We start from the raw sequence: 57,671 nt of genomic DNA on the forward strand, positions 1-57,671 counted from the left end.
CTTCTCCACTGTTTATATTGAATGCTACAGCTGCTACACTGACAATTATCACTCCACTAAGCTTCAGCCATGAGAATTTAAGGACATTTGTCAATGCACCTAATATATAAGTAATCCCTGGAATAGTAGCAAGCACCATGGTTAAATCACTAGCTTTGAGTGATTTTAATGCACCAAAACTGCATACAAAATACAGCGAGAATCCTAACACTGAGAGAATAAAAAAAGCAGGTATCATGGAAAGCAATGGTAGGGATCTGAAAACGGTTTTCTCACGAAATAGTGCAATTAACCATAAGGCGGCAGCGGTGGCAAACAACCTAAGTCCAACCGCATGCATGACGGGTATATTGCTAACCAAATTCTTAGATAATAACCAACTTATGGAAAACAATGCTAGAATAGCAAAGGTAAATAGGAATAACCGTCCTTTTAAGAAACTCAATGATTTAATCCCCCAATAATGTACTGTGCATAAGATGATGTTGAAAAGTTAAATCGTGACTTTGAGGTCTGTGGTTTTCCAAGATTATCTTGGATATAATCCTTAGCTCCTGCCAAATAAGCATCATCATCTAATGCTTCAAGTGCTTTATAGCTGCAATCATCAATGCTATTACTTGTTTGAGATGCTCCAAATTAAAGATACCTCCTTGATCCGTTTCAATCAATGCTTTGTTTCACATCAATATTTCAAAAAGCAAGATTCCTGTACCAGCATCGAATGTCATATGCTGATCAGAATCTTTTGGATAACGAAATATGCGTTCTAAGAGGATAAATTCAGTTATTTCTTTCCAAAACTTTGAACAGTCTTCTAGCATAATACGCACTGTAACTAAGTTAACTTTAATTTCTTCTAGAAGATCTGTAAACCAATTTAATTTTATATACAGATTCTTATTTAATGGTTGCGGTCCAGTATGATGTGCATAGTCATGATAATACCCCCATAAACAGTGAACATCGTAAATGTCTTCTTTAGATAAGTTACGACTATGCAATTGACTGAACAGGAATTTACTATCTCGACCGAGTAAATTTTTAGCTTTCACAATTGTTTGCTTGTTGTAAATATCAAAGAGTTTGCTGAACAAACAAAGCAAATGCTTGTTTGTCAATTTTTTTAGCAGTTGCACAGATTTTGGGAATAAAACAATGTAATTGCCTTCTAAAAAACCTTTTGATGCTCTTCCCATTTTTATACATTGAAAAGGTGATACATAATCCTTTGTATATTTTGAGGCGTCGGCAAGATAGTCCGTTTCATGACGATATCCTGTCTAATTCCAGTCGGAATCCTTCTGGATCGGGACCATTTGTTGCACGCATTGGAGCCAAGAAAAATAGGGGAGCATCTGTTAATGGCGCTTTGAAAGCAGTCAAGGTGTTATCAAGTTTAGGAGGGGTAGTTAAACCGCTGAGCATTCACTGATGAAGATCATCAGAAGTGGTCACCAAAAGTTCCGGAGATAATCCGTCAATTATATCTGCATGATGATTGAGTAGAGTGATCAATTCATTAATCATATTACTATCTGCTGAAGTTGGTTCCTTAATGCTCCCATCTCGTTCTTGACGCATACGGAATTTGTCAACCAAGTTAACAATAGAAAGAGGAGCTTCAGATTGTTTTATAATGAGCTGACTTTAGCGAATGGAGCAAGAAAGCCATTGGCACTTGTCCAAAATTTTTCATAATATTCAGCTTATAACGGTTTGCTGCAACCGATGTTGTGATACTAGCATGGCTTTTTCAGCCTTACAAAGAACGGCTGCATCAGCATTGCTGTTGGCAAATATTTTGTCATATTGAGGAGCCACTAGAGATTGCGGAGTAGGATGAGTCGCTACGATTTTAATTTCATCAGCCTTATTGTGTTTAGCTAAAACCATAGAATGGGTAGGCATGAAAAGCTATTAAATAATTGCATGTCACCTAAACGGGTGAATATAAATGTATGCAAGTCGGGGTAAGCCGCACAGCTTAGGAGATAACCATCCTTTTTCTGAGCGAGTTCATCAAAGGCTTCTTCAAGAGTTGCGTATAAGATAATACGCGATTCTGAATCAGAGGAAAAAATATTTTGATTATGATTGTCAAGCCACTATTAAGCCACAGCTGCACAGTTAGTTTCTGCAGGGCCAAGTGTATTAAAGTATTATTTTCAGGTTTCACGACCTCTACACTCTATAATTATACAATTAAATTTAAACTAGTGCAGTATGTGAAGTATATTAAGAAAAATAAGTTAAATAATTTAGTGCTTTAGAAAACATATGTATAGGTAAAAGAAAATTTACGATTATAATTTTGTCTTGTCATTGCCCTATTGCCATAAAATATCGTTATTTAGGGGAGTTATTAGGGAGAAAAGATTCTATGCAGGGGGTGTTTATTGGATATGTTAGAGAATTATTGGAATGGTGAAGCAAAGGTTGATGATGTGTAAAGCACACTGTTCTATCATTTTTTAGATGATCAGCGTTTTTGAATCTATTCATATTGATAATACTATTGTAGGTGAATAATAAGCAAATTGGTAAGGCGTGAACATCTTTGCCATAAAACTCAATATATTTAACTTCTTAATTAAGATAATACTTTTAGAAATTGTTTTACTATTATGATTGTATTAAATATATAAAAGGCAATCATCATTGTCTTGTTTGTAAAAGAAACATGAAATATAACTCTTAAATCAGATTGAGGTTGGCAAGAATCTTTTTCCTTCTTTGAGGTGTGTGAAGGGTGGATTAAATCTTATTAAAATATATAAAACTTAGAAAAAATAGTCTCTTTCTTAAAAAGATCAGAGGTAAATAATATGCGTGAGATTTTGGATCATTTTGATATGCCATTGAATAAAAAGATTTCTGTTCAACAGACTCAAAATCTTTCATGCCAATCACACCCAAAACGATTTTATAAACAAGTGAAAATTGCTTGTGAGGAAAGAGGTTTTACTATCTTATTAGATGAACGTTCTGTTAAAACGCCCGCAAGGCGTCATTTTCATGTGCCAACACAAGTATTTGCTGAATTCGTTGCTCAAGAATTTGAGAGTCAACAGCACGTTGTTGATCCGGTAAAAATGCCGATGACACGTTTGGTTAATACTGTTATTGATGGTATCGCTGATGATATGCAGGCTGTGTTTGAAGATTTATTGCGTTTCGTTGCATGTGATATGATCTTTTATCGTGCGCAGACACCTAAAGAGTTGGTGCAAAAACAATCTGAACAATGGGATCCTTTATTAGATTGGGCAGAAGAAAAATTGGGTGCGCGATTTTATTTGACAGAAGGGCTAATGCATGTGGAACAATCACCAGAAACGCTTCAAGCAGTCAGTAATTATTTACGTAGAGTGGAATCTCCTTATATGCTTGCTGCACTTCATCTGATGACGACCTTAACAGGATCTGCTCTCATTGCTCTTGCTGTTGCTGCGGGAAAGATTGATGCTGATCATGCATGGTCTATTGCCCATTTAGATGAAGATTGGATGATGGAACAATGGGGAACGGATAAAGAAACAATAGCACGCCGTGCTCATAAAAAAGTTGAATTTAATGCTGCGGTTACAATTGCTACAGTATGTTTATAAGATTTCTTTATTTCCTTGAGCTTTTTAAAGAAACATCTCTCAAAGAGTACCCAAGCCCATTTCACGGTGACAACCATGAATGGTATAACGATAAAGCCATTGAACACCACCATCTTTACGCTTGTGAAGAAGCAAGCCAGTACCATCATACACTTTACCAGCTCGTAGGTGTTGCGAACAGTCCTTGGTATTTGAGAGGGTTCATAAGAGGCATTTTTAGTTCTTTCTTGTACAGTTTTTACTCATATGCTAGCCCCGTTTTTGACACACAAGGAAATGGTCTTTATTGATTCAATATACACATATTTGAAATGAGAGAATCTTACGATATTTAGCTTTCTAATTCATTTATAAATCAATGTGTTGTTTTTGCTGTTACATTATTTTTGTGATTTTGAGAGGATTGATTTTTACTTTTTCAAGTCCAGGAAATATTTCATTGGTTATGTTTAAGATTGCTTCGTCATTACCACGGATAAAATACCATTCATTATCGTGAAGGAGGGCAATAATTTCAGTTTGAATAGAGCATTTTTTTCCAGCATTTGTTGCGGTTACAAGCTCCACGGGTATAACAAAATAAGGAATGCCATTATCAAGTGTCCCTTCACGTTTTTGTTTTTGATCAATGTTGATTGTTTCAATCTTGTAACTTTCTGCCAACCGTTCTATTTGGCTTTTCATAATTTGTAGAAATTGTGATTGATTAAGATTTTTTTTGGCGGTTAAGCGGTTGATGATTTGGGGAGGAATAGCATTTAAGATGGCATTTGCATCGGCATTTTTAAGTGCTTTACTATAAGCAGATGTTGCTTTCTCAAGAGTTGTAAGCATTTGGTTGGTTATTGTATGTGCTTTAGTTGTTGATGTGATAAAGACAATGCATAAAAGAACGGGAACGAGAAAACAAATTCGCGGCATTAGAAACCTTTGTTAATTCATTTGAAGAGATTCAACGCATTATAAAGGAAAAGCGGATGAGCAAAAAGCCTCTTGCGCTTTTGCATGAGACGAATATCCACAAAAATGGAGGCTTTTGCCTCCATTTTTAAAATCAAAAGAATGCGTATTAATTGTTTAAACAGAATAGTACATATCAAATTCAACAGGATGGGGTGTTGTTTCGTAACGCAAGACTTCTTGCATCTTTACTTGAATGAAGGAATTAATCTGATCATCATCAAAAACGTCGCCAGCTTTAAGAAAGCCACGATCTTTGTCAAGTGCTTCAAGCGCTTCACGCAGGCTTCCTGAAACAGTAGGGATTTCTTTAAGTTCCTTTAAGGGAAGATCATAAAGATCTTTATCCATAGCGTGTCCGGGATGAATTTTGTTTTTGATACCGTCAAGACCAGCCATTAAAAGGGCTGCAAATGCCAAATAGGGATTTGCTGTTGGGTCTGGAAAACGAACTTCTACGCGTTTTGAATTTGGTGAGGAGCTCATTGGAATACGGCAAGATGCAGAACGATTACGTGCTGAATAGGCAAGAAGAACAGGAGCTTCATAACCAGGAACCAAACGTTTATAGGAGTTTGTGGATGGGTTGGTAAAAGCATTTATTGCTTTTGCGTGCTTAATAACACCACCGATAAAAAACAGACAGGTTTCTGATAGTCCAGCATATTCATTTCCTGCAAAAATGGGTTTGCCATCTTTCCAAATGGAAATGTGGACATGCATTCCAGAGCCGTTATCACCAAAAACTGGTTTTGGCATGAAGGTTGCTGTTTTCCCATAACTGTTTGCTATTTGATGTACAACATATTTAAAAATTTGCATCTTGTCAGCCTCGCGAACAAGTGTATCAAAACGAATACCCAATTCATGTTGGCCCGCTGCTACTTCGTGATGGTGTTTTTCGACCTGTACACCCATATCTTTGAGTGCTGTGAGCATTTCAGAACGCATATCTTGGCAAGAATCAATCGGCGGAACAGGAAGGTAGCCTCCCTTTATTCGTGGGCGATGCCCTAGATTTCCTGTTTCATATTCCGTATCATCATTAGAGGGAAGTTCACTTGAATCGAGTTTAAACCCTGTGTTGTAAGGGTCCGTTTTATAGCGCACATCATCAAAGATAAAAAACTCTGCTTCTGGACCCACATTGATTGTATCTCCAATGTTTAAAGATTTCATATAAACCTCAGCCCTTTTGGCGATAGAACGAGGATCTCTACGATAAAATTCACCAGAGACAGGGTCAAGTACGTCACAAAATATGACCAAAGTAGATTGAGCAAAAAAAGGATCAATATGTGCTGTTGCTGGATCTGGCATTAAAACCATGTCAGATTCATTAATTGTTTTCCAACCAGCAATTGAAGAGCCATCAAACATAACACCATCACTAAAAGTATCCTCGCTGATTTCTGCGATATCCATTGTGATGTGATGCAATTTTCCTCGTGGATCAGTAAAACGTAAATCAACAAAACGGATTTCGTTGTCTGCAATCTGTTTGATAATATCTGATGCGGTTGTCATATTCAATTTCCTTAATGTGGCGTTGAGGTGGATAAAAAGACTAATTTTTTCGTTATCTATTAAAGGGCATCGATCCCAGTTTCGTCAGTCCCTATACGAATGGCATCATCAATGGAAAAGACAAATATTTTTCCATCTCCTATATGTTTAGTTTGGGCTGCTTTACGTATTGCATCAACAGTTTGTTCCAGTTTGTCATCGGATACGACAATTTCAATTTTTACTTTAGGGAGAAAGTCAACAACATATTTCGTCCCACGATAAAGTTCTGTATGTTCCCTTTGACGACCAAAACCTTTCGCTTCTGTTACTGTAATACCATGTAACCCAATTTTTTGAAGCGCTTCTTTCACTTCATCAAGTTTGAAAGGTTTTATAATGGCTTCAATTTTTTTCATGCTGAAATTATCTCCAACGTTATTTTGTCTTTTTAGACTGCATCACATTATATTGACAACTGTAAGATGTCCAACAGATACTTTGTGCACAAAAAGTCGGAAATGATGATACTATATATTCTTGGAGAGGCGCTTCTTTTGTAAAATTAAAGTGAAAAATTATTGTTTTGGAAAAAACTTATAATCCTTATAAGCGAATCAAAATAATATCATTAAGAGAGTTTGCTTCCTTTTTGGGGGATAATGCATTGACTTATAAGGATAATTAGACGTTTTCTATATGGCATGAGGAATTCTAATAGCGTAAGATTTTCTCATTTTAGATCGTCTCATCAAAGCTATATCCTTGTATATCAAGAGATATGAGTGTGTGGATAAAAACATTTGAAAAAGGAATATAAATGCTTTTTATGAAAGCTCTCGATAACCAAAGGTTATTACAATATTAGAGATTAGGGGAGAGCGCAAATATTGGAAATGAAGGTGTTAGTTTGCACTTGCTTAAAAGCGCAAAGATAGTGGTGTATAATAATTAATTTACCATTCTCAGGTGATGTCGTGAACTGGATTTGGGAGTGTTGAAAAATATTTTTTAAAACAAACGTGTGAATTGGCAACGCAAATATATTCTATTTGGGGCGTTTTGTTTTTCGTGAGGAGCGAGATCTCATTAAAGAATGCGATAAACAAAAGCGTGAAGCAATGCGCAATCTTCATTCTTTTTAAAATATTGCTGTGGATGTTTTTGAAAATCGTAAAGATGAATTAAAAGGGGAGGGTAAAGATGGAAACTGGTTTATACCCTTAAAACTTCATATCCTTTCAAAATTAGGTTGTCTTCTCGTTTCAGAGATTACACCCAATAGAGCTATGCAATATGTTTGCCGCTATTTGACAATACAAAAACTAAAATAAAACAGCTTATAAAGCGCTAAATTGTTTTTAGTCTTTGCTTCCAACATGTTGCACCACTGGAATTAGGTGTTGGTTTACAGGTAACAATAAAAGTACAGGCTTTGTTCGTATGCTGTATTTTATAAGGGGAAGCATTTTTAAGAATTGGAATTATAGAGGGATGGGCGCAGTAAAACATCTTTTAGAAATTTTCCTGTATAGGAAGCGGGAATTTTAATAATGTCTTCAGGGCGTCCAATTGCAACGATTTCTCCACCGCGATCTCCACCTTCTGGTCCTAAATCAATAATCCAGTCGGCTGTTTTTATAACATCAAGGTTATGTTCAATGACGATGACTGTGTTGCCTTGTTCGACCAGTTCGTGAAGCACTTCAAGAAGTTTGGAAATATCATGAAAATGTAAACCTGTTGTAGGTTCATCTAAAATATAGAGTGTACGTCCCGTTGTTTTACGTGAAAGCTCTTTCGCAAGTTTTACACGTTGTGCTTCTCCACCAGAAAGTGTGGTTGCTTGCTGTCCTACTTTTATGTAACCCAATCCTACTTTAATGAGAGTTTCCATTTTATTATGAATGGCTGGAACAGCTTGGAAAAATTCCTCTGCTTTTTCAATTGTCATATCCAAAATATCTGCGATAGATTGTCCTTTGAATTTTATTTCTAGTGTTTCTCGGTTATAGCGTTTTCCTTTACAGACATCGCAAGTAACATAGACATCAGGTAAAAAGTGCATTTCAATTTTGATGACTCCATCACCTTGACATGCTTCGCACCGTCCTCCTTTAACATTAAATGAAAAACGCCCAGCTTTGTAACCGCGGGCTTTTGATTCTGGAAGATCGGCAAACCACTCACGAATCGGTGTAAAAGCACCTGTATAGGTTGCGGGATTAGAGCGTGGGGTGCGTCCAATAGGGGACTGGTTGATATCAATGACTTTATCAAGAAATTCTAGTCCTTCAATTTTGTCATAGCTGGCAGGGCTGTGATGAGAGCCCATGATATGATGTGATGCTGCTTTGAAAAGCGTTTCAATAAGAAATGTTGATTTTCCTCCTCCAGAAACACCAGTTATGCATGTGAAGGTTCCAAGAGGAATATTCGCATTGATATTTTTGAGGTTATTGCCTTTGGCGCCGATGATTTTAATTGTTTTCGTTTTTGATATTTTGCGTCGCTCTGTCGGCATTTTAACAGCCATTTTTCCTGAAAGGTATTGGCCTGTGAGAGAGGCTGAATTTTCTATAATTTCCTGCGGTGTTCCTTGCGCTACGATTTTTCCACCATGAACGCCCGCGGACGGCCCCATATCGACAACATAGTCTGCCGTGAGAATAGCATCTTCATCATGTTCAACGACAATAACTGTATTGCCAAGATTGCGCAAATGCTGCAGCATTTCCAAAAGGCGTTCATTATCGCGTTGGTGTAAACCGATAGATGGTTCATCTAAAATATAAAGAACGCCTGTAAGACCAGAACCAATTTGAGATGCTAATCGAATACGTTGGCTTTCTCCCCCTGAAAGCGTTCCTGAATTTCGAGACAAGGTAAGATATTCCAATCCTACATGATTTAAAAAAGCCAAACGTTCACGAATTTCTTTTAAAATACGTACGGCGATATTACGTTGTTTTTCTGTGAGATATTGATGAACATTGGCAAACCAATCATCTGCTTGTGAGATGGAAAGATCTGATATTTGCCCAATATGCATTCCGTTGATTTTTACAGCAAGTGCCTCTGGTTTTAAACGATAACCGTGACAAGCCGGACAGGGCGAAGAAGACATATAACGTTCGATTTCTTCTCGAGACCAAGCAGAATCGGTTTCTTTCCAGCGTCTCTCCATATTAGGGATGATTCCTTCAAAAGGTTGGGTCGTTTTATGCGAACCAGAATTATTTTTATAGATAAAAGAAATTTCATCTCTTTTTGTACCGTAAAGAATAGCCTGTTGTGCTTCATTAGAGAGTTCATACCATTGATCTGTGAGTTTGAAACCGTAAGCTTTTCCTAATGCTTCTAAGGTTTGTTTATAGTAAAGTGAATCTGATTTAGCCCAAGGGGCAATGGCGCCATTCTTGAGGGTAAGATTTTTATTGGGCACAATTTTCAGTGGATCCATTGCTTTTTTTATGCCCAGTCCATCGCAGAGAGGACAGGCACCAAAAGGATTATTGAACGAAAAAAGGCGTGGTTCAATTTCAGGGATAGAGAAACCAGATATAGGGCAAGAAAACTTTTCTGAAAAAATGAGCCGTTTGTGTGTATCATTTTTTGATTTATGAGCAGATTCCTTTGTCGTTTCTTTTGGTGTCAAGGGGTGATCTGCCATTTCAGCTATGGCAAGTCCATTGGCTAGCTGTAAACAGGTTTCTATACTATCAGCTAAACGAGAGGTGATATCCTTTTGTACAACAATGCGGTCTACCACAACGTCGATGTCATGTTTATACTTTTTATCAAGAGGTGGAATGTCAGGGATTTCATAAAACTTGCCATCAACTTTAGCGCGTTGAAATCCTCTTTTTAAGAGTTCTGTTAGCTCTTTTTTATATTCTCCCTTTCGTCCTCGTACCAAGGGTGCCATAATAAAAATTCGCGTTCCTTCTGGTAAGGACATAATTTGATCCACCATTTGGCTTACTGTCTGGCTTTCAATAGGAAGTCCTGTCACAGGAGAATGAGGAATGCCAATACGGGCAAAGAGAAGACGCATGTAATCGTGGATTTCAGTAACGGTACCTACCGTTGAACGAGGATTGCGACTGGTTGTTTTTTGTTCAATGGAGATAGCGGGAGAGAGACCGTCTATGCGGTCGACATCGGGTTTTTGCATGACTTCCAAAAATTGGCGTGCATAGGCTGAAAGGCTTTCGACATAGCGACGTTGTCCTTCAGCGTAAATTGTATCAAACGCTAAGGATGATTTCCCTGATCCAGAAAGTCCTGTTATAACAATGAGTTTATCACGAGGCAGATCGAGATCAATATTTTTAAGGTTATGCTCACGTGCACCGCGAATGGAGATATATTTTTGATGAGTCATACTTTATCCTTGGCATATGTGGCAAAAATTGAGCACCTAAAATGGAATAAAACTGTTTTTTTAGAATTACAATGTGTTTAACTGCTTTAATGCAAAAGGAAGGTATAAGTTTTGTGAAAAAAATACAAATAAGCAGCTTTTTATTCTCTCGTGGTGGAATAAACTATGCGTTTTTATCATCTTTTGTTATAATTACACTGAATACAATATTGGTAAAGGATAGCAATACCTATATTGATGGTCAATTGCGATATGTAAATTGAAGGTCAAGATGGTTATAACTGTTATAGAACAGAGTATTTTACAAATTAAAATTTTGGAGTTTATGCGATGGCTGGTAGCCTTAATAAAGTTATTTTAATTGGTAATCTTGGTGCGGACCCTGAAATCCGCCGTTTGAATTCTGGTGATCAAGTGGCAAATCTGCGTATTGCTACTTCAGAAAGTTGGCGCGATCGGAATACAAATGAGCGAAAAGAACGCACTGAGTGGCATAGTATTGTTATTTTTAATGAAAACCTTGTCAAAGTTGCAGAGCAATATTTAAAAAAGGGGAGCAAAATTTATATTGAGGGGCAGTTGCAGACACGGAAATGGCAAGATCAAAATGGAAATGACCGTTATACAACAGAGGTTGTTTTGCAAAAATACCGTGGTGAATTACAAATGCTTGATGGGCGCGGAGCAGCGGGTGGAGAGCAGGTCGCAAGTCAAGGGGGGAGTTACAGTGGTGACTTTGCTAATAGTAGTTCAAATCAAAGAAATACTTTTGGTCAAAATAATAACCAATTAGGAGAAAGTTTTTCACACAAATTAGATGATGATGTTCCTTTTTAAGAGGCTTTAAAGTTGCAGTATTATGATTGCTTTATGGTTTGTTTGTTTTAGATTTTTGAAGTTTAGCAAAGTGAAAACTATTCATTGTTATTGGTAATTTTTAATAGAAATTAATAACATCTTGAAAAATATTGTTAAATTTCTTTTTTGTTATGGGAGAGAAATTAGCATTTTTGTGTATTTTTCGATATAAACCGATATAAATAAAGTGAAATGATTCTTTTTTGAAAGTTTTGAAATTGTGACCGATCTTACTCCACACCCAGAACGTGATGTGCTGACCGGTATTGAACCAATCAGTATTATTGATGAAATGCAACGCTCCTATCTCGATTATGCGATGAGCGTGATTGTTTCGCGTGCACTTCCCGATGTTCGTGATGGTCTTAAGCCTGTTCATCGACGTATCCTTCATGCTATGAACGAGATGGGGCTTTCTTTCAATAAGCCGTATCGTAAATCTGCTGGTGTCGTTGGTGAGGTTATGGGAAAATTCCATCCTCATGGTGATGCTTCAATTTATGATGCTTTGGTGCGTATGGCGCAGGACTTCTCTTTGAGAAATCCATTGATTGATGGTCAGGGGAATTTTGGTTCCGTTGATGGTGATCCACCTGCAGCTATGCGCTATACTGAGTGTCGTTTAGAAAAAGTTTCAGAAGAACTTTTAGCTGATATTGATAAAGATACTGTTGATTTTCAGGATAATTACGATGGGCGTGAACGTGAACCGGTTGTCTTGCCAGCACGTTTCCCTAATCTTTTGGTCAATGGGTCAGGGGGAATTGCTGTGGGAATGGCAACCAATATTCCTCCCCATAATCTTGGTGAAGTCGTTGATGGTTGTATTGCTTTGATTGATAATCCTGATATCACACTCGATAAAATAATTGAAATTATTCCTGGTCCGGATTTTCCTACAGGGGGTATTATCCTTGGCCACTCTGGTGTCCGTTCAGCTTATGAAACAGGGCGGGGTTCAATTATTATGCGTGCTAAAGTTGATATTGAAGAAATTCGTAGTGGTCGGCAGGCAATTATTGTGAGTGAGATCCCTTATCAAGTTAATAAGGCCACAATGATTGAGAAAATGGCCGAATTGGTGCGCGATAAACGCATTGAGGGAATCTCTGATTTACGTGACGAATCGGATCGTGATGGATATCGCGTTGTTATTGAGTTGAAAAAAGATGTTGTTGCGGAAGTTGTTTTAAACCAATTATATCGTTATACGCCGCTGCAAACTTCCTTTGGTTGTAATATGGTTGCGTTGAATGGGGGAAAACCCGAACAAATGACGTTGCTTGATATGCTTCGTGCATTTGTTTCTTTTCGGGAAGAAGTTGTCAGTCGGCGAACAAAATATCTTTTGCGTAAAGCGCGTGAGCGGGCCCATGTTTTGGTTGGTCTTGCCCTTGCAGTTGCCAATATTGATGAGATTATAGCGCTTATTCGCAAAGCTTCTGATCCACAGACAGCACGTACACAATTAATGGAACGACGTTGGCCAGCGATGGATGTCGCGCCTTTGATTAAACTTATTGATGATCCTCGTCATATTATCCACGAGGATGATACTTATAATCTCTCTGAAGAACAGGCACGTGCTATTTTAGAATTGCGTTTGCAACGATTGACAGCCCTTGGACGTGATGAAATCGCTGATGAATTGAATAAAATTGGTGTGGATATTGCTGATTATCTTGATATCTTAGCATCGCGCGTACGCATTATGGGTATTGTTAAGGACGAGTTGAGTGCTCTGCGTGAGGAATTTGCAACACCGCGACGTACCGTATTTGGTTTTGGTAGCGCTGAGATGGAGAGTGAAGATCTGATCGCGCCAGAGGATATGGTCGTAACGGTGAGCCATAGTGGCTATATTAAGCGCGTACCTCTTAATACCTATCGTGCGCAACGTCGTGGTGGTAAAGGGCGTTCTGGTATGTCCACGAAGGATGAGGATTTTGTAACACGGTTGTTTGTCGCCAATACGCATACACCGGTTCTTTTCTTTTCATCACGTGGGATTGTTTATAAGGAGAAAGTTTGGCGTTTACCGCTAGGTACACCGCAATCACGTGGGCGGGCTTTGATCAATATGCTTCCCTTACAACAAGGTGAACGCATTACAACAATTATGCCTTTGCCTGAAGATGAAGCAAGCTGGAGCGCATTGGATATCATGTTTGCGACAACACGTGGAACTGTACGTCGTAATAAGTTGTCAGATTTTGTTCAGGTTAACCGTAATGGTAAAATTGCAATGAAACTTGATGAGGAAGATGAAATTCTTTCTGTTGAAACTTGTACAGAACATCACGATGTCGTTCTAACAACAGCGAATGGACAATGTATCCGTTTTCCAGTTGTTGATGTGCGTGTCTTTGCGGGGCGTAATTCTGTGGGGGTTCGTGGTATCAATTTGGCTAAAGGCGATAAAGTCATTTCGATGACAATTTTAGAGCATGTCGAGGCAACGTCCATTGAACGTTCTGCTTATATTAAACGTGTCATGAATGAGCGGCGTGCTGCTGGTGCAGATGCTGATGTTGAAGATATTGTCATTCTGGATGATGAAGATGGGGGTGTTGAAACAGAGTTAACAGATGAACGTTATGCAGAACTTCATGCACGTGAACAAATGCTTTTAACAGTGAGTGAATTTGGTTATGGTAAACGTTCTTCTTCCTATGAGTTCCGGATTTCGGGACGTGGTGGAAAAGGGATTCGTGCAACAGATCCATCTAAAACAGCTGAAATTGGTAAATTAGTAGCGGCTTTTCCGGTGAAGGCGCAAGACCAAATTATGTTGGTGTCAGATGGGGGGCAGCTTATTCGTGTCCCTGTTGAGGGAATTCGTACTGCTGGGCGCTCAACTAAGGGAGTCACAATTTTTAATACAGCCAAAGGTGAAAGAGTCGTATCGGTTGAACGTATTTCTGAGCCTGAAGATGATACGAGTTCATTGGATGATGAAGGTGAGAAGCATTCTGATACGATTGATATGAGCGAAGAAAAGTAATTTTTAAGAGGAAGGAGTAAAATCATGAAAATTGCTCTTTACGCAGGTTCGTTTGATCCTCTTACAAACGGTCATCTTGATGTTTTAAAAGGGTGTTTTGTGTTAGCTAATAAGGTGGTCGTCGCTATAGGTATACAGGGTGACAAAAAAGCACTCTTTAGCTTTGAAGAGCGTGTTGGTTTTATTACCCAAGTAGGGAAAGACTTTTTCGGTGCAGATTCTAATCGATTGCAGGTTCTTTCATTTAATAACCTTCTCATTGACAAGGCACGTGAAGTTGGTGCTTCATTTCTCGTTCGCGGATTACGTGATGGTACTGATCTTGATTATGAAATGCAAATGGCAGGGATGAATGGCATTCTGGCTCCTGAATTGCAAACTGTTTTTTTGCCCGCAAGTGTTTCTGGGCGTGCGATAACGTCTACATTGGTCCGTCAAATTGCCTCTATGGGAGGTGATGTGACACCATTTGTGCCGCCCAATGTTGCACAAGCTTTGCGCTCGAAATTCCAGTCTTTAGAGGAGAATAAGTGTGTTTCGTAGAATTTTTGCTGTTTTGATATGTGTATTTTGTTTTTTTTCATTGTCCGCTGTCGCTGGTAATTCTAGTCCAGCGAGTGATTCAAGCCTTCTTGTTTTATCTCTCAACAACGGTGATGTTGTTATTCGCCTGCGTCCTGATTTGGCACCAAAACATGTTGCGCAAATCAAAAAACTAACAGAGGAGGGGGCCTATAATAATGTTGTGTTTCATCGTGTAATTCCTGGCTTTATGGCGCAAACTGGTGATGTAGAATTTGGAAAAAAAGGCAGTAGAGATTTTGATCTGAAACGCGTTGGTATGGGGGGATCAAATTATCCCAATATACCGGCTGAGTTTTCAAAGCAGCCATTTAAGCGTGGTACTGTTGGGATGGCACGTTCACAAGATCCAGATTCCGCGAATTCTCAGTTCTTCATTTGTTTTGATGATGCTGCTTTTTTAAATGGTCAGTATACGGTTGTTGGGGAAGTAATAAAGGGGATGGATGTTGTTGATAAAATTAAAAAAGGTACCACAAGTAATAATGGATCTGTAGAAAATCCAGATGTTATTAATGCTGCTACTTTACAAGTTGATAGATGAAGCAAAGGAGCTTTTCATATGATTGAGGATAAAAATCCGGAAAATACTTTAATTCTTGAAACAACAAAGGGCAGAGTTGTTATTGAGCTTTTTGCTGATTTAGCGCCTTGTCATGTTGCACGTATCAAAGAACTTGTCCGTGAAGGTGCTTATGATAATGTTATTTTTCATCGCGTTATTGATGGCTTTATGGCGCAGACTGGAGATGTGCAATTTGGAAAGAAGGATGGTGAAAAATTCAATTTATCACGTGCTGGTATGGGGGGGGCAGAAAAACCAAATTTAACAGCAGAGTTTTCAAATCTTTCTCATAAGCGTGGGACAGTTTCTATGGCGCGTAGTCAGAATCCAAATTCTGCTAACTCTCAGTTTTTTATTTGTTTTGCAGATGCTCCGTGGCTTGATCGTCAATATTCCATATGGGGGCAGGTTGTTGAAGGTATGGAAAATGTTGATAAAATTAAACGTGGTGAACCTGTTGCAGACCCAGATTCAATTACCAAAGCCATTATTGCTGCGGATGTAGAATAGTATAAATTATACTGGTTTCAATTGTAAGTTTCTAAGAGAAAATTCTCCTATCTGATATAGGGTGGCGATCAGGGATTACAGCTTGAATTCCTAACAGAGTTCGGCTGCTATGCCTTTATTCTTTCTACCAAGTTTCTTTTAATTTATGGATTTAGAGAATTTTGTTTGCTGTATTGGGGAAAGGTTGTGATTTGTTTGGGTGTTTTCTCGAACGAAGAGACAGCTCAATTGGGTGGAAGACGTAAAGATGAAAATAAAAGGCTCATCTTGCTCTCTCCTTTTTAATTTAGCTTTACTTTTTCAAAAGTATCTAAAGCAATGTCTTTTAAATAATGAAGATGACGCATTGCCTTATGCTTTGGTTCCTCTTGTTTTTTAATAAGAGGAACACTCATTACGTGGAATAGAGCGCCCCAAATAGAGTTGCGCATTTACGCGCTTTTTTAAAGAAACATCTCTCAGTCTATTCCAACATTCATTTAAACTCCCTCATCTTTATGCTTGTGAAGGAGCAAGCCAGTATCATCATATGCTTTTTTCAGCCTCCAATGTTATAATAGAGCCTTTGGTATGTGTAGTTTGACAGTAAGTTTCGCAGTAAGTGGGAAGAGGTGGGATTAGTTATGAATGCGTGATAATTTACTATTTTATGTATAAAATTTAGCATTAAATGCGTATTTTGTCAAAATGGATTTTGACACTTGAAATTGCCAAAAAGAGCTAAAAATAACGAAATTTGGAATTTTGGAGCAAAAATGATAAAAGGCTTTGAAAGATCTTTTAAAATCCTTTGAAGATTTTTAAAAAGTCTGTGAAATCCCAGAAAACCGCCTTTGAAGACCCTTTGAGAGCCCCTTAAAAATCATTTGAAAAAAATAAATTGATGCAAAACCCGATGATAAGCTACAGTATGTGAGAATCTTAAAAAAGTGCTTTTTTTAGTGTTTTTATTTACACGTTAATCTCTCTTGTGATGTGCAAGAAAATGATTTTAGTTATTTTAACGTACACAGATTTACAATAAGAGAAGCTATCCCTTCATTCAACATATAGAAATGAATTATTATTATAAATCAATGTATTGATGCTGTTTCTAAATATTGTCGTTAATAGGATATTCTATCAAAGTTTGGCTTTTACATCTTAATACGGTTTGTTCGATGTAATTTGAGTATGAATAGCCTATTTTATTGTACTTACTATTTATAGGGTTCGTCGTTTTTTAAAATTGTTTTTGCGTTTCATAATAGGTGGTTCATTTTATTTTTATCCCATGTGGGTAATGATCTTACAGTTTAATTAAGGATTTTTCCTGTTAGATTGAATGAATTATTTTTTCATGCTTGTGCTTTTTAAAAAATTTTGATGAATCTATCAATGTGGATGATACAAGGTAAGGTTTTAAAATAGAGTATTACATTTGTGATGTTGGTTGTCTTGTACAATCTGGAGAGCCTTTTAACGCCATATTATACGAATATATTGCGCAAGATAATGAAAATAAAATCATGATTTTTTTTATTTGCAATTGCAATGGAGCAAAGATGTAATCTCTAGGCTTGTGTTTTATGAAGTTATATCTAAATAACTTTAGAGATAGGTTTCTTTCTAGATTAGTACATTGATTTATAACGGATAAATTATTATTTTGTCCATTGAAAGAGCGCTCTGAATATTGTAAGATTTTCTTATTTCAATTTCTCTTATATTGACTTCTTCTCCATCCTAAAGGGTGAGTTTTCTACGAGTGTTGGTTTGTAAGCCTTTCTTTTTTCACGGTAGGGGTCTCTTACAGATTATTCATGCGGTTGAATTAATCAAAATCATCCCTTTTGCTCGTCACAAATGAGATTGGCGTGGGGAAAAACTGTTGGAAAAAGCTCCCTTTTATGAATTATCTCAAGGGCTATCTCAATGTTGTGAACGGATAAATGATAATATGCATTTGCACTTTTATTAAGCGTAAGGCTCTCGGTGTCCGATAGATGAAAACTTTTTATCTGTAAAAGTTAAAGAATATTGTAAGTTGTACAATGCGTTCATAACTTTCTTCTATTCGTACGAAATTATTACTTATGAAAGTACGTAAAGATGAGATTGTTGAGATAATAATTTTGCAGTTCTGTTAAGGCTTTAGTGCGTTAAGCATAGGTATTTTGAGGCGTGATATTATAAGGATTTTACTTGTTTTCTGGAGCTAGATTATCACTTTTATTATGTTGATTTCTTAACAAGAAATGTTCTTTTATCTCGTTTAATTTTTGATGCTGATTACAATATTGAGCGAATCAAAAATTAATTCATAAAGCTTATGACAATGCTCGTAAGGGGATATCTTTTTTCTTTCTATAGAGATATGCATTGATGGAATCAAAAAGACGAGAGTTATGATAAAGACATTTCATTATAGAAAAATTGCTCAAGATGGGTATGCACGTCGAGGCGAAATTATAACGGGGCGAGGATGCGTTCGTACACCCGCATTTATGCCAGTTGGGACGGCAGGAACCGTTAAGGCTATGTATATGGATCAAATTCGTGATCTTGGTGCAGATATCATTTTGGGAAATACTTATCATTTAATGTTACGTCCAGGAGCTGAACGTGTTGCACGTTTGGGAGGATTACACGAATTTTCACGCTGGAGCGGACCTATTTTAACTGATTCTGGAGGCTTTCAGGTGATGTCGCTGGAGGGAATCCGTAAAATTACTGAACAAGGTGTGATTTTTCGCTCTTACATTAATGGCGCTTACTATGAAATGAGTCCAGAGCGTTCTATCGAAATTCAAGGGCTTCTTGATGCGGATATCCAGATGCAGTTGGATCAATGTATTGCATTACCTGCCACTGAAAAAGAAATGGAAGAAGCTATGGAACTTTCATTGCGGTGGGCGCTGCGTTGTAAAACAGCTTTTGGAGATCAGCCAGATAAAGCATTGTTTGGGATTGTTCAAGGTGGTGATAATATGAAACTGCGTGAGCGTTCTGCTCAAGCATTAAAAGAAATGGATTTAAAAGGTTATGCTATTGGAGGGCTTGCTGTTGGTGAGCCGCAGAGTGTTATGACAGCAGTATTGGATACTACTTGTCCGATTTTACCAGAGGATAAACCACGCTATCTTATGGGAGTAGGGACACCTGATGATATTTTACAAAGTGTTGCTCGTGGTATTGATATGTTTGATTGTGTTATGCCGACGCGTGCAGGACGTCATGGTTTAGCTTTTACCCGCTTTGGTAGAATTAATTTGCGTAATGCGCGTTATGCAGAAGATCCACATCCTCTTGATCCACAGTCACTTTGTCCAGCAGCACATGATTATAGTTGTGCTTATTTGCATCATTTGATCAAATCTGGTGAATCTCTTGGGGGGATGTTATTGACTTGGAATAATCTTTTTTATTATCAACAACTTATGCAGGGAGTTCGTGATGCCATTGAGGAAGGTTGTTATGCTGATTTTTGCGCTGAAACGCGTGCTCTATGGGCACAAGGACGCTAAAATATTAATCGAAATATAGCACCTCATTTTTTTATTGAATTTATTCTCGCACTTACAAATTTAGCTAAAAATATGAAATTAGAAACATCTTCCAAAATTATAAAATCCACTATCTTAAGATATAACAGTGCGGTTTTATAGGGCATATATTCTCTTTCTAAGTACTATATAAAACAGAAACTGTTACTCCGGTACGCGCTACCTGATCCGGAGAAAAACAGTTTTTCTGTTTCTGATGATTGTTTACAGCAACAATGTTAATGAGGCGTTAGCGAACTCTTAAAGAAGTATGAAAATTGTACTTTTATGAGCTACTTGGTATTTTTTATTACTAAAGTTAAAGAATGGATTATATACAATCGAACAGATAAATTTTTAGAAAATTAAAATAAAGTTAAAATAAAATTACAAAATTTTAAATGTTGTAATTTTATTTTTTAATTTTTCATATATAAATATTCTTTAAAATATATTTATGTAATATTATTAATATTATAAAACTATAGATATAATGTTATAATAAATTAAATATTAATCACGATAATTGTCATATTTATAAAATATAAATAAATATACTTATACAAAATTTGTTATATTTGTTTTTTGCTTTGTTTATAGAATTTATCTGAAAATAATCATAATATATTTATGTGAATATTTTAATTTACAGATAGTGAGTTAGATATCTGATGCGATTCCTCTGTTAGATGAGGGAGGGCTAAAGATGTCTAAAAGAGGGTATTTAATAAATCTAGAAACCAAGCACTATTATCATGAGAATTTTTAAAAGAATTTATAATAATTTATAAAAATGGCATAAAGTTGAAATTATAACTTATCGATTTGGAGGGTCTGTATTCAGGTAGCAAAAATAAAGCAACAATAATTTTAGGGGAGACGTTTTATCTTTGTATCAAAATAATGATGAGATATTATTCACTTGTTGAAATGCATTCTTCAGCAAATTTTAGAATTATTTATAGGATATAGTATGTCGTTGCAAAATAAAGCTTTCATTGTAAAATTACAATGACTGAAAAGAGGAGGTAAAGTTTATTATCTGGCAGATCTGATAAAAATAGGTAAATACGTCTGTGACCTTGAGGTTTTCAAAGGTTTTTCATTAAAGAATCTTACTTAAAGCTTCATAAAATGCTTTATATATCAAAATATTTCTAAAATTTTATTAGGGACTATTGGGCATGCGTATAACAATGTTTTGAATTTTTGTTTGTGTGTATTACAGATATCTACAGTTAAAACTCCTATCCAGAAGTGATGATATGAAGGATTTTTATCAACAAAAGGTTCTTGCATTGGGAATTGATTCGAGAATACGGCGTTTAATAATTTTAGCTCTTGCTGTGGGGAGTTTTGCTATTGGTACTGCAGAGTTTGTCGCAATGGGGCTACTACCAGAGATGGCACGAAGTTCCTATGTTGATATTCCTACCGCTGGTCAATATATTTCTGCTTATGCATTAGGAGTTGTGATTGGAGCACCTCTTTTAGCTGTGGCAACAGCTCAGGTATCACGCAAAACTGTTTTGATAGGATTGATGCTTTTTTATGCTTTAGCAAATATTGCTAGTGCCTTTTTTTCTGATTTTAGCATATTAGTCGTATTACGCTTTCTCAGTGGACTTCCCCATGGAATCTATTTTGGACTTGCGGCTATGGTTGCCTCTTCAATGGTCGAAATGAAAGAACGTTCTAAAGCTGTTGGATATGTTATGCTCGGCTTAACAATTGCAACCGTTTTGGGAGCACCCAGTGCTACTTGGATTGGTCAACTTATTGGTTGGCAGATTGCTTTTATCCTTGTGGGTATGATTGCTTTATTATGTAGCTTGCTTATTTGGAATTTTTTTCCTTGTGATTCAATTTTTCCAAAAACGAATCCTTTGCAAGAAATGGGTGCATTAAAGCAAAAGCAGGTGTGGTTTCTTTTGTTGATGGTTTCGGTGGGAGCGTCAGGATTATTTTCTGTTTTCACTTATATCAAGCCAACGTTAATGCATATTTCTGGTGTTTCACTTGAGTTGGTACCATTTATCATGCCTTTAGTTGGATTGGGTATGGTGGTAGGAAATCTCTTGGGGCCTAAATTAGCCGTTAAAATTGGTATTTCGCCGATGATATTTTTTTCTATGCTTTGGAGCGTATTTGTTTTTTTTCTTTTTTTCTTTTTATCCTATGCTCCGTTAACAGCGGCAATAGGATGCTTTTTTGTTGGAACTTCTTTTGCTGCTATGCCTTCTATACAAACAAAAATTATGGATGTTGCACTACAGGGACAGATTTTGGCAGGAGCATTAATGCAGTCTGCTTTTAATATTGCCAACGCTCTTGGTGCAGAATCTGGAGCATTAGTTTTAAAATTGGGCTATAGTTATGAATATACAGCTGTTTTAGGAAGTGTTCTAACTTTGTGTGGATTAATGGTTTTTTGCATCTCATGGTATATGGAGAAGCATGCTTAATATTTTTCATTTTTTAAATGAAGAAGGAATTTTTATATTTATTTTTAGTTATTGGAATGTCCTGTTGGTTTTTTTAATATGCAGTAAGAAATGCGCAGTGCTAATGGAATAGCAAGACAAAATAAAAGACCCATAAGCACTATAAGAAGAGTTTTTGCTGCTAAGATCATTCCTATTGTTCCTCCAGGATTAAAGAGGCCAGCAAGATTGGTGATAACTCCTGCTAGAGTTGCACTTAAGGCCGCTGAAAATAGTTGTACAGAGGTAAGGGATTCACTGGCACGGAGAGCATCTTCATCATTTGCACATTGTAAGATCCTTGTGAGCAAATGTGGCCATGCTATGCCCGCACTGATTCCAATAAAAAACAGTGCTAAGCAGATCATAAAAATATATTCAAGTGTGGAAACTTCTGTTGGAATGAGCCATAAAAGAATAGCTATGCCTAATAGTTTTAATAGGGGGGAGTATATAATGATGTTGCGAATTTTTTTTGCCGATACACCAGCGCTTGAGAGGGCTCCACATGTCCATCCTAGGCTCATAAGTGCTGCTATGTAACCAGCAAGAAGTGGAGTTTGTCCATGAAGCTCTTGAAGAAAAAGTGGGAAATAAAGCTCCATACTATATACGACTGTCGTCATAACGAGTATTAATGCGTAAACAGGAAAAATTTCAGAAGAAAAAGAAAAGGATTTGCGTGGCAACATAGGATGAAGGGTAGATGATTCGATTTTTGCTAGGACAAAGAGGAGACTAAGTCCGATAACTAATCCGCAAATTTTGGCCATTGTTGTGTCCATAGCTCCTCCAACAGAAATGATAAAAATCAATAAGGTGAGTGTGAGAAGCTGGAGCAGAGGGAGAGGGGTTGTTGGAATATAATTTTCATTCTTTTGGGGTAAAAATTTAAAGGCTATGAGTGAGAATAATATAGCTAATGCACCAATGATCCAAAAAGATGCTCTCCACATGCCATAATATACAGAAATTCCTCCGATTGCTGGTCCTAACAAGGTTGATATTCCCCACATTCCAGAGATGACACTTAATGCGTGTGACCATAAAGATGGACTGAAAACAATACGTACCATGGAATAGGATAAGGATAACAAAGAACCACTTCCAAATCCTTGAATAAAACGTCCTATTAAAAATAATGGCATAGATGAAGAAATGCTGCACATGAAAGTGCCTAGGGTAAAGATAAGTCCAGAGAGAACATAAGTGTTGCGAGGACCTAATTTCCCTAATATTTTTGTTGCAAGTGAAGTCCCAAGAAGTGAAGCTGTAATAAAGACAGTTGCCACCCAAGAATAATATATTTCATTGCCAATATGATTCATAAGAGAGGGCAAAATAGTAATAACAATATAAACGTTGGTAGCGTGTAACACAACACCGCCTATAAACGTCAAAAAGCAAAGACCATTTTTACCTAATAAAAGCGCAGACCAGCTTTGTTTTTTCACTGTTTTTGCTATTTAATAAAATTTATCCTCTTTTTATTTATAAGGCAGTTCTTTAAATTTGCCAAGAGAAATTCAAAGCTCTGTTTAGAGCTTTGAATTTTAATTTAAGTAATAACTTAATTGCCCATTGCTTTTTTGAGATTCTCATCAATTTTATTGAGGAAACCTGTTGTAGAAAGCCACTTTTGTTTAGGCCCAATCAAAAGTGCGAGATCTTTAGTCATAAAACCTTCTTCGACGGTTTTAATACAAACTTCTTCCAATGTCGTGGAAAAGTTTTTTAATTTCCCATTGTTATCTAGTTTAGCACGGTGCGCTAGTCCACGCGTCCATGCAAAAATAGAGGCAATGGAATTTGTTGATGTTTCTTCACCTTTTTGATGCTGACGGTAATGGCGTGTTACGGTGCCGTGTGCTGCCTCTGCTTCAACAATTTTGCCGTCAGGTGTCATGAGAACAGAAGTCATGAGACCCAGAGAACCAAAGCCTTGGGCAACAATATCAGATTGGACATCACCATCATAGTTTTTACATGCCCATACGTATCCACCTGACCACTTTAATGCAGAAGCAACCATATCATCAATAAGACGGTGTTCGTAATATAATTTACGGTTTTCAAATTCAGTTTTAAATTCCGTATCGAATATTTCTTGAAAAATATCTTTAAAACGACCATCGTAAGTTTTTAGAATGGTATTTTTTGTTGAAAGATAAACTGGAACATTTCGTTGTAGTCCATAATTAAAGGATGCGCGGGCAAAATCACGAATTGACTCATCAAGGTTATACATAGCCATGGCAACCCCTGCGCTTGGAGCATCAAAAACATCATGTTCAATAACTTGATTATCATCACCGACAAATTTAATACTTAATTTCCCTTTTCCTGGAAATTTAAAATCTGTTGCTTTGTATTGATCACCAAAAGCGTGACGTCCGATAATAATTGGCTTTGTCCAGTTAGGAACAAGGCGAGGGACATTTTTACAGATAATGGGTTCGCGAAAAATGACTCCTCCTAAAATATTGCGGATTGTGCCATTAGGTGATTTCCACATTTTTTTTAGGTTAAATTCTTTAACGCGTGCCTCATCAGGTGTGATGGTTGCGCATTTTATACCAACCCCATATTTTTTGATAGCATTGGCAGAATCGATAGTTACCTGATCATTGGTTGCATCACGACTTTCGACGGAAAGATCATAATATTTTAGATCAATGTCGAGGTAGGGATAGATTAATTTATCTTTGATATATTTCCAGATGATGCGGGTCATCTCATCCCCATCAAGTTCAACAACGGGGTTTTCTACTTTGATCTTTACCATTAGAAATCCTTTTTCTTTTAAGCGATACTATTTGTATAACACTTTCAAGTTTATAATGAAAAGTAAAAACAGGGGAAAAAAGCATTCAAATATGAGCTTTTAGAATATATTATCAATAGAGTGTAAAATTTTGTTGGAGGGTTTAATTTTTGAAAAGAAGTGATGTGTTTGCAAATCTATAATTATTCTATGATTGATGAGGAATCTGTTTAATAGATAAGGTAGTTAGATCATCGGGGGATCAAGATTATACATTTTTATTATCAGAGATTCCATTTAATAAGTTGATCGTATTCTGAATTATAGTTTCTTGATTTGTTGTGTTAGGTGAATAAGAAACTATTTTTATATTGCTATTTCAATTTTAAGCTTACGGTCTGTTTGTTTATAAAAAGTTTAATGTGATAACAATGGCACTGTAATTAGAAATGCTTCATATAAAATGCGTTTGGGATAAACTTCAATTTTGAAGGTTGGAAAATACGCAAGGATATGACTTATAAAATTACCGTATCGCGAGCTAGAATCTTCTAATTTTTATGTTTTATCGATTCTTATTGTTATTAACTGTGCGCAGTAAAGCACTATCCTCGAAATGCAACAAAGAAATTAATCACCTAATGATTCTTGTATCCTTTTTACGAAGAGATTCCTTTTAAAATCTTATTCCCTCGTTTTTATTTATGCATCCCTCATTTTTAAAAACACAAATAAAATGAATATATTACACATAAAAAAAAGAAACATGGTACGCCCAAGGGGAATCGAACCCCTGTTTCCGCCGTGAAAGGGCGATGTCCTAACCGCTAGACGATGGGCGCAAACCAATGATGAGGCTTATAGAGAGGATCTTTTTACTTCGCAAGCCCTCTGTGTCATTTTTTTTGAAAAAAGTGTGTTTTATTGAATAATTTTTGAGCGATTTCTGTTTGGATTGTTTTTTTCAGTTTGAGGAGTAGGCAAAAATGATCAAAAACAGCATTTTTAATGTATTTATTTTTTGCATATTTTATCGTTTGTTATCTTTGCTCACCATATGAGAATATTATTTAACTTGCTTGAAAGAGCCTTTATACAGAAGACTTCTCATTTGAGCTTATCATAAAGCAAAAACTGTATAATTTATGAAGTAGAAAGACAATATTTATTACCAAATTAACAAATAATACCAATCATACAAAAGTTTTTTGAGGAACAAGCCACAGATTCCTTTCAGTTTAACAAAATATAAAAAGATTCTTTATAATAAAAATATTAAAGCAATTTTTACAGAATATATTAAAAAATAATTTTCTTATATTTACTTTTACATGACTGTAAAATTTTTAAAATTAAAAACCATTCATTTGTTCTTTTACATATTGAGAAGTTCTTGATTTGAAAATGAATTAGCGTGGATAAAGGGTAAATTGAGTTTTTTGTCACTTCAATTCGCTAGTTTTGCAAAGAGGTGGTAATAAGTTGAGATAAAATATTCGAATTTTGCAAATTTATTCTCCATATTTATAATATTTCAGAATTATGGTGTACACATATCAAGTCTTGTTTTTTACTTTAATGTAAGGTTCTATTTTGATATATGAGTGCGTTAAGATTTTTGCATTAAAGATTTATAGTTAAAGCTATGGAATGGTAGGAAGGAATGTGTTATCATTTACTGATTTACTTTATTTTATTCATTCCCTTAATTTATCATATGAAAGAATGTTTTTTGTTCCATACTTGTTGATTTAGAAGAGATGTTTTTATTCTTTCTTACCAATTCTTCAATATTCTTTAACTGGTTATTGATTATTTTTTAGAACTTTTCTTTATGGAAACTTGCATTTATAAGTTTTACAGATTTTCATTCTGAATTAGATATTTTATAAAATTCTGAAATCTTTGAAGACAATAAATATTATATTTTTAGGAATGTTGATTGAACAAGCGGGGATAATTCTATTAGAAAAAATGAAATGAATAGAGCAGGGTATTTCTTTTGTTTTTATGAACATAAGTACTTTTTGTGTTGATTGGCACATCATTTAAACGATTTTTCAATGAAGATAGGGATCAGTGGTTAATAATGGCAGAAGCTTTAAAAGTTGGTGTTGCGGGACTTGGTACAGTTGGTACTTCAGTTGTTCGAACTCTATGTGAAAAAGCGAATAGTTTAGCTTGTCAATGTGGACGATTCATCAAAGTTGTTGCTGTTAGTGCGCGTGATAAAGGCCGCAATCGTGGAATTGATCTTAGTGGTATAAAATGGTTTGATTCACCTGTGGAGTTGGCTGCTTCTGATGAGATTGATGTTTTTGTAGAGTTAATTGGTGGTGAATTGGATGTGGTGTATACCGCTGTTAAGAGAGCGCTTGAGGCGGGACATCATGTTGTAACAGCCAATAAAGCTCTTCTTGCTCAACATGGAGTAGAGCTCGCTATAATTGCAGAAAAAAAAGGTGTTTTTCTTCATTTTGAAGCAGCTGTTGCTGGGGGAATTCCTGTTATCAAAGCGATGAGAGAATCACTTGTTAGTAATCGCATATCGCGAATTTATGGTATTCTCAATGGAACCTGTAATTATATATTAACACGTATGTTTACGGAAGGTCTTTCATTTAAAGATTGTTTAGCAGATGCACAGAGACTTGGGTATGCTGAAGCAGATCCAAGTTTTGATATTGAGGGAAATGATACTGCTCATAAATTAGCTTTGTTGACAAGCTTGGCATTTGGAACTGCTGTTTCGTTAGATGATGTTTATGTTGAAGGAATTCATAATATTTCGCAAATTGATATTCGAGCAGCTGATGAATTGGGGTATCGGATTAAGCTTTTAGGGGTTGCATTAAAAACGGATTCTGGAATAGAGCAACGCGTTCATCCAACAATGGTACCAACATCCTCGATGATTGCACAGATAAATGGTGTAACCAATGCTCTTTCTATTCAAAGTGATTTATTAGGTGAATTACTGTTTTCTGGTCCCGGTGCCGGAGGAAAGGCAACAGCATCAGCCGTTATTGGTGATTTGGCTGATATAGCAAAAGCACGTTCTGGTTTTCAGTATGCACCTGTTTTAAGACGCCCAGCATTAGAACTTGCTCCTCATAAAAAAGCACGTATTTCGCATCATGCAGGTGGTTATTTTATTCGTTTAAATGTTCATGATCGTACTGGTGTTTTTGCCGCGGTCGCAAGGCATATGGCTGATAATCACATCTCATTGGAGTCGATTGTTCAAAGATCTTTTGTAGAAGATCAAATTGAAAAAACAATTATTTTAATTACGCATGAAACAACAGAGGTGAATGTACGACAGGCACTTGCAGAAATTGAAAAAGATGGACATCTTGTTGCAAAATCTCAATTTATTCGTATTGAACCTATGGCAGAGAATTGATAACTTTCTTGATAATGACAAAAAGGTAAGCTTGAGTTCTTTTGTCTCTTGTGGAAAATTTTCATCTTTGCCAAAAACTTTATTCTTAGTATTTAATAAGGACTCATATTTTTTCTGGTATTCATTCGGTAGGATTTTTTCATATGCCCACAACTCAGAAGATTTTAAATGGACTTGATCGTATTTTGACACTTGAATTGGTACGTGTTACTGAACGTGCTGCTGTTGCTGCTGCACGCTGGCGCGGACGTGGCGATGAAAAGGCTGCGGATCAAGCTGCTGTAGATGCAATGCGGCAGGAACTTAATCGATTGCCTATTGATGGTACAGTGGTGATTGGTGAAGGTGAGCGGGATGAAGCGCCTATGCTTTATATTGGAGAAAAAGTAGGTCTTCAAAGTGGATTGGCGATCGATATTGCACTTGATCCACTAGAGGGAACAACACTTTGTGCTAAAAATATTGCCAATTCTTTGACTGTGGTTGCAATTGCTGAAAAGGGTAACCTCCTTTATGCTCCTGATGTTTATATGAAAAAAATTGCTATTGGTCCTGGTTATCCAAAGGGAATAGTAGATATAGATGCTTGTCCTGCCGATAATATCCATGCTCTTGCAAAGGCTAAAGGAGTAGCCGTTAATCAGATTACTGTTTGTATTATGGATAGACCTCGTCACGAAAAATTGATTGATGAAGTACGAGCAACAGGAGCAGCGATTCGCTTGATTGGGGATGGAGATGTGGCTGCTGTTATTGATACAACTGATCCAGAAGAAACAGGTATTGATATCTATATGGGGATTGGTGGAGCACCAGAGGGGGTCTTAGCTTCTGCTGCTTTGCGCTGCATTGGGGGACAGATGCAAGGTCGTTTGCTGCTTGATACAGAAGAGAAAATTGCTCGTGCAGCTAAAATGGGGATTAGTGATCCCAATAAGGTTTATACAATGGAAGAAATGGCAAAGGGTGATGTTTTGTTTTCAGCAACAGGGGTGACAGATGGTAATATGCTTTCTGGCGTTAAATTCACGCCTCGCTATATTCAAACAGAAACTCTCGTAATGCGTTCCCATACGGGAACAGTTCGCAATATTAAAGCACAGCATAAAGATTATTCAAAATTTGATTAATATTTTTTGTAGTCGCTAAAAAATAGAGAAACTTTTTAGTGAGCACGTACGCTTCCATGAAGGTAGATATGTATTCATGGAAGCGTTATAAATATAAAAATATCTCATTATTATGAGAGCTGGATAGAATGTACCCAGCCGTTTTTGTCTTCTATGTCCCCTTTTTGAAGGCCAACCAATTGTGTACGAAGCTGCTTTGTAATTTCTCCAACTGTTTCATTTCCAATAATAAACTCTCCCCCTTTATATTTAAAACGACCAATTGATGTGACAACGGCAGCTGTACCACAAGCAAAGACTTCTTTAAGATGTCCACTCTTTGCATCTTCTTGGAGAGATTTAAAGGAATAAGGACGCTCTTCTATCTCTAATCCTATTTGTTTTGCCAATTCTAAGAGCGAATGACGTGTTATTCCTGGAAGGATTGTTCCATTAAGTGGAGGAGTTACGAGTGTATTATTGTCCATAATAAAGCAGACATTCATACCACCAAGTTCTTCAATCCATTCATGTTCAACCATATCGAGAAAGAGCACTTGGCTACAATTGTTTTCAGTTGCATTTTTTTGTGCAAGTAAGCTCGCTGCATAGTTTCCACCACATTTGGCAGCCCCTGTCCCCCCTGGACCGGCTCGACTATAATCTGTTTCAATCCAAACGCTGACAGATTTTTCTTCTCCTTTGAAATAGGATTCAACTGGAGAGGCTATGATACAAAAAAGATATTCTTGAGAAGAGCGAACACCCAAAAAGCTTTCATTGCCAAACATAAATGGACGTATATAGAGGCTAGCATTGGGATGGTCGGAAACCCATTTTTGATCAATTTTTACTAATTGATGAACGGCATCTAGAAAAATATTTTTTGGTAATTCTGGCATCGCTAACCGTTGTGCTGATTCTATAAAGCGTTGTGCATTGGCATCAGGACGGAAGAGCAAGATGCGTCCATCTTTTGCACGATATGCTTTTAAGCCCTCAAAAATTTCTTGTCCGTAATGCAAAACGGTACTTGCAGGATTAATTTCTAAAGCTTTGTATTGAGAAATGATGGCATTATGCCAGCCTTTGTCTTCAGTCCATTGAATAGTACACATGTGATCTGTAAAAAACTGACCAAAACCGGGACTTTGTAGAATTTTTTCACGTTTTTCTTCTGACAGAGGAGATGGGTGTTTTTCTATTTTAAAGGGAAGCGATGATATGGGAGATTTCATAAAAAACCTTCTGAGTATGTTTCATTTTTATTAATAAAAATAATGAAATATTTTAATTATAACTCTATTATTAACAAAACCTTTGTGTCAATGTTTTATTATAGAATACAAAGGGGCTTATTATAGAATTCAAAGGCTAGGGTAGGGTGGATATTTTAATTCTATCCCTGCCTCTTCTCCTCAACTTTATGAAGTAAGCTGGAACTTTTGTCTATAATTATCGTTTTCTCACAATAAGTATCTGAATAATTTCATATATGCATATTTTCTAGAAATTTAAAGGTAAGGGAATTGAGAAAAGGAATCCACTATGATTGATAAAAATTATCACACATATGAAGAACGTATGGCCGCAGAAAGAAGAGGTCGTGAACAACCTGTTTCAATCGCTAAGGGTATTTTTGCTATTCTTCTTGCGATGGTTATTATCTGGTTTATTTTTGGTTTTTTAGGATCTTTTTTTGCAAAATCTCCTGAACATAGTTCGCGTTATAATACCCCAGAAACAAGCCAAAGCGTAACAACGCCCAAAAAAGATTTAAATTCGCCTCCCCTTGTACCTTATACTTATAAGGGTACGGAGTGATTTTTTCATAAATATAATCTTTTAGATAGAGCAAAAATCGACGTAGATTAAGGAATAAAGTCAGCACAAAGACATAAGCGAAAAAGATTGAGGGAATTGTAATTTCTAACGTTTTCGATAAGTAATGAGCTGGTATGGAAATAAATAATGCAACGGTTGTTAAAACCGCTGCATTATTGGTTTAGCGTGTGATGAAGCAGCTTCCACCAGAACTTTTAATGGATTCACAAAGGATTATGGCTTCATTACGGTCTTGCGCTTGAATCCGAACACGGTAATAAGTGCCTTTTCCTGGTATAAAAGCGGATTGAATATTTAAAGGACGGGCACCGATAAGGAACCCAAATTTAGATTTCATATTTTTTAAAGAATCTCTAGCTAGCTCATGCGTTGGTTGAGATGCAAGTTGTACATAATAACTTTCTGAATTTTGTGGTGCAACTCTGTTTGATGAGGTGGGGCGAGGTGCAGTCTCTGTTTCGACTTGTGCATTTCTCTCTGCATGAGAAGGAATTGGGATAAATTTTTCTTCAATATTTGAGCTAGAATTATTTTCTGCGATTATTTTATCAATATTATTTTTGAGATCATGATCTCTTTCTTGGTCGTTTATATCAGAATCATGGGACGAATCTTGAAGTTCATTAGAAGCTTGATCAATGCTTTCTTCAGATTGAGCAGCAGTTTTGCTGTTTGTTTGATGCGCGGGGGCTAGTGTAACTGTACCATCTTGATTGACAATAACAGTTTGTACTTCTCGCATTGGAATAGTATGATTTATGGCTTCTGTGACTGCATCTTCAACATCAGATTCATTTAAAGACGATGAGAAAACGCTTGAAGATTCTTCAGGGTTTAATTCTTTTAAATTTTCAGGTTGTTCAGAGTTATCAATAAGAAATTGTTGTGTATTTTCTTGTTTCTCATTTTGTTCAGTTGTTTGTTTATAGATATCTAAATTATGTGCAACATCATTTTTCGTTTCAGTTGTTTCTGGTTTGAATTTAAAAGGCGTATTATCAGCGTGGATGATGACCGTTTCTTGATTTTTTTGTGATGGCATAAAAAAGTGAGAATAACCAGCAAACCCAATTCCTATTAAAATAAGTATAAAAAAACCTTTAATGAAAGTTTTACCAAAAATAAAACTTTTTAAGGGAGGAGGAGCTGATGGATGCGTGGGAACCTCATCTGAGCTTGTGTATGATGAATTCTCGCTAAAAGAGGGAAAATTATATTCCATATTGGCAGAAGAAAAATAGTCGGAGTTTTGTTCTTTAGAGTTTATATAAACACCTTCTTTTGAATTTTGCATAGACTGATGAAAAATTTCACTAAAAACCTCATTTTTCTGTTGTTTTTGAGAAAAATTATCCGTTGGGACATTCCCTACATTGAGTACATCAGCAAATTCTTCTTCTAAACCACCATTAGTTGGCACATCATATTCTGGCGCTTCATACGGAACTTCTGGAACCATAATAGGGCCAGTTTTTTCTACGATTTCCTCTGAAAATTTATAAGTATCAACATTGGGAGGGGGAGTATCTCTGTGCGTATAGTTATGGGTAAAAAAGTCATCCGTTTGTTTTGTATTTAAAGAGGGGGATGAGGAAAGAAACTCATCTAAATTATTTTCATTGTATGAAATTTCTCTATTTGGGTTAGACGCACCTTCGGCGTTATTGATGTATTGGGCTCGAGCCTCATCATATATCGGAACTTTTTCGCTATAAGTTTCTTGTTGTGAGGGGTTTTCTTCAAAAAAATGGGGATAATTGGTTTTATGATCTTCTTGTGAAGCTCCCTTTAAATAAGATTGTCTATCAACTGGTGGAGAATCTAAAGGTGCGGAGAAGGTACTTGTTGTTTGATTTCTTGTAGTGTTTTGTCTTTCTGACACAAGATTAGAAGATGAGAAAAACTCATTTTCCTCTGTAGAAGAGGAGGAATCAGGATAATCTTTTTTAATCCAATTTTCTTGATCAGCTGAAATTTTATAGGGATGGTTTATAGGAGTGTCATAGAGGTTTTGATTGTCATCATAAGTTTTTTGTATATTCGTAGCCTCAGGTTGTTGTGAATTTATTTGTGAAAAACGACTGGTTTGTTCAACATCTTCTGGTGTCTCTCTCTTATTTTCACGCCTTTCAGATTTATCAAAAAAGAAATTTTCTGATTCTGATTGTGACATAAGATTACTTTTTTCAAGAAAAGGATCAGCACTGGTTGCTGTTGTTTTCTGTTGATGTGATTGATTTTTTGGGATTGGTAATGGAGAAAGCGCATCTAAAATTTGTTCTTCATCATGACTGCTAGATGAAGAATATTTCTCTTCAGATAAATTATTTTGTTTTGAATGGTTGAAAGAAGCAGCTTGTGCAATATCTGAGGCTTTTGCGTTGCTGGTTGCATGCAAGCCCCATTGTTTTTTTTGATCATCAAACGGTAAGTCATGTGCTAAATTATTTTCAAGTTCCTCTTCTAGAAAGGACAAATCAAAATCATCATCATGGGATGATATTTCGGGGTGAGATGTTGATCGATCTGTTTTTAAAGAAGATTGCTCATTTTGGTTTCCGCTTTGTTTGTGCGGATTAAAAATGCGCGTAAGCCTTTCTAAAGGATCATGGTGTTCATGATCGTGTTTTGTTTCGTGTAGATTTTTGCGATCGTTATCGCTCATAGCTTTTCTCACATGATAGTTTGCACTTACGTGCAATCAATGGTTGATTTTGATTTGTTATATTAAAATTATAAATTTTCCCCCTCTCATGCAAGGATACATGAAAAAGTTTATCAATAGAGTACCTATTGTATGTATTTATAGAACTTTTTCAACGCATTTCTATGGGTGCCTCAACTCCTATGATGGTAAGCCCTGATGATAAAATATTGATAACAGCTTGTATCAATCCTAATCTTGCAAAGGATAACTCTTTATCATCGGGTTGAATAAAGCGTAAATTGAGATTTTCACTCCCTTTATTCCAATGGGTGTGAAAGCTGGAGGCAAGGTCATAAAGATAAAACGCTAATCGATGCGGTTCCTTATGAACTACGGCCTGTTCAATGATACGTGGATATTCAGAAAGTTTGCGTATTAACAATATTTCATGGTCATCTGTTAATCGATGAAGATAGGCAATCAATGTATCATTTGAAAAGCTTTTAATATGAAGCGCTTCTCGTGCTTGACGAAAGACTGAGTGACAACGTGCACTTGCATATTGTACATAAAAGATGGGGTTATCTTTTGATTGTTCTGTTACTTTTGCAAAATCAAAATCAAGAGGCGCTTCACACTTACGGTATAACATCATAAAACGCACAGGATCACGACCAACTTCTTCGACAACATCCCGTAGAGTGACAAATGATCCTGCTCTTTTTGACATGCGGACAGGTTGACCGTTGCGAAAGAGTTTTACCAATTGACATAAGAAAACACTTAATTTGGCTTTATCACCAGAAATCGCTTTTGCCATTGCCTCTAGTCGTTTTACATAGCCCGCATGGTCTGCTCCTAGAATGTAAATCATTTCATCAAAATGACGATTAAACTTATCCCGAAAATAAGCAACATCAGCTGCAAAATAAGTGTAAGAACCGTCAGATTTGATCAAAACACGGTCTTGGTCATCACCGACATTTGTTGAACGAAACAAAGTTTGTTCGTCTGGTTCCCAGTCTTCTGTATTTTGTCCCTTGGGAGGAGGAAGTTTTCCTTTGTAGATATAACCATTTAAAGTAAGATCATTAATCGTGTTACGAATAGCGCGTGCATTGTCTGCATAAAGCATTCGCTCAGAAAAAAAGATATCATGATAGATATTAAGAGCAGCCAAATCTTCACGAATCATGGACATCATTGCATGAATTGCACGTTCTTTCACAAGAGATAAGGCTTCATCTTTATCCATTGTGAGGAGTTGGTCACCAAACTCTTGAGCAAGCGATTGACCCAATGGTATCAAGTATTCTCCAGGATAGAGTCCTTCTGGAATTTCATTAATTTTTTGCCCAAGAGCTTCACGATAGCGCAATAGTACCGAATGGGCGAGGACTTCGATTTGTTGACCCGCATCATTGATATAATACTCTTTTGTAATGTTATAGCCCGTAAATTGTAGCAAATTGGAGAGAACATCCCCAACAACCGCTCCGCGGCAATGTCCTACATGCATTGGTCCTGTCGGATTTGCTGAGACATATTCAACATTGACGCATTTTCCTTGTCCCATTGGAATACGACCATAAGAAGTGCCTAATTCAAGCATAGATTTTATAGCATCTTGCCAAAATAATTTTGTAAGCTTTATGTTTATAAAGCCAGGACCGGCAACATCTATATTTTCGATAGAGGAATCATTTTTAAGAAGTTCTATGATTTTATCTGCAAGTGCACGTGGATTGATTCCAATAGATTTTGCAAGTACCATAGCAGCATTGGTTGATAAATGACCATGGGAGGAATCACGCGGAGGATCAACAGTGATTTTTGATAAATCTAGATCTTCTCCATTTTTTCCTTTTATATCAGATAATTCAATTGATCTCTTAATTTTTTTTTCGAAATTTTTAAAGATATTCATATTTAGCTTCCATGATGATGCCAAAAGCCATTAAACGAAATTATCTGTATGGTCAAATAAACGCTGATATTCACGTAGAGCGTAGTGATCCGTCATACCTGAAAGAAAGTCAGCAATCAAACGTGCTAACTCTTGATTTTTTAAGTGCACTGTTTTGCTCTGCCAACTTTCAGGCATTGTATTTGGATTTTCATAATAACAATTGAATAATTTTTGTACAATGCATTTTGCTGCATTGCGACGACTAAGAACTTGTTCATGGTAGTAAAGATTTTTAAATAAAAAGTTTTTTAGTTCTTTTTCATAAACGGTCATTGTCGGTGAAAAGGTGACAATGGTTTGTTTTGCTTGGTGAATATCGTTTATGCTTGTTGGTTTGATTCGTGCTAAATTTTCTTGTGATTGTTTGATAACATCTTCAACCATGGTTGTTATTTGTCTTCGTACAAGTGTGTAACCGCGACGCGCTTGGTCGAGGTGGGGATGCTCATCTGTTATATCTTTTAATATTGCTGCTGTTAGTGAAACATGTTCAAATTGATCAAGTGTTAAAAATTGCGACCGTAGACCATCATCAATATCATGCGCATTGTATGCGATATCATCTGCAATAGCAGCACATTGCGCTTCTAGTCCTGCAAAACAATCAAGTGCAAGGTCTTGTTTCGCATTGTATTGTAAAATATCGATAGGAACCTCCTTATTCTTCGCGTAAGGACCTAAAAGGGGACCATTATGCTTTACAAGTCCTTCGAGGGTTTCCCATGTAAGGTTAAGTCCATCAAAATTTGCATAGCGCTGTTCTAGTTTTGTGACAATGCGTAATGCTTGTGCATTATGGTCAAAGCCACCATACGGTGTCATGGCTTCATTAAGAGCATCTTCTCCTGCATGGCCAAAGGGTGTGTGTCCAAAGTCGTGAACAAGGGCAATGGCTTCGGCAAGGTCTTCATCAAGACACAGGGCACGGGCTAATGTTCTTGCAATTTGAGAAACCTCTATGGAATGGGTTAGGCGAGTACGGTAATGATCGCTTTCATCAGCAATAAACACTTGCGTTTTATGTTTAAGACGTCGAAATGCATTAGAATGGATAATACGATCTCTATCTCGTTGAAAAGGTGAGCGTGTGGTACTCATCGTTTCATGGTATAATCGACCACGGCTTGTTTGTGGATGAGCACTGTATACTTCTCGAGATTGGTAATTGAAGTCGATATTTCCTATATCCATTGCAAGCTGTCTATTATCATCTTAAAATTGAGAGTGGTTTATGACAAATAAACTGCTCTTTGAGTGTAGGATACTCTTTCTTGATGGTTTAATGCAAGGATATATAAAATGAATGTGAAAATTTCAGATGTTGCTGCCAAAAAAATTGCACAGATACTTTTGCGTGAACCCGATAAAATAGCATTACGTATTTCTGTTGAAGGTGGTGGGTGTTCTGGTTTTTCTTATAAATATGACTTGGTTTCTGAAATGTGTGAAGATGACCTCGTTCTCAAAAAAGACGGGGCAGTTGTGTTTATTGATTTACTATCACTTCCTTTTATGGAAGGAGCTGAGATTGATTTTGTTGATGATCTTATGGGGCAGTCTTTTCAAGTCCACAATCCCAATGCTGTTTCATCATGTGGTTGTGGTGTAAGTTTCTCAATTTAAAATGATGGCTGTGTGATATTGTTTCTTGAAAAAAAGATCATGTTGGTCAACAATGCAAAAATGGGTATTCTTATAAAAATAGTGCACCGATGTGTATGGTTGTGCGTGGTGCTTGCTTTATTGACTTGGAGTCACTGTGCTTTTTCTGAAGCAGGAGAAGAGCAAGATCAGCAGCAGAGACAATCAAGGAGTTTTATTGTAAAGACTCAAGAGCAGGAAAATGAAAACTTAGCATCTCAAACACAACTTATTTTGAATGCTCGATTAACAAATAGTCATCCGGATATTGAAAAAGGGCTTGTCTGGCGGGTTTATGCCCCTATTCTAGGGATTGATAATAAATTACCATTAGTGGCAACCTATAAGGGGGGAAGTGCACGTTTTAATCTCGAACCAGGAAATTATCTTGTTCATGTCTCATTTGGTCACACGAGTGCTGTGCGCCATATTCGTTTAGAAAATGGGCAGAGTCTTGTAAAAAACTTTAATCTTAAGGCTGGTGGTGTTATTTTAAATGCGACACTGCTCAATGGCGTAATGAATGAAAAGGAACTCCGTTTTACCATTTATGAGGATGAAAAAGAAAATGATGATACGGGAGTGATTATATCAAATGTTAAACCCCACTCAGTTGTGCGTTTAAAAGCTGGCCGCTACCATGTTGCTTCCCATTATGGTTCTATTAATGCGACGGCTCGTTCCGATATTCAAGTGGATGCGGGTAAAATAACAGAAGTTACTCTTGAACATCAGGCCGCTCAGATTGTCTTAAAGTTGGTGCGACAAGAAGGAGGAGAAGCGCTTGCAGATACAAGTTGGTCTCTTGCCAATGATTCTGGTGATATCGTTTATGAAACAGTTGGTGCGTATGTTTCACTCGTGTTAGCGGAGGGAGAGTATATTGCAATTGCTAAAAATAAAGATAAAATCTATCAAAAAGTTTTTTCAGTCGTTTCTGGTCATGATGAAGATATAAGTGTGGTGGCGAATGAAGAAAATATGCAACAAATTGATGAAGATGTGGATTGATCGTTGTTCATGGGGGTAAACTATGATGAAAGACGGGGTATGAATTTTGATTGAAATTTCAACAGTTGGTGTGTTTTTTGCTGGGGCACTCTCTTTTTTGTCACCATGCGTTTTGCCATTAGTTCCTCCTTATTTGTGCTATATGGCAGGGGTTGGTATTGATGATTTTCGTTCAGAAAAGCCTGATGAGAAAGTCTTTATCCGGTGGGCTTTATTATCTTCTGTTATTGCTTTTGTTCTTGGGTTTACGACTGTTTTTGTTGCTTTAGGTGCCAGTGCTAGTACAATTGGGAAATTCATCGGTTATTATCGTGATTGGTTTGCTCTTGCTGCTGGAATTGTCATTATTATTTTTGGTTTAAATTTTTTGGGGATTTTCAAGATCGCTTTTTTATTTCGTGAGGCGCGTTTTCAGACCAAAAAAACACCTGCTGGTCCTTTAGGCGCGTATATTATCGGTTTAGCTTTTGCCTTTGGTTGGACACCGTGTATTGGCCCTATTTTAGGTCCTATTATAACGCTTGCTGGAACAAAAGAAACTGTGGGAGAGGGAGCTGTTCTCTTAGCGGTTTATGCATTAGGTCTTGCTATTCCTTTTATGTTAGCAGCTTTATTTTCGAGCAGTTTTATGCGATTTTTAGGAGCTTTTCGTATTCATTTAGGAAAAGTTGAAAAAATCATTGGTGTTTTTCTTATTCTTACAGGGATTTTGTTTTTAACAGGTTCTATGCAGGATCTTTCATTTTGGCTTTTAGAACATTATCCTTCGTTGAGCTATATTGAAGATATTCGTTGGCACAGTATTATGAATTTTTTTGGATTTTCTCGTTAGTCTTATGTGTTTTTATGGTTAGAAGTTGTCTTTCTATTGTTCTTGCCGCAGGTGAGGGGACGCGCATGAAATCGTCTCTGCCTAAGGTACTTCATAAAATTGCTGGATTGCCTCTTATATGCCATGTTCTAAAACAAATAGAATTGGCAGGCTCTTCACAATTAGCGGTTGTTGTGGGATATGGTGCTAAGGAGGTTATGCACGTTGTTCAGTCATTTGTAAAAGATGTAATGATTTTTGAACAAAAAGAGCGTTTAGGAACTGCCCATGCTGTTTTGTCTGCTCGTTTAGCTTTGCAAAAGGAGGTGGATGATGTGCTCATTGTTTTTGGGGATACTCCTCTCATTCAGCAAGATTCATTGCACCAAATGCGTGCACAGCTTGCTGATGGAGCAGATGTTGTTTTTGCAGGTTTTCATACCAAACATCCAACAGGTTATGGGCGTCTTCTCGAGAAAAATGGTCAATTGATTGCAATTGTAGAAGAAAAAGACGCTAGCGATGAAGAAAAAAAGATTTCTTTTTGTAACGGTGGAATACTCGCTATGCGTGGAAAACATGCACTTTCTCTTTTAGAGAAAGTTGGTAATAATAATGTGAAAAAAGAATATTACTTAACAGATATTGCTTCTCTTGCAACACGCGAAGGATTAGATGTGCGTGTTGTTGAAGTTCCTTTTGAAGATATTGTAGGGATTAACAACGGTTTTGAGCTTTCTGAGGCTGATTCTTTGTGGCAAAAACGTAAAGCGCGCGATTTAATGTTATCGGGTGTTACACTCTTAAAGCCAGAAACACTCTATTTTTCTTATGATACAGAAATTGCACCAGGGGTGGTGATAGAACCAAATGTTTATTTTGGGTTAAACGTAAAAGTACAATCTGGTGCGGTTATTCATGCATTTAGTTATCTCGAAGGTGCTGTGGTTGGTAGAGATGCACAGATTGGTCCCTATGCACGTTTGCGTCCTGGAACAGAGTTGGCAAAGTCCGTAAAGATTGGAAATTTTTGTGAAGTCAAACAAGCTAAGGTAGGAGAATCTTCTAAAATCAATCATTTAAGTTATATTGGTGATGCCGAAATTGGTGCACATACCAATATTGGAGCCGGTACGATTACTTGCAATTATGATGGATTTAACAAATATAAAACCATGATTGGTGATCATGCTTTTGTTGGGTCTAATACGGCACTTGTTTCCCCATTGGTAATAGGGGATGGTTCTTATGTTGCTTCAGGAAGTGTTATTACTGAAAATATTCCTATGAACAGTATGGCTTTTGGGCGTGCACGACAGGTTATAAAAGAGGGCTATGCGACAAAATTTCGAGAGCGTTTGTTAGAAAACAAACAGAAAAAATGATTATTTTCAGCTTATTCTTTTGTTTCGTGTTAATCTAACGATGGATGGAAGATTTATTCTTAAAGATTGCCGTATTCCATGTTTGAATTATTTTTCTTATTTATAGTTTTAAATAAAGGCTGTTGGATTGTTTTGTAAAATTTGAATCTTAAGATGTGGGTTGGAGCTTTTTAATGTGTGGAATTATTGGAGTTCTTGGAAAGAGGTGTGTTACGTCCTCTTTGGTTGAGGGGTTAAAACGTCTTGAATATAGAGGGTATGATTCATCTGGGGTGGCAACGGTCCATAATGGGCATCTTTATCGTGTACGTGCTGAGGGGAAGCTTGTTCATTTAGAAGAAAAATTAAAAAAAACACCTCTGGAGGGAAGTTTAGGGATTGGTCATACCCGTTGGGCTACGCATGGAATTGCTGTTGAACGCAATGCGCATCCCCATGTGACTGAAAAGCTTGCGATTGTTCATAATGGTATTATTGAAAATTTTGTAGAACTGCAAAAGGAACTCATAGAGGATGGTTGTATCTTTGAAACAGAGACGGATACGGAAGTTATTGCACATTTAATAACGCGTGCATTAAAAGATGGTCTTTCTCCGCAAGAAGCCATACGTACCAGTTGGAAAAGGCTGCAGGGGGCTTTTGCTATTGCTCTTATTTTCGAAGGTGAAGATAACCTTATGATTGCGGCTTGTTCTGGTCCACCTCTGGCAATTGGTTATGGAAAAGATGAATTTTTTGTGGGGTCAGATGCCATAGCTTTGGCACCATTCGTTGATTATATTAGCTATATGGAAGATGGGGATTGGGCTGTTCTCACACGGGAAGGTGTTACAATTTATGATGCTAATAATCAACCGGTAAAACGTCCTGTGACGACATTACTTGAAGGGGCTTTATTGATTTCTAAGGGTAATCATCGTCATTTTATGCACAAGGAAATGTTTGAACAACCTGAAGTGATTTCTCATAATTTGGCGCATTATCTTGATCTTGGAAATTATGTCGTTCGACCCCTTGAGAATTTGATTGATTGGAAAAATATTCATCGTCTCCTTTTTGCGAGTTGTGGAACGGCTTATTATTCAACCTTAGTTGCGCGCTATTGGTTTGAGAAATTTGCCGCTTTAAGTGTTGATAATGATGTTGCTTCGGAGTTTCGTTATCGTGAACCTCCTATAACGTCTGATGTGTTATCGCTGTTTGTTTCTCAATCTGGTGAGACAGCTGATACATTGGCTTCTTTGCGTTATTGTCGTGAGCGGGGTGTAAAAACAGCAACAATTGTGAATGTAGAGCAATCAACAATGGCAAGGGAGGCTGATTTTATTCTCCCAACACTTGCCGGACCAGAAATTGGTGTTGCTTCAACAAAAGCCTTTACCTGTCAATTGGCAACGCTTGCTTCACTTGCTCTTAGTGCTGCTAAACAACGTGGTTATCTTACAGTTCAAATGGAACAGCAATTGGTTCAGCAGTTGGCAGAAGTTCCTCGTATTTTAAATGAGGTCTTAAAATTAGAAGGCAAAGTTGAATCTATTTGTCGTGATTTGGTGAATGCAAAAAGTGTTCTTTATTTAGGACGTGGAACTTCTTATCCGATTGCTTTGGAGGGAGCTCTTAAACTGAAAGAGCTTTCTTATATTCATGCTGAAGGTTATGCGGCGGGTGAGTTGAAGCATGGACCAATTGCGTTGGTAGATGAGACAATACCCGTTATTGTTGTGGCGCCTTATGATCGATGGTTTGAAAAGACTTTTTCTAATATGCAAGAAGTAGTAGCGCGCAATGGTCGTATTATTTTAATAACCGATAAAAAAGGAGCAGAGGTAGCGTGTCTTAAGACTTTATCAACGATTACTTTGCCAGATGTTTCAGAATTTATTGCTCCTATTATTTATGCTCTCCCCATTCAGTTAATCGCTTATCATACGGCTGTTTTATTAGGAACAGATGTTGATCAACCCCGTAATTTAGCAAAATCAGTCACGGTTGAATAAAAGTATATTTCTGAATCTTTTGGAGAATAATCAAGTGTAAGAAATTGATTTATAATGAAACTTATTTTTTCATTTTTCTCTGTTGAACGAGAATACTGAAGAAAGGTTTTTTATTCCTAAATCCTTTACGATAAAACGAAAAATATTTTCTTACCTATCAAAAAATAGATCAGTTATGTGAATATAATGGTAAAAAAAGACGCAATATTGCTTCTACTGTTTTAATGCAGTTGATTTATTATTCGTTCATGAAGCATAAAGATGGTAAGAGACTGCGTAGATCATTTATGGGTAATTCTAAGAGAAAAAACCATATTTGAGCAGAGAGGTAGTTAAGTTTTTTATTAGAGGGTTTTTGTTATCCTGCTCGTAAGAGGCGTGTAGCGTCATTGTGTCCGAAAAGATAAAGGAGCAACCGTAAAGCTTGTCCTTGCTCAGAAGAAAGATGAGGATCGCGTTGTAAAAATAAACGAGCATCTTTTCTTGCCATTGACAAAAGATCGCTATGAACTGCAAGGTTTGCTATATGAAATTCAGGGACTCCGGATTGTTTTGTACCTAAAAGTTCTCCTTCGCCTCGTAGGCGCCAATCTTCTTCAGCAATTTCAAAACCATCTTCTGTATTGCGGATAATATTAAGGCGTGTTGCTGCTGTTTTAGTCAGTGGATCTTTATAGAGCAAAATGCAGGAAGATTTTTTATTGCCTCGTCCTACACGTCCACGTAATTGGTGCAATTGAGAAAGACCAAAATGTTCCGCGTGTTCGATGATAATGATCGAAGCATCTGGAATATCTACTCCCACTTCAATGACGGTGGTTGCAACTAAAATACGTGTATTTCCACATTTAAAAGATGCCATAGCGGCTTCTTTTTCTGCTGTAGACATTTTTCCATGGATCATACCAACGTGTGCTCCAAAGCGCTCATAAAGAAATACAAAGCGGTTTTCAATTGAAGTGAGATCAAGAGCTGTCGATTCCTCCACTAAAGGACAAATCCAATAGAGCTTTTCTCCTTTTTCTAATGCAAATGCGATTCGCTCTATAAGTTCATGAAGACGTTTTAAAGAAAGGGTTGCTGTTGTAATGGGTTGTCGCCCAATTGGTTTTTCTGTAATTTTAGAGACATCCATATCACCAAAAGCTGTTAAGACAAGTGTGCGCGGAATGGGCGTGGCGGTCATAACCAGCATATCAGCTTTATTGCCTTTTTCTGTAAGAGCGATACGTTGATGGACACCAAAACGGTGTTGTTCATCGATAATGGTTAAAGCGAGATTATTATAAGTAACGCTGTTTTGTATGAGAGAATGAGTTCCGATAACAATAGAAACTTGACCTGACAGAATATCATTTAAGATATTTGTCCGCAATTTTCCTTTTTCTCGTCCTGTTAAAAGCGTTGTTTGTAATCCGATTTTTTCGGCAAGAGGGGCAATAGTGGCAAAATGTTGCCTGGCAAGCACTTCGGTTGGTGCCATTAAAGCTGATTGTCCTGAATTTTCAGCAATTTGTGCCATTGCCATTAATGCAACGACAGTTTTTCCTGCGCCTACATCACCTTGGAGTAGTCTTAGCATCGGTTCTGGTGAAGCAAGATCATTTGCGATATCTTCTACTGCTTTTTTTTGTCCGGTTGTGAGTTGAAAGGGGAGGATATTGAGCAATTTGTTAGTATAAATTCCTGTTGCTGGTCGAGAAGTGCCAACAAGAGATTTAGTTTTCAAACGCACGAGTCCTAGCGCCAATTGACAAGCAAACAATTCATCATAGGCAAGGCGTTTGCGTGCTGTACTTTCTAAGGATAGATCATCGGGGTTAATGGGCGCATGGATGCGGCGTAAAGCAACAGAAAAAGAAGGAAAATTTTGCTGCTTTTTTATATTTTCGTCTATCCATTCTGGTAGAAGAGGAATAAAATCAAGAGCGTTTTGTATGGCGCGTCTTAGTGTCTTGGCCGCTAGTCCTGCAGTAGATGGATAAATCGGTTCGATGAGAGGTATCTGATTTGATTGTTCGCTTGGGGCAATATAGTCTGGATGCGCCATTGAAAGCTGCCCATTAAACCATTCAACTCTTCCGGATACAATGACTTTTTTGCCTTCGGGAAGTTGTTTTTTTAGCCAAAGAGGTTGAGCATGAAAAAAGACTAAATTTATTTTTCCTGTTTGATCATGCGCAATAACACGATAGGGAATTCGGTTATGACCACGGGGTGGTGGTTGATGTTGATCAATGATAATTTCAAGCGTCACAGTATCTCCTTCTTTTGCACAAGCAATACTAGGACGCATTCTGCGGTCTATAACGGAATGGGGCATTAATTGAAGGAGATCAATAAGGGTTGCTTCCCGTTGTGTAGGATTAACATTTAAGAGTTTGGTCAGTAAGCCATAGACTTTAGGTGTAATACCAGAAAGGGTTCGAATAGAGTTGAAAAGAGGGGCAAGAAGACTTGGAGGCATGAGAAAATTTAACCTGCTCTTTTTGTTTTTTCTAGACCTTTAGAAGAGCTTTTTGGGGATAAAGTCATTAAAGAAGATGATATTTTATTTACACATTGCGTTGTAAAAAGAGAAATTATCTTTAAAAGAGAAATAAAATAAAAAAATGAAAGTACTTATGGCATATTTTGCTTCTTTTTATTTTAGGCGTTTATTTGCTGTGAATAGAGGCACTTTCTTGATAGAACTCTCTTATAAATATCAATAAAATTAGGGTATTTTTTCTATGTGAGATGATAAAATTTATAGCTTTAAAGTTATGCTAGCCTGAATTTTTTTCTTTAAGGGGGCTGTTTGGCATTTAGTTTATAGTAGGAAATTGTGAGAGTGGTTAAAGATAAAAATAAAATGCAAGAGTACAAAAATTCTCTTCCTCGCTTTATTCATTTGAGAGTGCATTCAGCTTATTCCTTGCTCGAAGGAGCTTTAAAAATCCCACAAATTATTCAACAGACGATTGTAGATCATGCTCCAGCGGTTGCTATTACCGATACCAATAATTTATTTGGTGCTTTGGAGTTTTCGCAGTATTGTCTTTCTCATGGGGTTCAACCCATTATTGGTTGTCAGCTTACCGTTGATTTTTGTGATGAAAATGATCATTCACATTTGGTTAAAGGACGTAATGCTTCTGATTTCTGCTCTATTGTTCTGTTCGCTTCTAGCGAAACCGGTTATGCTCATTTGGTTCGTCTTGTAAGCCGTGCTTATCTTGATAAATGTGATACTGATCCTCCTCATATTAAAGCTGATTGGTTGTCAGAACACAGTGAAGGTATAATCGCTTTAACGGGTGGAAAGGGAGGACCTATTAATCGTTCTTTGTTAGAAGAAAAAAAAGAACGCGCTGTTGAGCGCTTAATTTATTTAAAAAAAATTTTTTCTGATCGTCTTTATGTGGAATTACAGCGACATGGCTCTTATGACCGAAGAGTAGAAGCAGATCTTATTGAATTGGCTTATACACATGAAATTCCTCTTGTTGCAACGAATGAAGCCTTTTTTCTGAAGAGAGAGGGGTATGAAGCGCATGATGCGTTGATGGCTGTTTCAGAAGGACAAATCGTCTCTAATCCAGATCGCAAACGGGTGACGCCAGATCATTACTTGAAGTCACAAGATGAAATGGTTGCGCTGTTTTCTGATCTTCCAGAAGCTTTGGAAAATAGTGTTGAAATTGCATTGCGTTGTCATATTGCTACGCCTCTTCGAAAACCGATATTGCCTCGTTTTATAGAACAATCTTCTAATTCAGAAAATACTTTAGAAGCAGAAGATAGTGAATTGTTAAATCAAGCTAAAGCTGGTTTGAAGATGCGCCTTGAAACAATTGGATTGGCTGAAGGGTATACGATTGCAGATTATGAGCAGCGATTAGATTATGAGATTTCAGTTATTACGCGTATGCAATTTTCTGGATATTTTCTTATCGTTTCAGATTTCATAAAATGGGCGAAGATTCATGATATTCCTGTTGGTCCAGGGCGGGGATCTGGTGCTGGTTCACTTGTTGCTTATGCATTAACGATTACCGATGTTGATCCATTGCGTTTTTCCCTTCTTTTTGAACGTTTTCTCAATCCAGATCGTGTTTCGATGCCAGATTTTGATATCGATTTTTGTCAAGAGCGGCGTGAAGAAGTTATTCAATATGTTCAAAAAAAATATGGACGTGATCAAGTTGCTCAAATTATTACCTTTGGTAAGTTACAGGCACGTGCAGTTTTGCGTGATGTGGGGCGTGTTTTAGAAGTTCCTTATCGTCAGGTGGATTATCTTACAAAATTAATTCCTGCCACCCCAGGAAGTCAGGTAGAATTAGCGGATGCTATTAAGGATGAACCTAAATTTGAAGAGGAAAAGAAAAAAGATCCCGTCATTGGACGCGCATTAGATATAGCACTTCAGTTGGAAGGGCTTTATCGTCACGCTTCAACGCATGCTGCTGGGATTGTTATCGGAGATCGGCCGCTTTGGGAGCTTGTCCCGATGTATCGTGATCCTCGTTCTGATATGCCTGTTACACAATTTAACATGAAATATGTAGAACAGGCAGGGTTGGTAAAATTTGATTTTCTTGGACTAAAAACACTGACTGTTTTGAAAATGGCTGTTGATTTTGTTGCCAGAAAGAAGATCAAAATAGATTTGTCAAATATCCCTCTAAATGATGAAGCAACCTACGCTATAATGGCATGTGGTGAAACGGTTGGTGTGTTTCAGGTGGAAAGTTCTGGTATGCGCAAGGCGCTGATTGGAATGAAGCCAGACCGTATTGAAGATATTATTGCGCTGGTTGCGCTTTATCGTCCAGGTCCAATGGAGAATATACCAACCTATAATGCACGTAAACACGGGGAAGAGGAGATAGCTTCTATTCATCCTAAAATAGATCATCTGATTAAAGAAACACAAGGTGTTATAGTCTATCAAGAACAGGTGATGCAGATTGCTCAGGTGCTGGCTGGTTACTCGCTTGGAGAAGCTGATTTATTACGGCGCGCTATGGGGAAAAAAATTCATGCAGAAATGCAAAAACAGCGTACGCGTTTTGTCAATGGCGCTGTTGCTGGTGGTGTTGATAAAGAGCAAGCTGATATTATATTTGATCTTTTAGCAAAATTTGCCGATTACGGTTTTAATAAATCACACGCTGCTGCTTATGCGATTGTTTCTTATCAAACAGCGTATATGAAAGCCAATTATCCCGTTGAGTTTTTAGCTGCTTCAATGACGTATGATATGACGAATACCGATAAGCTCAATGATTTTCGGCGTGAAGCGTTAAGGCTGGGTATTGAAGTTATTGCACCTTCTATACAAACATCTCATCGTATTTTTGAGGTTGGTGATAACTGTATTTATTATTCTCTTGCGGCCATTAAAGGTGTGGGAGAAACGGTTGTAGATCATATTGTCACTTGTCGTGGAAATGAGATTTTTAAGGATTTGGAAGATTTTTGTGCGCGTGTTGATCCTCGTATTGTTAATAAGCGTGCGATGGAAAGTTTAGTTTGTGCTGGCGCTTTTGATTGTTTTAACATTGCACGCGAAGTTTTATTAGCGAATCTTGGAACCCTTCATGCGCGAGCGCTTCGTATTCTCGATGACAATTCTAGCGGGCAGGTTGACATATTTGGAATGGCTGGCGGATTAAAAGAGCCCTTGATTTTATCGCAAACGACCCCTTGGTTGTTGGCTGAAAAACTTTATCGAGAATTTCAAGCTATAGGTTTTTACTTTTCAGCTCATCCATTGGATGAGTATCAAGCCATTCTCGCTAAAAAACGCGTTCAGACTTGGGGTAATTTTTCCAATGCCGTTAAAGGAGGAGCAACGGCTGCACGGCTTGCTGGAACTGTTGTGGCAAAAAACGTGCGCAAAACAAAATCTGGTAAAAAAATGGGAATTATTCATTTTTCTGATACAAGTGGACAATATGAAGCAGTTCTCTTTTCTGAGGCACTCTCGGATTATGAAGAGATGCTAGAACCCGGAAAATCTTTTATTATTACGGTGAGCGCAGAAAATCGCTCTGAAGGAGTTAGTTTGCGAATTGAGACAATTCAGTCTTTGGAAAAAGAAGCGTTACAGCAGCATAAAATGATGCGTCTTTTTATAAAAACAGTTGATATGCTTCCACAAATTGAACAAAATTTAAATCTTGGGGGAAATGGAGAGGTTGGACTTATTTTAATTCAAGAGGATGGATTGCGAGAAGTTGAAATTGCGCTTCCTAAGCGATATAAGGTAAATTCACATGTCGCAAATGCTATGAAATTAATTCAGGGTGTTGTTGATGTAGAATTGAGTTAAAGAAAGATTAAAGATGGGAGCTGATTTTGAGTGGTGTTTTTGCTTTTAGGAGAGTTAAAAATTGATCTTTTAAAATCGAATTGTAGGTTTAGAAAAATATTGCTTTTATTTGAGTAAATTATGATATTTTTTTAGTGTCATAGAGTCAAAAAATCTCTTTCTTTCATAATATTCAAAGTACGGGAAGAATTTTATAAGTTTTTATCACGATTTTTTATAGAATTCATCGCATCATACATATAAAGCCAATTGAGATTTGACATAATACTCTCTGGTGTACGAATTTTCATCATGAGATTACGTGCAATTGCTATGGGCCCCGTTGCATGATAGGTTAATCTATTGAAATCTCCGCGTTTTTTTACTGCTGCAATACGGGTGGTACGTGTTTTTTCGTAAAGCGAAAGTGCTTTCATTAATGAAAGATTTTTCAATGAAAGTGCTTTTGCTAATGTGGCGGCATCTTCGATTGCCATAGCGGCACCTTGTGCTGCAAAAGGTAAGGCAGCGTGTGCGCAATCGCCAACAAATACTTGTCTCTCTAAACCGATAAAACGATTTTGTTTCATTTGAAAGAGTGGCCAATAACTCCATTCATCAATATGATCAAAGATTTGTAAGATTTTTGAATTCCAAGCTTTAAAAAGAGATTTAAGTTTTTCTTTATCTCCTTTATAGGCCCATCCCTCTTTTGAATTATCCCCATGTGTAATAGCGACAAAATTTACAATTTTTTCTGACGATTTAATGGGGTAGACAACAAGATGATTTTTTGGTCCCATCCAAGCCGTAATTGTCTTCATATTTTGCAATGAAGAACGAAAGTCTTGAGGAAGATTATCAAGTACTGTTGTTGCTCGCCAAGCAATAAAACCACTAAAATTTGCTCTTTCATGAAAAGGAAATTGTTGCCGTAGTGTTGACCAAACGCCATCACATCCGATCAGGAGAGGGGTTGAATAAAGCTGTTGTTGTGTTTCTGTATCTGTTTTTATTGTGGTTATTTTAATGTTGGTTGCCGATTGGGTAGAAGATACAATCGTTTCGCCTGCTTTGTATTTGATCAAAGGATTTTCAATCACTGCATTATATAAAATTTTTTGTAAAGCCGCGCGGTGAATCGTCATATAAGGGGCTTTCCAGTATTTTTCTGTTAGAGTGATAAGATGAGCACGTAGACGTATTTTTAAAGATATTCCATCTTTTAACTCAAGAAAATGTGGGATTGTCGCAACTTCAGTGAGTTTGTTAAGAAGTTCCCAGCGAGCAAGAATAGATGTTGCATTTGGTGTCAGTTGAATACCAGCGCCTATCGTTTCAAGTTTTTTACACTTTTCAATAATGATGCTTGCAATTCCTTTATGAGCGAGTGCTAAAGCGGTACTTAAACCAGCGATTCCTCCTCCAACGATGATGGGTGATTGTTCTACAAACGATTTCATATTAAACAAGCAGAATTAAAAGAGTAGTTATTTAAGAAAGCCCTAGAACACATTATAATAGCTTGTCTGGATGATATAAACATCCTGTTGGGTTTGTTTGATCGTACGATAACGAGGGAACATAACGATAAAGGGTTGAGCAGTAAGGGCAAATTTTCTCATCAGCAGCGCCCATATCAATAAAAATATGAGGGTGATCGAATGGTTGTGTAGCGCCTACACACATAAACTCTTTCACACCAATTTCGATTGTTTTATATCCAAGGTCATTTTGAAAATGGGGAATATTGTGATCAGCCATGGCGTACAAACTCCAGAATAAATTGTCTCATTAGTTATGATAAGGCTCTTCTATTTTATAAGTGTGAGTTTGTAATAAAGCGTATCATAATGCAAGATGCTTTTTAAGACAAACTACTCCTCTTTTATGCTATAATCAGAATAGTTGTCTTACTTTTAGCGCTTTGCGCATAGAACCTCGTTCCAAGTATTTTAAAATATTAAATGGAAACATGACAAGAAAAATGGGGCATTGATGTATTATTATGATGATAACATATTATAAAATATTATGTGAGATATTTCGTCAAGGATTTTAGAAAATATAAAAGAAGCTTAGTTAGAATATATGGAAAAGAGGGTGAAAGATAAAATTTCTATATCAAATATAACAATGAAAAATCCGGTACGGTTTATTAATCGAGAGTTTTCATGGCTACAATTTAATAATCGTGTTTTGATGGAAGCAGCTAATTCGAAACATCCTTTATTAGAACGTCTACAATTTCTTTCTATTTCAGCTGCAAATCTTGATGAGTTTTTTATGGTTCGTGTTGCAGGACTAGCAGCTCAAATTCGTGCTCGCGTTACAGCGTGCAGTGCAGATGGGCACACTCCACAGGAACAACTTGATATTGTGCTCGCTGAGATTTCAAAGCTGCAGGCTCACCAACTACGAGAATTGAATGTTTTACGTGATGAATTAAAAAAGAATGATATTGAAATTATTTGTTCTGATGATCTTTCAGAAATTGAAAAATCATGGCTTGAAAAATATTTTCTTGAGACAATTTTTCCTGTTTTAAAACCTTTGCCTGTTGATTCTACTCATCCTTTTCCATTTATTTCTAATTTAGGGCTTTCTATTGGGCTTCAATTGTCTGGAGAAGCTGATCAGAATTCACACACAGTGTTGTTGTCTATTTCAATGCTTTTAAGGCGTTTCATTCTTCTTCCTCAAGAAGGTAATCATTTTCGTTTTATCGCATCTGAAGATGTTATTTGCCTTTTTATTAAACATGTATTTCCTAACTATGAGATTAAAGGAATTGGTACATTTAGAATAATCCGAGATAGTGATATTGAAGTAGAAGAGGAAGCTGAAGATCTTGTTCATTTTTTTGAAACTGCTCTTAAAAGGCGGCGCCGTGGACAGGTTATTCGAATTGAATTTGACGCAAAAATGCCAGAGAGTTTACGCCAATTTATAGCGAATAGTCTTGCTGTTCCTGATCATTGTATTAATGTTCTTGATGGATTTTTGGCGCTTAATATGGTATCAGAGATTGTTTCTATTCCCCGTGATGATCTCAAATTTATTCCTTATATTTCTCGTGTTCCGAAATGTATTCGTGAGCATCATGGGGATTGTTTTGCAGCTATTCGTGAAAATGATATTGTGATTCATCACCCCTATGAGACATTTGATGTTGTTGTCCAATTTTTACGTCAAGCTGCTTGCGATCCTGATGTTGTAGAAATAAAACAAACACTTTATCGTACATCAAATGATAGTCCAATTGTTGGCGCTTTGATTGAAGCAGCTGAACAGGGAAAGTCTGTGACTGCTTTGGTAGAACTTAAAGCACGTTTTGATGAGGAAGCAAATATTCGTTGGGCCCGGGATCTTGAATGTGCTGGGGTTCAAGTTATTTTTGGTTTTATTGCATTAAAAACACATGCTAAGATGTCATTGGTTGTGAGACGTGAGGGAAAACGTCTTCGCTCTTATGTTCATCTTGGAACAGGAAACTACCATCCCATTAACGCTAAAACTTATACCGATCTTTCTTTTTTTTCCACGGATGATGTTATTGCTCATGATGTTGCGTTATTGTTCAATTATATTGCGCAATATGAGCGTCCAAATGAAACAATAAAGATTGCTTTTTCACCCTTAACATTGCGTGGTCGTATCTTAGAGCATATTGAGGGAGAAATTGTTCATGCACAACAGGGAAGATTTGCTGCTATTTGGATGAAAGTTAATGCATTGGTTGATCCTGAAATTATTGATGCTTTATATCGTGCCAGTCAAGCAGGGGTGCAAATTGATTTGGTTGTGCGGGGGATATGTTGTTTACGTCCTGGTATTCTAGGAATTTCGGATAATATTCGTGTAAAATCAATCGTCGGGCGTTTTCTTGAACATAGTCGCATTTTTTGTTTTGGGAATGGTCAAGATTTGCCCAATGAAAATGCGCTTATTTACTTAGGCTCTGCCGATATGATGCCTCGTAATCTAGACTATCGTATTGAAATATTGGTTCCAGTTTTTAATAAAATAGTGCGTCAAAAAATTCTTTTACAGATTATGTTGGCTAATATCATTGATAATCAACAAAGCTTTGATATACTTAAGGACGGAACATCAAAACGTATTACACCGCAGAGAGGTGAAAGTCTATTTAATGCGCAGGAGTATTTTATGGCCAATACAAGTTTTGCGGGGGAAAATGAGTCTTTTGAGTCTTCTGTTTCGCGCTTGGTTGCGTTGCATCGGCAACAAGCCGAAATACATAAAGACTAAAATCCAATGACATATAGAGATGCTCAAGGTCGGTTAAAAGGGCGTAAGCCTGTTGCTGTTATTGATATTGGCTCAAATTCTGTTCGGTTGGTTATTTATGAGGGGCTTGTTCGATCACCAACGGTTTTATTTAATGAAAAGATTCTTTGTGGTCTCGGTCATGGTGTGGCGAAAACGGGATTTTTAGAAGAAAAATCGATGAAAATGGCGTTGCAAACACTGAAACGGTTTCGTACGCTTTGTCGACAGATTGGGGCAGATGAGGTCTATACTTTAGCAACGGCAGCAGCACGAGATGCACAGAATGGCGTAGCATTTATTCAGCATGCTGAAGATATTTTGCAAAATAAAATATATCTTCTTTCAGGAAGTGAAGAAGCTATGTATTCAGCCTATGGAGTTGTGTCTACCTTTTATCAACCAAAAGGTATTTCTGGGGATCTTGGTGGTGGAAGTCTTGAGCTGATTGATATTGATCATTCTGATGTTGGTGAAGGGATAACGCTCCCATTGGGTGGTTTAAGGCTACAGTATATATCAAATAATGATAGTGCTGTAGCTACAAAAATTGTACATGAGCAATTTTATAAATCGTCTGTTGTTCGTGCTCGTAAAGGTATAGCACGTTATTTTTATGCAGTAGGGGGGACATGGCGTAATTTGGCAAAACTCCATATGGCAATGAAACACTATCGGCTTCCTGTTATGCATGGCTATGAAGTTGATGCTGTTGAAATGGAGAACTTTTTACGTCTTGTAGCGCGTGGCAATATTGATAATATGAGAGGGATTGCAGCGGTTTCTCAGAACCGTCGAAAACTTTTATCTTATGGGGCAATAGTTCTTATTGAACTCATTCAGTGTATGGAGTTTGAAAAGATAATCTTTTCTGGTGCTGGCGTTCGTGAAGGTTTTCTTTATTCACGATTGCCGCAGGCGATTCGACTTTCTGATCCTCTCATTGCAGCATGCACAGAAATGGCTATTTTACGGGCGCGTTCACCAAAACAAGCAGAAGAACTCATTGATTTTACGACGAATGCTTTTGAAGTTTTTGGAATTTCAGAAACGGAAAATGAATGCCGTTATCGTCAAGCCGCTTGTCTTCTTGCGGATATTGGTTGGCGTATACATCCAGATTATCGAGGCAATGAAGCAGCAAATCAAATAGCTTTAGGATCTTATCCAGGAATTTCTCATGAAGGGCGCCTTTATGCGGCACTTGCTGTTTTTTTTCGCAATACAAGTTTATTGGTTGATAAAGAATCTCTTCCCATTTTTCAGCTAGCAACGCAAAATATAATTGAGAAAGCACGTATTCTCGGTGAAACTATGCGTCTTGCTCATCTTTTTAGCGCTTCTGTTGCAGGAATTTTACCTCATTTATTGTGGCATAAAAAAACAGATCATATTATCCTGCAGATCCCAAAGAATTACGCTGGATTATTAGGAGAACGTCCTCTTGGACGATTAAAGAAGTTATCAACAATAATAAAACAACCTCTCTCTTTTGAAATTTTTTGATTTTTTTCCTAATTTATTCGTGTTTTATGTCTTATAATAAAGCCATTGACGAGGGATAAGCTAGGTAACCTGTCATCATGAGCCGAACAACTGGTTGTTTCATAACGCCCAATCCAGACTCTACGCAAGGCATTTGTAATGCCCTGAGCATTCATAAAAGAAAATATAATTTTTTATTCTGTTATTTGCCTCACAGGGTGTGATTTGCATTTCATAAGCTTCATGTAAAAATAAAAGCCTTGTCCGTCCTTACGTGACAAGGTTTTCTTTTTATGCTGCGTCGTTATAACGTTTCTGTTTAGCTTTCTTGATTATATTGATAAGATTTGATTGTAGCCAACGCGATAAAAAAACAAATTTTAAAGATTTTTGGAGAGATCCATTGGTTACATGACGCCGGAATGTTGAACCACTTATATGAAGTAGTTTTGCACTTTCACGGTCTGTCAAAAGAATATCATTTCAGTCATTATAAAATCCTTTCACTATAAAAAATAGAAATAAATCACAACTATTTATTAACCATGATTTCGAATCCTTTGAAAGGTGTTTAATTTATAAAAAAACAGCGCTTTATCATATAATTTCTTATGTGATACTTTATGAGTCTTATTGAGATAAAATGAAAGAATCCTACGATATTCGGAGTTCTAATTCAATATAAATAACGCTAGATTATCTTTATAAATCAATATATTGCCTTTGTTAGGTATTTTAGTTGTTATGCTGGCTCGTTTTTGATTGTTAGATTGCAATCTCGGTAGTTTTTTTATACGATATGGTGACGTGAGGCATTATATCTTTGTTTTTTCCTATTGCTAGGCTGCTATTTTTGTAATGAATGCGCTTTTATTATCAGAGCTTTTTCTTTTTAAAGCTTTTAAATAAGGAGCGGTCTGTTTTTTTAGATTATTTTTAATAGGATTGCTATTTGATTGACCTGATAAAGATTTAGCTATCATTTTTAATAAGAGTTCACTATTTAATTTTTTAACTTTATCAGAAGTAGGCTTTATTTATCCTGTTTGCATTGGCCTATAGGGCATACCAATTGATGTAGATAATGAGTAGCGTAATGGATTTTTTAAAATAAAAATGTAAATGTAAATTAAAGCTGTTTTGTGCTTATTTTCCCATCGTGAAAGTAAAAACCTATCTGGCCCTTTAGCAGTTGTTCGGCTTTTTGACCAAATATTTCATAGCGCCAGCCATTCATAGCGGGAATATTTTTCTTTATTCCTCCATTGGCAATTTTTTCTAAATCATTAGATGTTGCAATAATTTTAGGGGCAATGCTGTTTTCATTTGCAACAATTTTTAATAACACTTTGAGCAGATCGATAACAGCGGCTGTCGTATCATTGAGTGGATTATGTTTAGGAATGGGGGGTAAAGTGGAAAGATCCACCTCTAATCCTTCGTGGACAGCTTTGATTAATGATTGAGCAATTGAGAATTTATCCCAATTCTTATTAAGACTGCGCAACCGTTTTAATGCAGATTCATCTTTTGGTTGTTGGATTGCTATTTCTATAAGACATTCATCTTTTATAATATGACGACGTGGCATATTGTATTTTCGTGCTTCACGTTCACGCCAAGCTGCTATCTTTTGTAATACAGCAAGTTCACGTGGCTTTTTAATTTGTCCTTTCACTTTTTTCCACGCTTCATCTTCTGGCATGTCATAGGTTTTAGGATTTAAAAGGATTGTTATTTCATCGTCCATCCAGTGAGCACGTTGATTTTTTTCTAACCGTTTTTTCAATAACAGGTAAACATCTCTTAAGTAAGTTACATCGGCAAGTGCGTAGAGCAGTTGTTTTTCAGATAAAGGTCGGTAACTCCAGTCTGTAAAGCGGGAGGATTTATCAAGATGATGCCCTGTGCAGCGTTGTACAATTTGATCATAGGAGATAGAATCACCAAATCCACAAATTGATCCTGCTATTTGCGTATCAAAGAGAGGGGAAGGAATAACACCTCCAAGGTGATAAATTGTTTCAATATCTTGGCGCGCAGCATGAAAAACTTTTACAACTTTTTTATCGATCATAAGGTCAAAAAATGGTTGTAAATCAATATCTGGTGCTATGGGATCAATCAAAACTGTGACATCTGGTGAGGCGAGCTGGATTAAACACAGTTGAGGCCAAAAAGTTGTTTCGCGGATAAACTCAGTATCGACAGTTACAAAATCAGAGGTACGTAGAGCGTTAAGTGCAATTTTAAGATCTGTTGTTTGTGTAATAAGATTCATCATTTTATTATAATTCGATAAATTAAATTTGTTCTTTGTTGACTTTATTTTTGAGTTTTTATTCTCATATCTTGACAAATGGTTATTAAAAAGCGTTTGTAGCGCATGTGAATATTATAATCAAAGGCAAAAAACATGCACCGTTATCGCAGTCATCATTGTGCGGCTCTTCGTAGATGTGATGTAGGAACACAAGTTCGTCTTTCAGGATGGGTTCATCGTGTTCGTGATCATGGAGGGATTCTTTTTGTGGATTTACGTGATCATTTTGGAATCACACAAATTGTTGCTGACCCTGCTTCACCAGCTTTTAAAGTTATTGAAAAAGTGCGTTCTGAATGGGTTATTCGTGTGGATGGGGAGGTATGTGCTCGTTCTGATGAGGTTATTAATGCAACGCTTCCAACAGGTGAGATTGAAATTTTTGCACAAGAGGTAGAAATTCTTTCAAAATCTGATGAGCTTCCTTTACCGGTTTTTGGTGAGCCTGATTATCCAGAAGATATTCGATTAAAATATCGTTTTCTTGATTTGCGTCGGGAGACTATGCACAAAAATATCATGCGTCGGACTGAAATTATTGCAGCTATGAGACGGGCTATGCAAAATAATGGTTTTACGGAATTTACGACGCCACTTTTGACAGCTTCATCGCCGGAAGGGGCGCGTGATTTTTTAGTTCCAAGTCGTGTTCATCAGGGAAAATTTTATGCGTTACCGCAAGCGCCACAGCAATATA

42 protein-coding genes and 1 tRNA gene (2 of these 43 cut by a window edge) are annotated in these 57,671 nt (G+C 36.9%); 22 read left to right on the forward strand and 21 right to left on the reverse strand.

What is annotated here, in order from left to right:
* Positions 1-445, reverse strand: the 5' portion of a protein-coding gene (locus tag ACFILZ_RS05060; RefSeq protein WP_375610434.1) for a DMT family transporter. 503 nt of this gene lie to the left of the window's left edge; the window shows 445 of its 948 coding nt (coding positions 1-445); its start codon is at positions 443-445; its stop codon lies off the left edge, out of view.
* Between the two features lie 235 nt (positions 446-680).
* Positions 681-1,199, reverse strand: a complete 519-nt coding sequence (locus ACFILZ_RS05065) for a hypothetical protein (protein ID WP_375610435.1) — start codon at positions 1,197-1,199, stop codon at positions 681-683.
* A gap of 41 nt (positions 1,200-1,240) precedes the next feature.
* Here ACFILZ_RS05065 and ACFILZ_RS05070 point away from each other — a divergent pair, with 41 nt between their 5' ends.
* Positions 1,241-1,435, forward strand: coding sequence for a hypothetical protein (locus tag ACFILZ_RS05070; RefSeq protein WP_375682349.1), 195 nt, complete (start codon positions 1,241-1,243; stop codon positions 1,433-1,435).
* On the opposite strand, the gene ACFILZ_RS05075 is transcribed toward ACFILZ_RS05070, so the two are convergent.
* A complete protein-coding gene (locus ACFILZ_RS05075) occupies positions 1,429-1,602 on the reverse strand; it encodes a hypothetical protein (protein ID WP_375682350.1) in 174 nt (57 codons plus the stop codon). The genes ACFILZ_RS05070 and ACFILZ_RS05075 overlap by 7 nt on opposite strands.
* 102 nt (positions 1,603-1,704) lie before the next feature.
* Positions 1,705-1,911, reverse strand: a complete 207-nt coding sequence (locus ACFILZ_RS05080; protein ID WP_375610436.1) for a hypothetical protein — start codon at positions 1,909-1,911, stop codon at positions 1,705-1,707.
* Positions 1,912-2,828: 917 nt separating this feature from the next.
* On the opposite strand from ACFILZ_RS05080, the gene ACFILZ_RS05085 reads away from it, so the two are divergent.
* Positions 2,829-3,611 (forward strand): ATP12 family chaperone protein, encoded by a 783-nt coding sequence (locus ACFILZ_RS05085; protein WP_375608386.1) that lies wholly within the window; start codon positions 2,829-2,831, stop codon positions 3,609-3,611.
* A 375-nt stretch (positions 3,612-3,986) separates the two neighbouring features.
* Here ACFILZ_RS05085 and ACFILZ_RS05090 read toward each other — a convergent pair whose 3' ends face one another.
* The 3 genes from ACFILZ_RS05090 to ACFILZ_RS05100 all read right to left on the reverse strand — a co-directional run bounded on the left by ACFILZ_RS05090 (position 3,987) and on the right by ACFILZ_RS05100 (position 6,496).
* Positions 3,987-4,532: a hypothetical protein gene (locus ACFILZ_RS05090; protein WP_375610437.1), complete on the reverse strand. Its 546-nt coding sequence runs from the start codon at positions 4,530-4,532 to the stop codon at positions 3,987-3,989.
* A 156-nt stretch (positions 4,533-4,688) separates the two neighbouring features.
* On the reverse strand, positions 4,689-6,098 hold the full coding sequence (gene glnA / locus ACFILZ_RS05095) for a type I glutamate--ammonia ligase (protein WP_375606672.1): 1,410 nt from the start codon (positions 6,096-6,098) through the stop codon (positions 4,689-4,691).
* A 59-nt stretch (positions 6,099-6,157) separates the two neighbouring features.
* Positions 6,158-6,496 (reverse strand): P-II family nitrogen regulator, encoded by a 339-nt coding sequence (locus ACFILZ_RS05100; protein ID WP_375606671.1) that lies wholly within the window; start codon positions 6,494-6,496, stop codon positions 6,158-6,160.
* 735 nt (positions 6,497-7,231) lie between these two features.
* Between ACFILZ_RS05100 and ACFILZ_RS05105 the strand changes: the two genes are divergently transcribed.
* Positions 7,232-7,411, forward strand: a complete 180-nt coding sequence (locus ACFILZ_RS05105; RefSeq protein WP_375682351.1) for a hypothetical protein — start codon at positions 7,232-7,234, stop codon at positions 7,409-7,411.
* Positions 7,412-7,548: 137 nt separating this feature from the next.
* Here the strand turns inward: ACFILZ_RS05105 and uvrA are convergent, their stop codons facing one another.
* Positions 7,549-10,464, reverse strand: a complete 2,916-nt coding sequence (gene uvrA / locus ACFILZ_RS05110) for an excinuclease ABC subunit UvrA (protein ID WP_375610438.1) — start codon at positions 10,462-10,464, stop codon at positions 7,549-7,551.
* Positions 10,465-10,794: 330 nt separating this feature from the next.
* On the opposite strand from uvrA, the gene ssb reads away from it, so the two are divergent.
* The 7 genes from ssb to ACFILZ_RS05145 all read left to right on the forward strand — a co-directional run bounded on the left by ssb (position 10,795) and on the right by ACFILZ_RS05145 (position 21,972).
* Positions 10,795-11,301: a single-stranded DNA-binding protein gene (gene ssb, locus ACFILZ_RS05115; RefSeq protein ID WP_375610439.1), complete on the forward strand. Its 507-nt coding sequence runs from the start codon at positions 10,795-10,797 to the stop codon at positions 11,299-11,301.
* A gap of 241 nt (positions 11,302-11,542) precedes the next feature.
* Positions 11,543-14,326, forward strand: coding sequence for a DNA gyrase subunit A (gene gyrA, locus ACFILZ_RS05120; RefSeq protein ID WP_375610440.1), 2,784 nt, complete (start codon positions 11,543-11,545; stop codon positions 14,324-14,326).
* A gap of 24 nt (positions 14,327-14,350) precedes the next feature.
* Entirely contained in the window at positions 14,351-14,869 is a 519-nt protein-coding gene (coaD, locus tag ACFILZ_RS05125; RefSeq protein ID WP_375606667.1) for a pantetheine-phosphate adenylyltransferase, read from the forward strand.
* A complete protein-coding gene (locus tag ACFILZ_RS05130) occupies positions 14,859-15,452 on the forward strand; it encodes a peptidylprolyl isomerase (RefSeq protein ID WP_375610441.1) in 594 nt (197 codons plus the stop codon). The genes coaD and ACFILZ_RS05130 overlap by 11 nt, the downstream gene beginning before the upstream one ends.
* An 18-nt stretch (positions 15,453-15,470) precedes the next feature.
* Positions 15,471-15,983: a peptidylprolyl isomerase gene (locus ACFILZ_RS05135; RefSeq protein ID WP_375606665.1), complete on the forward strand. Its 513-nt coding sequence runs from the start codon at positions 15,471-15,473 to the stop codon at positions 15,981-15,983.
* 2,387 nt (positions 15,984-18,370) lie between these two features.
* Complete coding sequence (gene tgt / locus ACFILZ_RS05140; protein ID WP_375610442.1) at positions 18,371-19,489, forward strand: tRNA guanosine(34) transglycosylase Tgt; 1,119 nt, start codon at positions 18,371-18,373, stop codon at positions 19,487-19,489.
* 1,283 nt (positions 19,490-20,772) lie between these two features.
* Complete coding sequence (locus ACFILZ_RS05145) at positions 20,773-21,972, forward strand: MFS transporter (RefSeq protein WP_375606662.1); 1,200 nt, start codon at positions 20,773-20,775, stop codon at positions 21,970-21,972.
* A 44-nt stretch (positions 21,973-22,016) separates the two neighbouring features.
* Here ACFILZ_RS05145 and ACFILZ_RS05150 read toward each other — a convergent pair whose 3' ends face one another.
* The 3 genes from ACFILZ_RS05150 to ACFILZ_RS05160 all read right to left on the reverse strand — a co-directional run bounded on the left by ACFILZ_RS05150 (position 22,017) and on the right by ACFILZ_RS05160 (position 25,596).
* Positions 22,017-23,444 (reverse strand): MFS transporter, encoded by a 1,428-nt coding sequence (locus ACFILZ_RS05150; protein WP_375610443.1) that lies wholly within the window; start codon positions 23,442-23,444, stop codon positions 22,017-22,019.
* A 116-nt stretch (positions 23,445-23,560) separates the two neighbouring features.
* Positions 23,561-24,775, reverse strand: a complete 1,215-nt coding sequence (locus tag ACFILZ_RS05155; protein WP_375610444.1) for an NADP-dependent isocitrate dehydrogenase — start codon at positions 24,773-24,775, stop codon at positions 23,561-23,563.
* A gap of 746 nt (positions 24,776-25,521) precedes the next feature.
* A tRNA-Glu gene (locus ACFILZ_RS05160) sits at positions 25,522-25,596 on the reverse strand.
* Positions 25,597-26,843: 1,247 nt separating this feature from the next.
* On the opposite strand from ACFILZ_RS05160, the gene ACFILZ_RS05165 reads away from it, so the two are divergent.
* Positions 26,844-28,160, forward strand: coding sequence for a homoserine dehydrogenase (locus ACFILZ_RS05165; protein ID WP_375606659.1), 1,317 nt, complete (start codon positions 26,844-26,846; stop codon positions 28,158-28,160).
* A gap of 143 nt (positions 28,161-28,303) precedes the next feature.
* Positions 28,304-29,290, forward strand: a complete 987-nt coding sequence (gene glpX / locus ACFILZ_RS05170; protein WP_375610445.1) for a class II fructose-bisphosphatase — start codon at positions 28,304-28,306, stop codon at positions 29,288-29,290.
* Positions 29,291-29,400: 110 nt separating this feature from the next.
* Here glpX and ACFILZ_RS05175 read toward each other — a convergent pair whose 3' ends face one another.
* Positions 29,401-30,507, reverse strand: coding sequence for a branched-chain amino acid aminotransferase (locus ACFILZ_RS05175; RefSeq protein ID WP_375608328.1), 1,107 nt, complete (start codon positions 30,505-30,507; stop codon positions 29,401-29,403).
* 310 nt (positions 30,508-30,817) lie between these two features.
* Between ACFILZ_RS05175 and ACFILZ_RS05180 the strand changes: the two genes are divergently transcribed.
* A complete protein-coding gene (locus ACFILZ_RS05180) occupies positions 30,818-31,093 on the forward strand; it encodes a hypothetical protein (RefSeq protein ID WP_375606656.1) in 276 nt (91 codons plus the stop codon).
* Between the two features lie 181 nt (positions 31,094-31,274).
* Here the strand turns inward: ACFILZ_RS05180 and ACFILZ_RS05185 are convergent, their stop codons facing one another.
* The 3 genes from ACFILZ_RS05185 to ACFILZ_RS05195 form a co-directional block, all read right to left on the reverse strand.
* Positions 31,275-33,779: an SPOR domain-containing protein gene (locus ACFILZ_RS05185; RefSeq protein WP_375610446.1), complete on the reverse strand. Its 2,505-nt coding sequence runs from the start codon at positions 33,777-33,779 to the stop codon at positions 31,275-31,277.
* A gap of 151 nt (positions 33,780-33,930) precedes the next feature.
* A complete protein-coding gene (gene argS, locus ACFILZ_RS05190; RefSeq protein WP_375610447.1) occupies positions 33,931-35,688 on the reverse strand; it encodes an arginine--tRNA ligase in 1,758 nt (585 codons plus the stop codon).
* A 30-nt stretch (positions 35,689-35,718) separates the two neighbouring features.
* Positions 35,719-36,921, reverse strand: a complete 1,203-nt coding sequence (locus ACFILZ_RS05195) for a deoxyguanosinetriphosphate triphosphohydrolase (protein ID WP_375610448.1) — start codon at positions 36,919-36,921, stop codon at positions 35,719-35,721.
* Positions 36,922-37,029: 108 nt separating this feature from the next.
* Between ACFILZ_RS05195 and ACFILZ_RS05200 the strand changes: the two genes are divergently transcribed.
* The 5 genes from ACFILZ_RS05200 to glmS all read left to right on the forward strand — a co-directional run bounded on the left by ACFILZ_RS05200 (position 37,030) and on the right by glmS (position 42,575).
* Positions 37,030-37,353 (forward strand): HesB/IscA family protein, encoded by a 324-nt coding sequence (locus tag ACFILZ_RS05200; protein ID WP_375606652.1) that lies wholly within the window; start codon positions 37,030-37,032, stop codon positions 37,351-37,353.
* A 60-nt stretch (positions 37,354-37,413) separates the two neighbouring features.
* Positions 37,414-38,382, forward strand: a complete 969-nt coding sequence (locus ACFILZ_RS05205; RefSeq protein ID WP_375682352.1) for a carboxypeptidase regulatory-like domain-containing protein — start codon at positions 37,414-37,416, stop codon at positions 38,380-38,382.
* Positions 38,383-38,425: 43 nt separating this feature from the next.
* Positions 38,426-39,214, forward strand: a complete 789-nt coding sequence (locus ACFILZ_RS05210) for a cytochrome c biogenesis CcdA family protein (RefSeq protein ID WP_375610470.1) — start codon at positions 38,426-38,428, stop codon at positions 39,212-39,214.
* A 14-nt stretch (positions 39,215-39,228) separates the two neighbouring features.
* Positions 39,229-40,578 carry a bifunctional UDP-N-acetylglucosamine diphosphorylase/glucosamine-1-phosphate N-acetyltransferase GlmU gene (glmU, locus tag ACFILZ_RS05215; RefSeq protein ID WP_375610449.1) on the forward strand — a complete coding sequence of 450 codons (1,350 nt, stop codon included), beginning with the start codon at positions 39,229-39,231 and terminating at the stop codon, positions 40,576-40,578.
* A gap of 173 nt (positions 40,579-40,751) precedes the next feature.
* Positions 40,752-42,575, forward strand: coding sequence for a glutamine--fructose-6-phosphate transaminase (isomerizing) (gene glmS, locus ACFILZ_RS05220; RefSeq protein WP_375610450.1), 1,824 nt, complete (start codon positions 40,752-40,754; stop codon positions 42,573-42,575).
* Positions 42,576-42,933: 358 nt separating this feature from the next.
* Here the strand turns inward: glmS and recG are convergent, their stop codons facing one another.
* On the reverse strand, positions 42,934-45,042 hold the full coding sequence (gene recG / locus ACFILZ_RS05225; protein ID WP_375610451.1) for an ATP-dependent DNA helicase RecG: 2,109 nt from the start codon (positions 45,040-45,042) through the stop codon (positions 42,934-42,936).
* 366 nt (positions 45,043-45,408) lie between these two features.
* Between recG and dnaE the strand changes: the two genes are divergently transcribed.
* Positions 45,409-48,897, forward strand: a complete 3,489-nt coding sequence (gene dnaE, locus ACFILZ_RS05230) for a DNA polymerase III subunit alpha (RefSeq protein ID WP_375610452.1) — start codon at positions 45,409-45,411, stop codon at positions 48,895-48,897.
* Between the two features lie 191 nt (positions 48,898-49,088).
* Here dnaE and ACFILZ_RS05235 read toward each other — a convergent pair whose 3' ends face one another.
* Positions 49,089-50,339, reverse strand: a complete 1,251-nt coding sequence (locus ACFILZ_RS05235) for an FAD-binding protein (protein ID WP_375610453.1) — start codon at positions 50,337-50,339, stop codon at positions 49,089-49,091.
* Positions 50,340-50,391: 52 nt separating this feature from the next.
* Complete coding sequence (locus ACFILZ_RS05240) at positions 50,392-50,640, reverse strand: zinc-finger domain-containing protein (RefSeq protein WP_375606646.1); 249 nt, start codon at positions 50,638-50,640, stop codon at positions 50,392-50,394.
* Between the two features lie 327 nt (positions 50,641-50,967).
* Between ACFILZ_RS05240 and ACFILZ_RS05245 the strand changes: the two genes are divergently transcribed.
* A complete protein-coding gene (locus tag ACFILZ_RS05245) occupies positions 50,968-53,148 on the forward strand; it encodes an RNA degradosome polyphosphate kinase (RefSeq protein WP_375610454.1) in 2,181 nt (726 codons plus the stop codon).
* Between the two features lie 6 nt (positions 53,149-53,154).
* Complete coding sequence (ppx, locus tag ACFILZ_RS05250; protein ID WP_375610455.1) at positions 53,155-54,672, forward strand: exopolyphosphatase; 1,518 nt, start codon at positions 53,155-53,157, stop codon at positions 54,670-54,672.
* Positions 54,673-54,942: 270 nt separating this feature from the next.
* Here the strand turns inward: ppx and ACFILZ_RS05255 are convergent, their stop codons facing one another.
* The 3 genes from ACFILZ_RS05255 to rnd form a co-directional block, all read right to left on the reverse strand.
* The gene (locus ACFILZ_RS05255) at positions 54,943-55,128 is read right to left on the reverse strand and encodes a DNA-binding protein (RefSeq protein WP_375610471.1); all 186 of its coding nucleotides are present in this window, start codon (positions 55,126-55,128) and stop codon (positions 54,943-54,945) included.
* A 362-nt stretch (positions 55,129-55,490) separates the two neighbouring features.
* Complete coding sequence (locus ACFILZ_RS05260; protein WP_375682353.1) at positions 55,491-55,634, reverse strand: hypothetical protein; 144 nt, start codon at positions 55,632-55,634, stop codon at positions 55,491-55,493.
* 146 nt (positions 55,635-55,780) lie between these two features.
* On the reverse strand, positions 55,781-56,935 hold the full coding sequence (rnd, locus tag ACFILZ_RS05265) for a ribonuclease D (protein WP_375610456.1): 1,155 nt from the start codon (positions 56,933-56,935) through the stop codon (positions 55,781-55,783).
* A 132-nt stretch (positions 56,936-57,067) separates the two neighbouring features.
* On the opposite strand from rnd, the gene aspS reads away from it, so the two are divergent.
* Positions 57,068-57,671: the beginning of an aspartate--tRNA ligase gene (gene aspS / locus ACFILZ_RS05270; protein WP_375610457.1), read on the forward strand. 1,190 nt of this gene lie beyond the right edge of the window; 604 of the gene's 1,794 nt are visible here — the first part of the coding sequence; it begins with the start codon at positions 57,068-57,070; its stop codon lies beyond the right edge, outside the window.

Origin of the sequence: Bartonella sp. AP40SXNS (assembly GCF_042195825.1) — a bacterium.
GTDB lineage: Bacteria > Pseudomonadota > Alphaproteobacteria > Rhizobiales > Rhizobiaceae > Bartonella.

Coding starts and splice junctions, on each gene's coding strand:
- ACFILZ_RS05065 (WP_375610435.1), bottom strand. CDS start 1,199: ATGGGAAGAGCATCAAAAGGTTTTTTAGAAGGCAATTACATTGTTTTA.
- ACFILZ_RS05080 (WP_375610436.1), bottom strand. CDS start 1,911: ATGCCTACCCATTCTATGGTTTTAGCTAAACACAATAAGGCTGATGAA.
- ACFILZ_RS05085 (WP_375608386.1), top strand. CDS start 2,829: ATGCGTGAGATTTTGGATCATTTTGATATGCCATTGAATAAAAAGATT.
- ACFILZ_RS05090 (WP_375610437.1), bottom strand. CDS start 4,532: ATGCCGCGAATTTGTTTTCTCGTTCCCGTTCTTTTATGCATTGTCTTT.
- glnA (WP_375606672.1), bottom strand. CDS start 6,098: ATGACAACCGCATCAGATATTATCAAACAGATTGCAGACAACGAAATC.
- ACFILZ_RS05100 (WP_375606671.1), bottom strand. CDS start 6,496: ATGAAAAAAATTGAAGCCATTATAAAACCTTTCAAACTTGATGAAGTG.
- uvrA (WP_375610438.1), bottom strand. CDS start 10,464: ATGACTCATCAAAAATATATCTCCATTCGCGGTGCACGTGAGCATAAC.
- ssb (WP_375610439.1), top strand. CDS start 10,795: ATGGCTGGTAGCCTTAATAAAGTTATTTTAATTGGTAATCTTGGTGCG.
- coaD (WP_375606667.1), top strand. CDS start 14,351: ATGAAAATTGCTCTTTACGCAGGTTCGTTTGATCCTCTTACAAACGGT.
- ACFILZ_RS05135 (WP_375606665.1), top strand. CDS start 15,471: ATGATTGAGGATAAAAATCCGGAAAATACTTTAATTCTTGAAACAACA.
- tgt (WP_375610442.1), top strand. CDS start 18,371: ATGATAAAGACATTTCATTATAGAAAAATTGCTCAAGATGGGTATGCA.
- ACFILZ_RS05145 (WP_375606662.1), top strand. CDS start 20,773: ATGAAGGATTTTTATCAACAAAAGGTTCTTGCATTGGGAATTGATTCG.
- ACFILZ_RS05155 (WP_375610444.1), bottom strand. CDS start 24,775: ATGGTAAAGATCAAAGTAGAAAACCCCGTTGTTGAACTTGATGGGGAT.
- ACFILZ_RS05165 (WP_375606659.1), top strand. CDS start 26,844: ATGGCAGAAGCTTTAAAAGTTGGTGTTGCGGGACTTGGTACAGTTGGT.
- glpX (WP_375610445.1), top strand. CDS start 28,304: ATGCCCACAACTCAGAAGATTTTAAATGGACTTGATCGTATTTTGACA.
- ACFILZ_RS05175 (WP_375608328.1), bottom strand. CDS start 30,507: ATGAAATCTCCCATATCATCGCTTCCCTTTAAAATAGAAAAACACCCA.
- ACFILZ_RS05180 (WP_375606656.1), top strand. CDS start 30,818: ATGATTGATAAAAATTATCACACATATGAAGAACGTATGGCCGCAGAA.
- ACFILZ_RS05185 (WP_375610446.1), bottom strand. CDS start 33,779: ATGAGCGATAACGATCGCAAAAATCTACACGAAACAAAACACGATCAT.
- argS (WP_375610447.1), bottom strand. CDS start 35,688: ATGAATATCTTTAAAAATTTCGAAAAAAAAATTAAGAGATCAATTGAA.
- ACFILZ_RS05195 (WP_375610448.1), bottom strand. CDS start 36,921: ATGGATATAGGAAATATCGACTTCAATTACCAATCTCGAGAAGTATAC.
- ACFILZ_RS05200 (WP_375606652.1), top strand. CDS start 37,030: ATGAATGTGAAAATTTCAGATGTTGCTGCCAAAAAAATTGCACAGATA.
- ACFILZ_RS05205 (WP_375682352.1), top strand. CDS start 37,414: ATGGGTATTCTTATAAAAATAGTGCACCGATGTGTATGGTTGTGCGTG.
- glmU (WP_375610449.1), top strand. CDS start 39,229: ATGGTTAGAAGTTGTCTTTCTATTGTTCTTGCCGCAGGTGAGGGGACG.
- glmS (WP_375610450.1), top strand. CDS start 40,752: ATGTGTGGAATTATTGGAGTTCTTGGAAAGAGGTGTGTTACGTCCTCT.
- recG (WP_375610451.1), bottom strand. CDS start 45,042: ATGCCTCCAAGTCTTCTTGCCCCTCTTTTCAACTCTATTCGAACCCTT.
- ACFILZ_RS05235 (WP_375610453.1), bottom strand. CDS start 50,339: ATGAAATCGTTTGTAGAACAATCACCCATCATCGTTGGAGGAGGAATC.
- ACFILZ_RS05240 (WP_375606646.1), bottom strand. CDS start 50,640: ATGGCTGATCACAATATTCCCCATTTTCAAAATGACCTTGGATATAAA.
- ACFILZ_RS05245 (WP_375610454.1), top strand. CDS start 50,968: ATGGAAAAGAGGGTGAAAGATAAAATTTCTATATCAAATATAACAATG.
- ppx (WP_375610455.1), top strand. CDS start 53,155: ATGACATATAGAGATGCTCAAGGTCGGTTAAAAGGGCGTAAGCCTGTT.
- ACFILZ_RS05260 (WP_375682353.1), bottom strand. CDS start 55,634: ATGATAGCTAAATCTTTATCAGGTCAATCAAATAGCAATCCTATTAAA.
- rnd (WP_375610456.1), bottom strand. CDS start 56,935: ATGATGAATCTTATTACACAAACAACAGATCTTAAAATTGCACTTAAC.